The organism is Mucilaginibacter sp. (assembly GCF_025362475.1).
GTDB lineage: Bacteria > Bacteroidota > Bacteroidia > Sphingobacteriales > Sphingobacteriaceae > Mucilaginibacter.
The window spans coordinates 1-57,671 of record NZ_JANYGH010000001.1 but is presented as its reverse complement, the minus strand read 5'-3'; the positions used below and the strand labels follow the sequence as shown (position 1 = coordinate 57,671).

The 57,671-nt window shown below is 41.1% G+C and carries 56 protein-coding genes and 1 pseudogene; 23 read left to right on the top strand and 34 right to left on the bottom strand.

Translation table 11 applies throughout. The features are described from left to right. Positions 1 to 1,126: 1,126 nt before the first annotated feature. Positions 1,127 to 1,297: pseudogene (locus Q0R88_RS27125) on the top strand (DapH/DapD/GlmU-related protein); the annotation flags it as partial. Positions 1,298 to 1,386: 89 nt separating this feature from the next. On the opposite strand, the gene Q0R88_RS00280 reads toward Q0R88_RS27125, so the two are convergent. From Q0R88_RS00280 to Q0R88_RS00230, 11 genes are all read right to left on the bottom strand, one after another. Beyond that, complete coding sequence (locus Q0R88_RS00280; RefSeq protein WP_295711038.1) at positions 1,387 to 1,839, bottom strand: hypothetical protein; 453 nt, start codon at positions 1,837 to 1,839, stop codon at positions 1,387 to 1,389. A 323-nt stretch (positions 1,840 to 2,162) separates the two neighbouring features. Next, a complete protein-coding gene (locus Q0R88_RS00275) occupies positions 2,163 to 3,032 on the bottom strand; it encodes a GDSL-type esterase/lipase family protein (protein WP_295711036.1) in 870 nt (289 codons plus the stop codon). Continuing rightward, entirely contained in the window at positions 3,032 to 3,964 is a 933-nt protein-coding gene (locus Q0R88_RS00270) for a hypothetical protein (RefSeq protein ID WP_295711034.1), read from the bottom strand. Before Q0R88_RS00270 ends, Q0R88_RS00275 begins: the two co-directional genes overlap by 1 nt. After that, positions 3,964 to 4,578 (bottom strand): hypothetical protein, encoded by a 615-nt coding sequence (locus tag Q0R88_RS00265; protein WP_295711032.1) that lies wholly within the window; start codon positions 4,576 to 4,578, stop codon positions 3,964 to 3,966. Before Q0R88_RS00265 ends, Q0R88_RS00270 begins: the two co-directional genes overlap by 1 nt. A 116-nt stretch (positions 4,579 to 4,694) precedes the next feature. After that, positions 4,695 to 5,978: a hypothetical protein gene (locus Q0R88_RS00260; protein ID WP_295711029.1), complete on the bottom strand. Its 1,284-nt coding sequence runs from the start codon at positions 5,976 to 5,978 to the stop codon at positions 4,695 to 4,697. Between the two features lie 172 nt (positions 5,979 to 6,150). Then, a complete protein-coding gene (locus Q0R88_RS00255) occupies positions 6,151 to 6,738 on the bottom strand; it encodes a hypothetical protein (protein ID WP_295711026.1) in 588 nt (195 codons plus the stop codon). 164 nt (positions 6,739 to 6,902) lie between these two features. Further along, positions 6,903 to 8,111, bottom strand: a complete 1,209-nt coding sequence (locus tag Q0R88_RS00250) for a hypothetical protein (protein ID WP_295711024.1) — start codon at positions 8,109 to 8,111, stop codon at positions 6,903 to 6,905. A 126-nt stretch (positions 8,112 to 8,237) separates the two neighbouring features. Next, positions 8,238 to 9,434 carry a head maturation protease, ClpP-related gene (locus Q0R88_RS00245; protein WP_295711022.1) on the bottom strand — a complete coding sequence of 399 codons (1,197 nt, stop codon included), beginning with the start codon at positions 9,432 to 9,434 and terminating at the stop codon, positions 8,238 to 8,240. A gap of 535 nt (positions 9,435 to 9,969) precedes the next feature. Beyond that, positions 9,970 to 10,200 carry a hypothetical protein gene (locus Q0R88_RS00240; RefSeq protein ID WP_295711019.1) on the bottom strand — a complete coding sequence of 77 codons (231 nt, stop codon included), beginning with the start codon at positions 10,198 to 10,200 and terminating at the stop codon, positions 9,970 to 9,972. Positions 10,201 to 10,296: 96 nt separating this feature from the next. Beyond that, a complete protein-coding gene (locus Q0R88_RS00235; protein ID WP_295711017.1) occupies positions 10,297 to 12,663 on the bottom strand; it encodes a hypothetical protein in 2,367 nt (788 codons plus the stop codon). A 92-nt stretch (positions 12,664 to 12,755) separates the two neighbouring features. Continuing rightward, positions 12,756 to 13,346, bottom strand: a complete 591-nt coding sequence (locus Q0R88_RS00230) for a hypothetical protein (protein WP_295711015.1) — start codon at positions 13,344 to 13,346, stop codon at positions 12,756 to 12,758. Between the two features lie 66 nt (positions 13,347 to 13,412). Between Q0R88_RS00230 and Q0R88_RS00225 the strand changes: the two genes are divergently transcribed. Continuing rightward, positions 13,413 to 13,733, top strand: a complete 321-nt coding sequence (locus tag Q0R88_RS00225; protein ID WP_295711013.1) for a hypothetical protein — start codon at positions 13,413 to 13,415, stop codon at positions 13,731 to 13,733. Between the two features lie 11 nt (positions 13,734 to 13,744). Here Q0R88_RS00225 and Q0R88_RS00220 read toward each other — a convergent pair whose 3' ends face one another. The 6 genes from Q0R88_RS00220 to Q0R88_RS00195 all read right to left on the bottom strand — a co-directional run bounded on the left by Q0R88_RS00220 (position 13,745) and on the right by Q0R88_RS00195 (position 21,501). Beyond that, positions 13,745 to 15,820, bottom strand: a complete 2,076-nt coding sequence (locus Q0R88_RS00220; RefSeq protein WP_295711011.1) for a hypothetical protein — start codon at positions 15,818 to 15,820, stop codon at positions 13,745 to 13,747. A gap of 293 nt (positions 15,821 to 16,113) precedes the next feature. After that, positions 16,114 to 18,189, bottom strand: coding sequence for a hypothetical protein (locus tag Q0R88_RS00215; protein WP_295711009.1), 2,076 nt, complete (start codon positions 18,187 to 18,189; stop codon positions 16,114 to 16,116). Positions 18,190 to 18,233: 44 nt separating this feature from the next. Further along, positions 18,234 to 18,674: a hypothetical protein gene (locus Q0R88_RS00210; protein ID WP_295711007.1), complete on the bottom strand. Its 441-nt coding sequence runs from the start codon at positions 18,672 to 18,674 to the stop codon at positions 18,234 to 18,236. Between the two features lie 221 nt (positions 18,675 to 18,895). Then, positions 18,896 to 19,603 (bottom strand): hypothetical protein, encoded by a 708-nt coding sequence (locus Q0R88_RS00205; protein WP_295711004.1) that lies wholly within the window; start codon positions 19,601 to 19,603, stop codon positions 18,896 to 18,898. A 137-nt stretch (positions 19,604 to 19,740) separates the two neighbouring features. Then, a complete protein-coding gene (locus Q0R88_RS00200; RefSeq protein ID WP_295711001.1) occupies positions 19,741 to 20,994 on the bottom strand; it encodes a PBSX family phage terminase large subunit in 1,254 nt (417 codons plus the stop codon). Positions 20,995 to 21,039: 45 nt separating this feature from the next. Next, positions 21,040 to 21,501, bottom strand: a complete 462-nt coding sequence (locus tag Q0R88_RS00195) for a terminase small subunit (protein ID WP_295710999.1) — start codon at positions 21,499 to 21,501, stop codon at positions 21,040 to 21,042. A 353-nt stretch (positions 21,502 to 21,854) separates the two neighbouring features. Between Q0R88_RS00195 and Q0R88_RS00190 the strand changes: the two genes are divergently transcribed. From Q0R88_RS00190 to Q0R88_RS00165, 6 genes are all read left to right on the top strand, one after another. Next, a complete protein-coding gene (locus Q0R88_RS00190) occupies positions 21,855 to 22,739 on the top strand; it encodes a slipin family protein (RefSeq protein ID WP_295710997.1) in 885 nt (294 codons plus the stop codon). Between the two features lie 114 nt (positions 22,740 to 22,853). Next, positions 22,854 to 23,357 carry an antitoxin Xre/MbcA/ParS toxin-binding domain-containing protein gene (locus Q0R88_RS00185; RefSeq protein ID WP_295710995.1) on the top strand — a complete coding sequence of 168 codons (504 nt, stop codon included), beginning with the start codon at positions 22,854 to 22,856 and terminating at the stop codon, positions 23,355 to 23,357. A 139-nt stretch (positions 23,358 to 23,496) separates the two neighbouring features. After that, a complete protein-coding gene (locus tag Q0R88_RS00180) occupies positions 23,497 to 23,958 on the top strand; it encodes an RES family NAD+ phosphorylase (RefSeq protein ID WP_295710993.1) in 462 nt (153 codons plus the stop codon). A 79-nt stretch (positions 23,959 to 24,037) separates the two neighbouring features. Continuing rightward, positions 24,038 to 25,285 carry a hypothetical protein gene (locus tag Q0R88_RS00175; protein ID WP_295710991.1) on the top strand — a complete coding sequence of 416 codons (1,248 nt, stop codon included), beginning with the start codon at positions 24,038 to 24,040 and terminating at the stop codon, positions 25,283 to 25,285. A gap of 282 nt (positions 25,286 to 25,567) precedes the next feature. Continuing rightward, positions 25,568 to 26,161, top strand: a complete 594-nt coding sequence (locus Q0R88_RS00170; RefSeq protein ID WP_295710989.1) for a hypothetical protein — start codon at positions 25,568 to 25,570, stop codon at positions 26,159 to 26,161. A 155-nt stretch (positions 26,162 to 26,316) separates the two neighbouring features. Then, positions 26,317 to 26,619: an RNA-binding protein gene (locus Q0R88_RS00165; RefSeq protein WP_295710988.1), complete on the top strand. Its 303-nt coding sequence runs from the start codon at positions 26,317 to 26,319 to the stop codon at positions 26,617 to 26,619. A gap of 543 nt (positions 26,620 to 27,162) precedes the next feature. Here Q0R88_RS00165 and Q0R88_RS00160 read toward each other — a convergent pair. Together Q0R88_RS00160 and Q0R88_RS00155 are read right to left on the bottom strand one after the other, a co-directional pair. Further along, complete coding sequence (locus tag Q0R88_RS00160) at positions 27,163 to 27,474, bottom strand: hypothetical protein (protein WP_295710987.1); 312 nt, start codon at positions 27,472 to 27,474, stop codon at positions 27,163 to 27,165. A 239-nt stretch (positions 27,475 to 27,713) separates the two neighbouring features. Beyond that, the gene (locus Q0R88_RS00155) at positions 27,714 to 28,217 is read right to left on the bottom strand and encodes a GNAT family N-acetyltransferase (protein WP_295710986.1); all 504 of its coding nucleotides are present in this window, start codon (positions 28,215 to 28,217) and stop codon (positions 27,714 to 27,716) included. A gap of 486 nt (positions 28,218 to 28,703) precedes the next feature. Between Q0R88_RS00155 and Q0R88_RS00150 the strand changes: the two genes are divergently transcribed. After that, entirely contained in the window at positions 28,704 to 29,015 is a 312-nt protein-coding gene (locus Q0R88_RS00150; protein ID WP_295710984.1) for a hypothetical protein, read from the top strand. A 78-nt stretch (positions 29,016 to 29,093) separates the two neighbouring features. Here Q0R88_RS00150 and Q0R88_RS00145 read toward each other — a convergent pair whose 3' ends face one another. Beyond that, on the bottom strand, positions 29,094 to 29,795 hold the full coding sequence (locus Q0R88_RS00145) for a S24 family peptidase (protein ID WP_295710982.1): 702 nt from the start codon (positions 29,793 to 29,795) through the stop codon (positions 29,094 to 29,096). A gap of 188 nt (positions 29,796 to 29,983) precedes the next feature. Here Q0R88_RS00145 and Q0R88_RS00140 point away from each other — a divergent pair, with 188 nt between their 5' ends. Both Q0R88_RS00140 and Q0R88_RS00135 read left to right on the top strand, forming a co-directional pair. Next, positions 29,984 to 30,178 (top strand): hypothetical protein, encoded by a 195-nt coding sequence (locus tag Q0R88_RS00140; RefSeq protein ID WP_295710980.1) that lies wholly within the window; start codon positions 29,984 to 29,986, stop codon positions 30,176 to 30,178. Positions 30,179 to 30,369: 191 nt separating this feature from the next. Beyond that, a complete protein-coding gene (locus Q0R88_RS00135) occupies positions 30,370 to 30,780 on the top strand; it encodes a hypothetical protein (protein ID WP_295710978.1) in 411 nt (136 codons plus the stop codon). Between the two features lie 73 nt (positions 30,781 to 30,853). Here Q0R88_RS00135 and Q0R88_RS00130 read toward each other — a convergent pair whose 3' ends face one another. Continuing rightward, positions 30,854 to 31,726 (bottom strand): alpha/beta hydrolase, encoded by an 873-nt coding sequence (locus Q0R88_RS00130; RefSeq protein ID WP_295710976.1) that lies wholly within the window; start codon positions 31,724 to 31,726, stop codon positions 30,854 to 30,856. Between the two features lie 161 nt (positions 31,727 to 31,887). Further along, positions 31,888 to 32,226 carry a hypothetical protein gene (locus tag Q0R88_RS00125; protein ID WP_295710974.1) on the bottom strand — a complete coding sequence of 113 codons (339 nt, stop codon included), beginning with the start codon at positions 32,224 to 32,226 and terminating at the stop codon, positions 31,888 to 31,890. Positions 32,227 to 32,481: 255 nt separating this feature from the next. Here Q0R88_RS00125 and Q0R88_RS00120 point away from each other — a divergent pair, with 255 nt between their 5' ends. Together Q0R88_RS00120 and Q0R88_RS00115 are read left to right on the top strand one after the other, a co-directional pair. After that, on the top strand, positions 32,482 to 32,793 hold the full coding sequence (locus tag Q0R88_RS00120; RefSeq protein ID WP_295710972.1) for a hypothetical protein: 312 nt from the start codon (positions 32,482 to 32,484) through the stop codon (positions 32,791 to 32,793). Positions 32,794 to 32,939: 146 nt separating this feature from the next. Then, complete coding sequence (locus Q0R88_RS00115) at positions 32,940 to 33,302, top strand: hypothetical protein (protein ID WP_295710971.1); 363 nt, start codon at positions 32,940 to 32,942, stop codon at positions 33,300 to 33,302. A 209-nt stretch (positions 33,303 to 33,511) separates the two neighbouring features. Here Q0R88_RS00115 and Q0R88_RS00110 read toward each other — a convergent pair whose 3' ends face one another. The 3 genes from Q0R88_RS00110 to Q0R88_RS00100 form a co-directional block, all read right to left on the bottom strand. Continuing rightward, the gene (locus tag Q0R88_RS00110; RefSeq protein ID WP_295710969.1) at positions 33,512 to 35,746 is read right to left on the bottom strand and encodes a tetratricopeptide repeat protein; all 2,235 of its coding nucleotides are present in this window, start codon (positions 35,744 to 35,746) and stop codon (positions 33,512 to 33,514) included. A gap of 200 nt (positions 35,747 to 35,946) precedes the next feature. Then, positions 35,947 to 36,177, bottom strand: a complete 231-nt coding sequence (locus tag Q0R88_RS00105; protein WP_295710966.1) for a hypothetical protein — start codon at positions 36,175 to 36,177, stop codon at positions 35,947 to 35,949. 231 nt (positions 36,178 to 36,408) lie between these two features. Then, complete coding sequence (locus Q0R88_RS00100) at positions 36,409 to 36,741, bottom strand: YnfA family protein (RefSeq protein WP_366086492.1); 333 nt, start codon at positions 36,739 to 36,741, stop codon at positions 36,409 to 36,411. A gap of 194 nt (positions 36,742 to 36,935) precedes the next feature. On the opposite strand from Q0R88_RS00100, the gene Q0R88_RS00095 reads away from it, so the two are divergent. Continuing rightward, a complete protein-coding gene (locus tag Q0R88_RS00095) occupies positions 36,936 to 37,175 on the top strand; it encodes a hypothetical protein (protein WP_295710965.1) in 240 nt (79 codons plus the stop codon). 229 nt (positions 37,176 to 37,404) lie between these two features. Here Q0R88_RS00095 and Q0R88_RS00090 read toward each other — a convergent pair whose 3' ends face one another. Together Q0R88_RS00090 and Q0R88_RS00085 are read right to left on the bottom strand one after the other, a co-directional pair. Further along, positions 37,405 to 37,539: a hypothetical protein gene (locus Q0R88_RS00090; protein ID WP_295710962.1), complete on the bottom strand. Its 135-nt coding sequence runs from the start codon at positions 37,537 to 37,539 to the stop codon at positions 37,405 to 37,407. 158 nt (positions 37,540 to 37,697) lie between these two features. Continuing rightward, positions 37,698 to 37,901 carry a hypothetical protein gene (locus Q0R88_RS00085; protein WP_295710960.1) on the bottom strand — a complete coding sequence of 68 codons (204 nt, stop codon included), beginning with the start codon at positions 37,899 to 37,901 and terminating at the stop codon, positions 37,698 to 37,700. 51 nt (positions 37,902 to 37,952) lie between these two features. Between Q0R88_RS00085 and Q0R88_RS00080 the strand changes: the two genes are divergently transcribed. After that, positions 37,953 to 38,801, top strand: coding sequence for a ThuA domain-containing protein (locus Q0R88_RS00080; protein WP_295710958.1), 849 nt, complete (start codon positions 37,953 to 37,955; stop codon positions 38,799 to 38,801). Between the two features lie 274 nt (positions 38,802 to 39,075). After that, entirely contained in the window at positions 39,076 to 39,936 is an 861-nt protein-coding gene (locus Q0R88_RS00075; protein WP_295710956.1) for an alpha/beta hydrolase, read from the top strand. A gap of 213 nt (positions 39,937 to 40,149) precedes the next feature. Here Q0R88_RS00075 and Q0R88_RS00070 read toward each other — a convergent pair whose 3' ends face one another. From Q0R88_RS00070 to Q0R88_RS00050, 5 genes are all read right to left on the bottom strand, one after another. After that, a complete protein-coding gene (locus tag Q0R88_RS00070; RefSeq protein ID WP_295710953.1) occupies positions 40,150 to 41,538 on the bottom strand; it encodes an FGGY family carbohydrate kinase in 1,389 nt (462 codons plus the stop codon). 1 nt (position 41,539) lies between these two features. Further along, a complete protein-coding gene (locus Q0R88_RS00065; RefSeq protein ID WP_295710951.1) occupies positions 41,540 to 42,814 on the bottom strand; it encodes a TIM barrel protein in 1,275 nt (424 codons plus the stop codon). 283 nt (positions 42,815 to 43,097) lie between these two features. Next, positions 43,098 to 45,218 (bottom strand): bifunctional aldolase/short-chain dehydrogenase, encoded by a 2,121-nt coding sequence (locus Q0R88_RS00060; RefSeq protein ID WP_295710950.1) that lies wholly within the window; start codon positions 45,216 to 45,218, stop codon positions 43,098 to 43,100. Between the two features lie 50 nt (positions 45,219 to 45,268). Beyond that, positions 45,269 to 46,348, bottom strand: coding sequence for an L-rhamnose/proton symporter RhaT (gene rhaT, locus Q0R88_RS00055; protein ID WP_295710948.1), 1,080 nt, complete (start codon positions 46,346 to 46,348; stop codon positions 45,269 to 45,271). Positions 46,349 to 46,595: 247 nt separating this feature from the next. Then, positions 46,596 to 47,423 (bottom strand): alpha/beta hydrolase, encoded by an 828-nt coding sequence (locus Q0R88_RS00050; RefSeq protein ID WP_295710946.1) that lies wholly within the window; start codon positions 47,421 to 47,423, stop codon positions 46,596 to 46,598. 248 nt (positions 47,424 to 47,671) lie between these two features. Between Q0R88_RS00050 and Q0R88_RS00045 the strand changes: the two genes are divergently transcribed. From Q0R88_RS00045 to Q0R88_RS00030, 4 genes are all read left to right on the top strand, one after another. After that, entirely contained in the window at positions 47,672 to 48,499 is an 828-nt protein-coding gene (locus Q0R88_RS00045) for an N-acetylmuramoyl-L-alanine amidase (RefSeq protein ID WP_295710945.1), read from the top strand. 318 nt (positions 48,500 to 48,817) lie between these two features. Next, positions 48,818 to 49,483, top strand: coding sequence for a hypothetical protein (locus tag Q0R88_RS00040; RefSeq protein WP_295710944.1), 666 nt, complete (start codon positions 48,818 to 48,820; stop codon positions 49,481 to 49,483). Positions 49,484 to 49,645: 162 nt separating this feature from the next. Next, positions 49,646 to 50,749: a Gfo/Idh/MocA family oxidoreductase gene (locus Q0R88_RS00035; protein ID WP_295710943.1), complete on the top strand. Its 1,104-nt coding sequence runs from the start codon at positions 49,646 to 49,648 to the stop codon at positions 50,747 to 50,749. Between the two features lie 201 nt (positions 50,750 to 50,950). Continuing rightward, the gene (locus tag Q0R88_RS00030) at positions 50,951 to 51,526 is read left to right on the top strand and encodes a YceI family protein (RefSeq protein ID WP_295710942.1); all 576 of its coding nucleotides are present in this window, start codon (positions 50,951 to 50,953) and stop codon (positions 51,524 to 51,526) included. Between the two features lie 61 nt (positions 51,527 to 51,587). Here the strand turns inward: Q0R88_RS00030 and Q0R88_RS00025 are convergent, their stop codons facing one another. After that, on the bottom strand, positions 51,588 to 51,809 hold the full coding sequence (locus Q0R88_RS00025; protein ID WP_295710941.1) for a hypothetical protein: 222 nt from the start codon (positions 51,807 to 51,809) through the stop codon (positions 51,588 to 51,590). Positions 51,810 to 52,019: 210 nt separating this feature from the next. Further along, positions 52,020 to 52,412, bottom strand: a complete 393-nt coding sequence (locus Q0R88_RS00020; protein ID WP_295710940.1) for a hypothetical protein — start codon at positions 52,410 to 52,412, stop codon at positions 52,020 to 52,022. A gap of 115 nt (positions 52,413 to 52,527) precedes the next feature. Here Q0R88_RS00020 and Q0R88_RS00015 point away from each other — a divergent pair, with 115 nt between their 5' ends. The 3 genes from Q0R88_RS00015 (at position 52,528) to Q0R88_RS00005 (ending at position 57,562) form a co-directional block, all read left to right on the top strand. Then, a complete protein-coding gene (locus Q0R88_RS00015) occupies positions 52,528 to 53,778 on the top strand; it encodes a DUF2130 domain-containing protein (protein ID WP_295710938.1) in 1,251 nt (416 codons plus the stop codon). Between the two features lie 232 nt (positions 53,779 to 54,010). Then, on the top strand, positions 54,011 to 56,620 hold the full coding sequence (mutS, locus tag Q0R88_RS00010; protein WP_295710936.1) for a DNA mismatch repair protein MutS: 2,610 nt from the start codon (positions 54,011 to 54,013) through the stop codon (positions 56,618 to 56,620). 378 nt (positions 56,621 to 56,998) lie between these two features. Then, the gene (locus Q0R88_RS00005; protein WP_295710934.1) at positions 56,999 to 57,562 is read left to right on the top strand and encodes a C40 family peptidase; all 564 of its coding nucleotides are present in this window, start codon (positions 56,999 to 57,001) and stop codon (positions 57,560 to 57,562) included. Positions 57,563 to 57,671: the final 109 nt, after the last annotated feature.

The window sequence follows — 57,671 nt, the reverse complement described above, 5'->3', positions numbered from 1 at the left end:
GTTACATTTACGCAAGGCTATACGGTGGTTGTTCTCTTTGGCTGATAGCCAAAAAAAGTTATTGAAATGATTATAAGTAAGGAATATTAGTCCTATGTAGCCATAGAGATCAATTAGCGGTATATTATACGCTTTGTTTATATTTGGTCAGTTACAATAACAATTGATTTTTATGCTAAAAGAATTTTTGAAAAAAACTTTTTTTTACTACCTGTGGAATAAATACCGAATGAAAACCAGTAAAAATTCAAAAACACCTAGCACAGACTTTCTTATCGAAGAATGGGTCAAAAATGGTCGGCCAGTACCGCCACCACCACCCGTAAAACAGTCTACTATAAAAGACTACGCGAGGCTTCATGGAACGACCATTTTTGTGGAAACAGGTACATTTTTAGGCGACACGACTATCGCCTGCTTAGATAGTTTTGAACGCTTAATAACCATTGAACTTGACGAACAACTTTTTAACAATGCGGTAGCTAAATTTAGCCAGCACAAAAAGGTATCTGTCTATCGGGGAGATAGCGGAAATGTGTTAGCAGAGGTATTAACGGGTATTTCAAAGCCTACATTATTCTGGTTAGATGGGCATTATTCAGAGGGCTTCACCGCTAAAGGTAGTCTCAATAACCCCCTCTTAAACGAACTTAAACATATTTTTGCGCATCCAATAAAAAACCATACAATATTAATAGATGACGCAAGGTGCTTTACAGGTGAGGATGACTATCCTACTGTCGATTATCTTAGAAAATTCGTACACAAACATGATGAAAATTTGATATTTTCTGTTGACGATGATATAATACGCATTCATTCAAATATGTCGCCTGATTTACACCATATCGGTAACAGTATTTACTCATCAACTGTTCGACCGGAAAGTTTATTAGGTCATCATATAGAAGTACGAGAGGGTACTTCTATAGATCAATTTAGCAAAATAGGAAGCTACGTATACATTGGGAATCGGTGCGTTGTAACTAAGGCAAATATTGGCCGGTATTGTAGTATAGCTGATAATGTAACGATTGGGCCAGGTGAGCATAATTTAAACGCCTTTTCAACGAGCGCAATCTTCTACGAAAATATACTACATGAGTTAACAAAAGGGGCTTGTGAGATCGGAAATGATGTTTGGATAGGTGTTGATAGTATCATCAAAAGAGGTGTAAAAATTGGCAATGGTGCGATAATCGGAGCAAATTCCGTGGTTACAAAAGATGTCCCGCCCTTTGCGATAGTCGTTGGTAGTCCTGCTAGAATTTTAAGGTTTAGATTTGACCAAAGTCAAACAGATAAACTAACGACCTCAAATTGGTGGAATCTTGACGCGAATTTAGCCGGAAAGCTACTTAAAGACTTAGGAAGAGGTGTTTTTAATTAAACAGCCCTTCCTAATGCAGTTTGAAATGCTTGAACTATCGTATATTGTGCTGCCTCTTCATCTGCTGTTAACCCCAGCCCGATTGCCGCATAAGCACAATTACGACTTGATGGGTAGTTTGGCGATCCGGCATTATTAGCTGCACCTATGTATAGGTTGTTAGCTACTGGAAAACCAACCGCCGATAATGTATCTCGGACTAGAACACCGTTTTTGTAAAGGCTTCTTTGAGTAGGTGAATTTCTTGATACTGTAAACAACCCAGTTGCTGTATATGTTTCAGGCGTTCCTCCACCATCGGAATCACTCACACTACTGTAACTATTACTACCTAATTTTATACCTAACCAATTAGTGCGTAAAGCATATAAGCCAATATCAATACCTTCGCTTGCTGGTGTTGCTGTTTTTGAGTAATAATGTAGTGATGCATTTTCACCAATAAACAAAGCAATACTATGTTTGTAATTAGTATCTGCGTATGAGCCAGAAACCCAGGTGATCCCATTGGCGTCGTGTGTTGGTACACCATTAAATCACTGTCTGTAAGCTGCATCCGTATCAAGCGGATTTCTTAAGTTTAACTTATGGGCTACTGGTGTACCACCTACATAAGGATATATTACAGGGATTTTGTGCCATAATTTGGCAGCTACCATTGAACTTACAAAAGTGTTTATCGCTGAAATCTGTGTACTATCGGTAATTCCGGCTGCTGCAATAAAGTTGGCAGCGTAATCTACCGGGACAAACGGAATGGGGGCGGTTGCATTTAGTGTGGTAATTGTAGATGCAAAGCAATAGCCAGCATATCGGCACCCGCATCAGCAAGGTGAACTCCATACAAACCATCAGTATCCGGCCTCGCAAAATATGTACCGTTATCAGGTGCATCGTCAGCAAAAATTTCCGGTGAACCACTTAGGTCAACAACTGCATCGGCAAAGTTGCTATAATTAGCATTTAACCATGTATTAAAATTGTTCCGTCTGGTAATGTTGATATAGCTTACAGATGCTGCATAGCTATCTTTTCTACTCAAAACGGGGACAATAATAACCTTAACCCCTGCTGCTTTTATAGGTGTGCAATAATCTGCTAACGCTGTTCTGAAAGCAACATCAGTATCTAAAACAAGATCATTGGCACCCCAAAAAACAATACAATAAGTATCTGTATAATTTTCTCTGTCAACAATTGAAACAGTGGTTGCCTGATCGTGTGAGGCTCCGAAAATTGCAGTTTCACCAGGATATCCGCCATAAAATGGTGTTACGTCGATACCTGTTAATTTACTTATCGTTTTAACAGGATATGAATTAGGACCGAAATACACGCCGGTTGCAGATGTTCCCGTTCCTGTTGTACCTATACCGCAAGTAAGGCTATCACCCCTAAAAATAATTTGATAATTACGGATTGCTGGGGTACTAAATGCAACGGTATTTAATAGTGCAGAACTTTCCGGGTTAATTCCCAATGATTTTACGCGTACTTTTAAGCCGCCAATAGGGATAGCCACATTTAAACCGTCGTGGATAGTGTATGTACCATCGCCGTGGTTGGTGCTATTGGCTGTTGTACAGCCTATCCATGCGCCGCCGTTTATTTGGTATTCGTGATCTGTTAATGGTCGTTTCATTATGCTTCACCTCCTGTATAAGTAAATGTATTCGCAACATCATCCACTACGCCACTTGTAGGCGGTTCAGGAGTTACTGCGTTTGGTAATTTATATCTTAATTCCCCCTCCGCCGTTTTGTAAAGCGTATATGCAGCTATACCTCCTGCGAGGGCTGCCGCTTCATCGGCGTACGTGGGCGCGGCTTGGATGTAGGCTTTCATATTGAAGCTACTACCGGCCAGTTCATTTATCTGGGTTTGCAGATTATTGTCGGCCGAGGTTCTTAAACTGGCTTCGTTTGCAATGGCTTCTTCATCCGTGTTGTCCAGCGAGAATCCGACCGGCCATACGCCGACTGCTTTCGGCCCAAAAAAGTCATAGGTGGATGTATTGATGTAATAATCACCATCGGTACCTGTATATAAATTTGATGGGTTGCCTGCGCCGCTTAGGATGGTTTTTCCATTAATACCGGCCGGACCTGCCGCACCTGGCGGCCCTGTTGCTCCGGCCGGTCCTGTTTGCATCGAGAAGACCTGGCTCCATACACCTGCCGATTTTTTGTAGAAAATGCCACTTAATGTGTTGATGTAGGTATCATTGTTTTTTCCTGTAATCGAACCTGGATTGACGGTGCCATACAAAACTGTTCCGTCTGCGGCGGTTCCGGTGGGGAAAGTGTAAACTACTGTCCAAACGGCGGAGATTTTTTGTGCTATAGAACCGGCAGCTGTATTGATAAAAACATCGCCATTTTTACCCGATATGTTCTGGGGGAGGGTTGCTCCAAAGAAAATACTGGCGCCAACCGATAATTCCGACCCGATAAACTGCAGCAGTGTGCTAAAAGCAAACTGGTAATCGGTGCCACTTTTTACCAGGATGGAATTGTCGGTTGCGCTGATTACGGATGCTACAGGTAAATCGCTTATTTTTTTATCGGTCGCCATCAGTTTAAAAATTCGGTTATGGTTAAATTGTAATTATTGTAGCTGCCCGGATAATTGAAGTCTGTTTTATCAATTCCCCTGATGCGCGGACCTGCCTGCCTGCTGCTTTTGTTTTTGGCATTATATCGCCACAGCGGAAAATCATCTTTATTATCCCACAAAAACTTTTCAACGTCGTTTGCATAGGCGTTGGCTACGCTTCGTTGTTGTTGTACCAATTTTACAATTTCGGGAGATGAAAGCGGGTCGCCATTTTCATGGCGTTTAATCACCGGGCCGGTAGCCGTATAATGTACTGCGTCGTTTTCAATAAAGCGGGCAAAGGTGAAGTAAACCATGGTTGGCGCCAGGCCTTCGTACAGCACAATATGTCCGTATTGGTCCAGGTATTCGGTGCCGTTTATCAAATCTTTATAGGCTTGCGGTGCATCGTCTTTTAAGGTGCCATCATCATTAAAATGGGATAAAATATCGTAATACAACGAATGGCCTAAAAATGGTTTCAGATCAAGTTCCTGTACTTTTTTAATGAATATTTTCAGGCGTTCTGGTTTAATGTTTATAGCAATATCCTCAAATTGCTGAAATGTAGTTTGATTAATGAGATAGATCATAGCGTGATTTCTTAGCCCCCTCTAAATCTCCCCCAGTAGGGGAGACTTTTGGATGGCGGGTAATTGAAAAGTTTTTAAGCGTTCCCTTCCAGGTAGGGTTTGGGCGGGGCTGGTCTTTAGCTACACATTGCTTCTGCCTCTGCCTGTTTAAAGCCGTAAGCGTAAATCAGGGTAGCTATTTTGTTTTTCAACGGAATGGCCGAAGCAAGCAATTCGTTGATGCTTTTACCTGCTTTTATACCTGCATTATCGTCGGCAGCTATGGCTGGCACAGTTATAATATTCCAATTCGCAGAAGGGTTAACAGTTTTATAAAAGTGACTAAATATTTCGGACAGGGTTTCAGAAAGCTCCAGCCTGTCGGGGGCAGTATTGTCATTAAATTCGATGATTGCCTGTTTCTTTTCGCCGCCATTGCTTAAGCCAGATGATTTTTCGGCATTGATGAGTTCCTTTGGTACCGAAAACCCTTTGATGATGCGCGCCTCGACAGATCTTTCTGTTGTTTCAAATAATTTATCGTTGTTTTGAATAGGGTAAGCTTTAAATTCCGGTTTGGAGTTTTCGTCCTCGTACTCAATTACAATAATTTTTTGAGCGCTTTTAGCTCCCTGGAAAGCCCCAAGATCTTTCTCCAATTGCGATGGTGTATTTACGCCGGCAAATTCATCTGCTTCGGGCCTGCTATTGTCAGCTTCCTCGCGGCGGGCCTGCATAAACAACATGGTTGATGGTAAAAAGCCCGTGGTTACTTCCCGGTTATTAAATATTTTAATGCCCGCTTCTGTTTCAAAGTCTTCCCAAACAGAATCTGCTTCAATTAAGGGGTAGTCGTCAACTTCGGGATTAAAGTATAATAACTGGCCCTTATACTGATCCCATCCACCGGCGTCGGTAACCTGTTGCTGAATTACTGCAGGATCAGGGTTGTATTTATCCAGAAAAGTGATCTTGCTGCGCATAATATTCTTCCAGGTTTTGCGCCCCCAGTCGTTATAAACAGCAAATTTATCAGCTGTATCCGGGCAGTCGGTATCTCCCATCCGGATGTCTTCAAACTTTACATAGTTAACAGATGCTATTTTAAAATTGGCATTATAGTTTACGTGAATACCAAAGCCGGTGAACAGCGCCTTATCAGTAGCCAAGGCTTTTAATAGCCTTGCTAAGGTTAAGCCTTTGGTATTAATTACCTGCTTACCCAGGTCTTGTGCTTCAAAACCGTTACCGGCAATAAATTTTGCTCTTTTGTTCCAGCAATCTTTTGCGGTGGGCGAGCCGGCCACCAATTCCAGCATGCGTTGCGGGTAAGCGTTATCGAGGTCGTAGTTAAGGATGCCGTATGTTTGGTTGGGCCTTACCAATATTCTTCGCTCAATTTGGGGAAGGTAGGTTTTCATGTTAATTATTGAATTATTGAGTTATTGAATTATTGATTGATAAGACTTTTTAATTATTGAATTATTGAGTTAATGAATTATTGAGTTAGAAAGGTTAGGTTTTGAATTGAGTTATTGAATTAATAACAAGCGATTCAATAATTCAGTCAATCAATAATTCAATAATTATTCATTACGCTGCTACCAGTGCCTCAATAGCGGTAATGGTACTGGTATATGTTGCCGGGCCAGATTCGGCCGAAATAGAGATAGCACGTGGAGGGTAAGGCTCTTTCAGCTTATCGGGGTTGGTTAATTTTAGTTTGTAGCCACCATCTAATGTTTCATCAGCGGCATTTCGTTCTGCATCGGTAAGGATCAATCCGTTCACGGCACCAAATAGTTCAATTGCCGAGTCGCTTGATTTGTAGTTGTTAACCGCTATTGCACGTAACCTGCCATAGCCCATCGCCATTAGCTGCGCTTTAACATCAACAGATAAACCGGCTATATTGAAGTCGATCTCTTCGGTAAAGCGTGGTCCAACCTGCGTTTTAGCCAGTTTAGACATGGTATTGAAACTATTATTGGTGCCTTCAAATTTGTAGATCTTAGCACTGCCTACGGCTGTTAAACCGGTTATGATCAGCGGATTGGTAACATCATAGGTTAATGTGATATCATCCTGGTTAAAAATGTAGATCACATCTTCTATCCCCGATGTTACAGGCTCATCTGTACCCAGTTTAAAGCCCGCGTTTATTTTATTGTAAATTGACATGAATTAATTAGTGATTTAGTGAATTATTGAATGAGTGATTTTTTAGTATCAAGTAGTTAGTATCAAGTATCAAGATGGGTTGGTTTATTGGCAAGAGTTACTCATCAGATTACCAGTAATAAAATCTTGCTACTTGATACTAGCAATTTGATACTGCGAAGCGCTTAGGCGCTTAAGTAAAACAGTTCGTTGGCAAATTTGAAGTTCACGGCTGCTTTCATGCGGGCTTTCATACGTACTACGTTATCGTTAGTATATGGCTTCATGTAAACGGTGGATAGTTCAGAAGCATCACCTAATAAATCGACCCCTAAGAACAGGTTTGATGAGCGTGCACCAAGAATGGTGTTAGCCTGCCAGTGGTTCATGATTTGCAATGGGATACCCAGGTAATCCATCTTTTTCATGTCGGTAAAGGCGTTGATAACGTTCAGGGCTTTATTGGCCTGTGCCTGTGCATAAGCATAACCCACATGTAGCGGGATCTGCAGGTTAAAATCCTCCTGGATACGGTCGGCCGGATCAAGCTGGGCATAAACGCTGCCCAATACCTGTAACACATTACTTACGTTAATGTAGCTGATAGTTGCGGCTGTTGATGTACCTGTAAAAGTAGCAGGTTTACGGCTGTTAACTTCGTTATAATTACGCACCAGTTTAAACGACGTGGAGCTCAGCACCTGGATAAAGTATGATTGACCCTGTACATCAATGCCCGGCGTGCTATTGGTTGTATCTTTGCTTGTGCCGGTTACCGCGGTCACCGTTACCACATCGCCATCAGCTAAGGTAGAGGTGTCTGATACTGTTACCACACCCGAAGCATTAATAGCGGTAGCGCTCATTGATGTTGTTGGTTTGCCTAAACCTACCTTGTATACGCCCGATGCTGCGGCGATAGTTGGCAATAAACCAGGGAATGCGGCGCTGAACGTAGCTTCTTTGGTTGAGCCTTTACCCAACCAGTACAAACGCTCGTTGGCTACCTGTATCTTGGTTAAATAACGCTGAACCATAAAATCTGATAAGTCTACAATGCCTTCGTAATCCATAAACGCGCCTGGTTTAAGGGATTGTGCTTCCCAGCTTTGAGCCAGCTTATCCCATTGTTCCTGCTTCATAAATTCATATACTACGGGGTCAAGGTAGCTTTCGGTTTGCAGTGTTGTTGTTCCCTGGTCATGAAATATGCCTGAGGGATCTTGCAGTATCACGTCGTCGTCAACATCAAGTATTACTTTGCGTGCTTTAACGTCGTTAATAACTGTGAGCAGTCCACGCTTTACAGAGTCGGCTTCCAGTAGCGTGCTTGCCATGAATCCGGCCAGCGCTTCGCCGGCATAGGTGTTGTTGGTAAATGTAAATTGAGCCATTTTTTTGTTTTGGTGTTTTATTGTTGATTTGGGAATGGTATCAAGATTTTTGACTTTCGGACAAAAGACTTTCGGACTTAAAAATATCATGCAGCAGTCTTGATACTTGATACTTGTGACTTGATACTACTTTGCGATTGCTTTTTTAACAGCGTTTTTAGCTAACTCGCTTTGCGGGGCAAAAAAAGCTGTTGCTTCAGGTCTTGCTTTGTTGCTGCGTTTGGAACCTTCGGGGGTAAAGGTTGATTTGATCTCGTTTTTAACTTCTGCACGGGTTTTCTGCAGGCGATTGCTTGCTTCTTCCAGGGCGGTGCGGGCTTCGGTTAGCAGCGCGTTTTGAGCATGTAGCCGTGCCTTTAACTGTTGCAGCCTGTTTTGAATTTCGGTTGCCTTTTTAGCCGGATTCAACTTAGCAGTTGGTACATCATCGTCCTCATCTTCGGCTTCCGGATCAGTTTCCGGTGCGGGAGCCACCTTTTGCACCTGTCCTTCTTTTACGTCGATCTTTTTACCTTCGGCTGTAGTGTAAGTGTCGGTAGGCGCGGGGTTGCTCATGTCTTCGTCATTGTACACTTCGGTGCCTTCGCCCATTTCGCCGGTGTGATGCAGGGTTCCTTTGTCGGTAATGGTTTGCTTGTTAACCACTTTTTTGAAGAAGTTCATAATCTTATCCAAAACCGACGTGGTTTTCTCGATAAGTTCTTTGTTTTCGATGTTCATGTTGTTTTTATTGTTTAAGATTTTGTTAATGCATCGCTGGTAAACTGCGGGGGCAGTGGCGGTATATTTTTTGATGAGGGCACTGTTTGTAATGTCCAAACTGTAGTCTTCCACCTGGTCAATAAAACCCATGTCAAGGGCCTGGTCGGCAGTCATCCAGGTGACGGAGTTTATTAAACTGTTTACTGTTACTCCGTCCAACCCGGACTTGTCCATGTAGATCTGCGCCAGGCGCGATTGTACTACATTCAACATCTGCACGTCTTTTAAAAGCTCATCTGCATTGCCGCCACTGCCAACCATCGGTTTGTGGATCATCAGGAGGGCATATTTGCTCATGATGATGGTTTTGCCACCCATGGCCACAATTGAAGCAGCGGAAGCGGCCAGGGCATCAATATAAGTGGTTACGTTGCCGGGGTATTTTTTAAGCAGATCATAAATGGCGATGGCATCAAACGCGCTGCCGCCTACCGAGCTGATGTGCACTTCCAGGTCCTGCCCGGCGGCTTCCTGCAGCTGCGTTTGTATGTATGCCGATGATAAACTGCCCGAACCTATGCAATCGGTTTCGGTATCGTATAAGTAAATTTTGTAGCTCATTGGGTTTAGATATGAGATGTTAGGTTTGAGGTTTTTGTCTGAATCAGAATTTTCAGAATTATTGAATTTTCTGAATGAATATAGAATTGGTGAACGAAAGGTTCTCTAATTTCGATAATGCTTTTAATGCCGATTGGCATAATTCAAAGGTCGCAATTAGTTTTTGTTTTGGTGGTGACAGTGTTTTGTCAGTAGTTGATTTTTTTGTCTGAACCGGGATTAAGCAGATTATTCAGATTGGTGGATTTGATATGCAAGTGAAAATCCTGAAATCCCTTAATCCGGTGAATCGCGGTTCAGAAAGATTAACATTACAAATATCGGTACAATAGATCGGGTTGATGGTGACAGTAGTTTGTCAGTAGTTCATTTTTTGTCTGAACCGGGATTAAACAGATTCTTTAGATTTCCTTGATTCTTTATTGTAATAATCCTTAAATCCATTAATCCAATGAATCGCGGTTCAGTAGTGTTGCGTGCTGGCAGTGTTGAATAATTGTGACCCCGCCCCGGGCAACCCGTATCCCGCAACTGATTATTCTGTAAAACAATTCAAGGCCCGCCAAATAGTGCGTTCATCCTTGCGGAACTTTACTTCGGCTTCCATTACTGCCTGATTTTTGCTGATGCCGCGATTCTGCATCTGAACATGGATCCAAAGGTAAATTTCCCGATAAGTGAAAATTTTAGTGGTGATAAACCCCGCTTTGTACATGGCCGAAAATACGCCTTCGTCAAATAATGTGTTTGCTGTTTTAATATTCATTGGGCCCCTCCCGTCCCCTAAAGGGGATGCTTTTGTTTGTGTTTTTTTAATTAATTGATTTTATAGTTCCCCCTTTAGGGGGTTAGGGGGCCTGGCCTATAAGTTTACCCTATCCACCGTTTGTGCCAATATGTTTTGTTGGTTGTTAACGTCTTTCACGTCCACATAAATAGGGGGGAAGTTGTTGATCATTTGGTAAGCTACAGTGTTGGCCATTTCTTTGATGTCATTAACCGGTTGGTTGTAATACCGGTTTGCATTGCCGCCATCCGTAAATATGCCGCCTATAGCATAACCATTGCCGGTTACAGGTGCCGAAAAATCCCTGCCGCCGTGGGCCACATTAATGGCGCTCACCAGGTTGCGTGCCCATGGGTTGCGCATAGCTTCTGATACCACAACAGCCTCGCCCGAACGCAGATAGGCATTGGTATTATCCGCACGGCTATAACCCGGCAATAAAGCTCCACGACCATCGGACACAAACCGACCGCCTTTAGCAAAAGCAGGTGGCTTTTGAGAAGCTATTTTGGCTATTTGAACAGCCGTCATCGCGACATCGGCGGCTATAAATGGTATAGCGGCAGGCAATGCCATTGTTGCCAGCGTTTTTGTAACGGCAATAGCACCGTTAATTACCGCCTGGGCAATTTGCATTTTTTGTTCTGCCTTAAATGCTTTTACCTTTTCATCGTTTTCTCTCTTTTTGTATTTAGCTTCGATAGCAGCCCGCTGGGTTTTGGTAAGGTTGGTATTGCTTAACTCTTTTGCCTTATCGCTCTCCATGCCTTTTATTTTGGCGTCGCTTGATGATTTGATGCTGTTACTGATCAGGGAAAAGGCGGCGCTGGATATTTGCTGGGCAGCTTGTATAGCAAGAGCCTTACGCTGCTCTTCTGATTTTTTGGTAGCCTCTGTAATTTTTTCCTGGTATTGAAGCCTTAACGCGGTTGTATCCTTGCCTGCTTCCGCTGCTTTCTTAATCTCGAAGTTATATTTGTCCGTTATTAGCTTCTTTTCGGCTTCCAGTTTGTTCCAGGGGAGGATGGATTTGTCAACATCGTGCTGATCTTTGGTTAAAAGCTCTTTTTGCTGCTGGGCTTCAACGAGTTCTTTTTGCTGCTTTTCTACTTTTTCCAGGTCTTCGGCGCTCGTCCGTTTGATGATCTCGCCAATGCCGACGTGGTATTTTTCTTCCAGTTGTGTGCTTTCCTGCTGGTATTGCTCCTGGCTGATGAGCTTATTGTCGTACAATCGTTTTAAAGCGACCTGTTCTTCGGCATAGCTATTATGCTGAAGCTCTATTTTTTTTGCAAGGCCGTTGGCAGTGGCTTGCATTTGTTTGATGAGGGAATCCTTGTAGGCTTTTTCATTGGCTGCAGAGTCGTCCTTTGGTGGCTTATCAGGTTTAGGTTGGCTTTTTATATGTTTTTTAACTTCGTCAGCAGCTTTTTGTCCCACAAGCACACCAGCCCCATATTTTTTAAATAAATTCTCTACAGAATCGGCCATTTTGTTGTTTTGATCGGTGAGTAATTTTCCATCGGAGTATAGATCATAAATGACCTTGTCACTGGCATTTCTTGCATCCTCAATATCATTAAGTTTTTCGATGTAAAATAATTCCCCTGATCCATATTCATCAAGTGTTTCAGAATTTTTTTCTGCATCCTTCTTTATTTGTTTTTGCTCGGCCACTATCTTAAGGTTCTTCTCTCGTTCTTTGGCTACTTTTAATTCGTTTTCTAAAATTCTGCTTGCATTTGAGGCTATTTTGTTTTTATAAGCTTCGGCATAAGCAGTGGCCAAAATTTGATCCTTTAGATTTTTATATGCACCTGCTGCTTTTCCGGCCAAAATAGTCTCGTCGCTAACATTTTTAAACGTGGCGGGCCATTGGTCTCTCAGCTGATCGATAATTTTTTTCTTTTCGGAAAGTGTAACATTCTGATCCTGCGTTGCGCTGTACAAACTGTTTAGCGCGGTAAGCTCTCCCTGGGCAGACTGTGCACCTTTTAACCTGGTCTGAATCAACGCATCAGCGATAATTGCGCTGTCTTTCATGGCCTTTCCAAGTGCCGATAATCGTGTTTCTCCTTTTATCAAATCACTTACCCAATTGATAATAGCACCACTATAAGTAGTTAATAATGTAATACCTACCGAAATTAAGGAGTTCCATGAAAACATGGATGAAGCCAGTTGAGACAATACACTCACCGGCTTTTGCCCCGATGCCGCTAACTCCTTATTTTGAGCATTTAATTTTGTGATGGCATCAATCACATCTGGTAATTTTTCGCCGAGTGCTTTCAGGCCTGCTTGCAAACCATCGGAAAACTCTGGCAGTTTACTGTTTACTCCACTTAGTGAAGCTTTAAGCTTATCTAAGGCGTCGGCATAATCCTTCGCTTTTTTAATTTCATCATCGGTCACGCCGTTTGTGTTGTTTTGATTTGACATAAAATTTAAATTATGAATTTAATGCCAATTGGCATTTTTAAATAAAAGAAACATTTAAAACTTGAGAGCTTTAAACGTAAATTAAGATTGATTTATTTAGATAATTTTCTGAATTGAACCAGTTCGTGAGGGGTAACATCCAACATGAGTACGTAAAATGGGCCTTCATCATAAACATATCCGGATGGTAATTGAGTGAGGCTGCTTTCTTCTTCTTTTATCAAGGCCTTTCTATTGGTAATTATCGAAAAACAGATCATTGGATGATAGCCATGACTAAGTTTGACGTCTAAAATTTCTGACCCGGCATAATTGCCTATACACGCAGTTTTATATTTGCATAAACTATCGCTACTGATGCTAAAGGGGCATTCAATGATAGCCGGTTTATTAGATGAGTTTACGTTATTCAACGGGCGGATTTTTCTATATAAATGTAAGTTGTATGAGCCGTATTCGGACTTTTCATTTATAAGCCAGTTTTTTGCATAAAGCTTATCATTTACACGAAATTTATTGTATCTTATATTAATATAAGATAAAGTTAAGTATGTTTTATTATAGAACAATAGCCCAATAACAAGGGCCAAACAGACCCCCAAAATCATTAGTGTTCTGTACTTTCGAGATTTACTTTTTGTGCTTGGGGCGGTGGACGTACTTTGATTTTTGTCAAGTGTCATGATAAAGGTTTGCTAATTTTATTGGCAATAATAATAAACAGAACTGTCAATAGCAAATTAAATTTATTGACTAAAAAAAGCAGCACTGGTGTGATTAAAACACCAACCAGTGGCATAATGCAAAACGACATACCGATACACTCAATTATAAAAAAAACTATTTTAGCATTTTCACTAAAACTTACCCTAATTATCATGATAATATTAAAGTCATCGGTATTTTCCAGCCCCGATAAACTCACTCAATTTGTAAATGAGAATAATATCAAAAAAGAAGATATTTTATCTATTACCAATACGTTTGCAGACGTTGCCAGGGATCAATATACCCTTTTTTTCTATTCAGATTCAGCTACTGAAATGATAACTCATGGTTGGTTCTCTTAAACGTAAGGCAACTATCCCAACTTCACCAACTCCACCTTGGTGGGTTGCCCCTGACGCCAGCTATCAATTTTGTTGATATAATAATAGCAGCTATCCTGTTCCAGGTAGATGGGTATCAGCAGATCAAGTTTCAGGATATCGAGCGGTGTCAATAAAAAGTAGCGTACTACCTTTTTTGTTTGCTGTAATATTTTTTCCAGTTCGGGATAATACAGGGTCTTTAAGCCCGGGAGTGTTTTGCCATTGCCAACGCCCGGCATATCAGCGAAGCTAAGGTTATACGCTCCGTCGGGTTTGTAAAAATAGGGTACAGATATATATTCGTTAACAAATTTATCGTTGGCTGCATCGCCATCTGTAAATTTGATAGTTCTGCCGCCTAAGGGGAGTTTATAATCTATCAATATTCGTGGCGTAACGCCGATGCTGAAATCATTACTATCGGAGGTATCGTCAATCATTTTTATCTGCGCAATAGTGCCTCCAATATATGGGCGGTTAAGCGTGGGTGCAAACTGGCTTTCAAACAAATCGGCGGTGGCAGGAAGTGTTTTATCAGCTACTTTTATCTGCGAATCGGCAAAACCTTTAGGTAATACATTGTCATCGGTTTTGTATTTCATATTGTTTACCTGGGCATAGCCGCCAAGTTGAAAGCTAACGGTTTTACCCTGGTCGAGGCATTTAGACGTCCAGTTTTTGGCAACAGGCATATTGCCTACAATATCTTTAAACGATGCAAAGTTGATAGTTCGGGTAGTGTTGTCGGTTTGGCAAATGATGCCGAAACGTTGCAGCACATCTTTTAAGAGGTCTTTTTGGCTAATGTCCGGGAAAATGCGTTCGCATTGTATATCCTGCCCGTAAAGTACTTTCTGGTTTTGAGTTGTTACCGCAAATGTGGCCCCGGCGTAAATAATAAAATCATAGGGAGCGGCTCCGTGAAAATCATATTCTATTGACAGTTGTTGCCCATCGGCCAGTTCAATATCTGGTGCAGTGATAACTGTACCCGTGTATGTTTTGCTGGCTTTTAACCCTCTTCCTTTTGTGCCATCATCGCGCTGATCATACCCGTCATTAAAATCAAATTTCTTTATTGCCATCGTGAGCCTGGCCTGCCCCGGCGTATCTAAAATAATGCTGATTTCAACGTCGCTTTTATTATCGCCGGCACTGCCGTGAAAGTGAAATGTGGGGATGGTGAGTGTAGCATCAACCGTAATGGTTTCCCGTGCAGTATATTTTCCGTCGATATAATGATTATTCGGGTCTGATTGACGGTTGGGAAATATAATGGGCCCACCGGGTTCCAAGTGTGAATCCTTTATTCTTGATACGGAAATGTCCATTCCGTTGTAATAAATAATTCCATTGGTGGCCGGCTGGTTCTGATAATCGCTTCCATGATCAAAGTTATCATTGCTGAACTGCGCTATTAAAAGCGGGTATATCGGGTTTTTTAGTAATGACCCCGTTGCCTTATACCCGTTACTCTCCAGCATGATATCAATGGCCGTTTTTATAAAAAAGCCCGGCCTTAACTGCCGCACATTAATTTCATTATCGCCAGTAATTTTATAAACCAGGCTGCCATAATCAACAACGGGCCAAATCCAGCCATCATTCTTAATCTGTGATTTTGCAACACTCTCTACATTCCATTTATGCTGGTATTTTTTAAATGGTTTATTAGCGCCATACGGCGTGGTGCTATCACCCATATCGTATAGCTTACCATCAATAGCATCAAAAAAATCAACATTACCGCTCAGTACAGTAATACTTGCCGAGTTTTGTTCAATGGTATTTAACTGGGCAATGCCGTAGGGTACAATCTCCAGGCCATCCTGAATAATGCGGGCCTGGTAATAATCATAGGGCAGGTTGGTGGTAAAGGCCACATCATCCGGGAAGCCCAATATTTGCCGGTTGCGTTGTGTGAACGGCAGTTTAAACTGATTGCTGGTATTGCCCTGCTGGTTTTTTACCTCGGCCAGGTTATTAATCTGGAAGGTGAGGGCAATGGGGCTATCGTCTGATAGGTCTGCCAGTTGATCGTTAATATATAGTTGTAGTTGTTCCATGTGGTTTGTGGTTCGGGTTGCGTGGTTCGCGGTTATGGGTTCGGGTTTCGGAAGATTTTTTAATTCCCTCCCTCGGGAGGGGCGCGGTTGAAATGCGCGTAATGGCAGGGAGGGGTTTCACCGACCTACCATCTACAACAATACTTGAACGCCTGATTTAACCCCTACCTTCCCTTCCCCGAGGAAGGAATCGCACATCCCCAAGCTATAGGGTGTTGGGTGGTTCGGGTTTCGTGGTTGGGGGGGTAGGTCGTTTAATGTGAACCTAATAACTACTCACAATTCACCAACACTTATTGCGTTTGAATGTTAATAGATGGCATATTGAATGTGATACTGAATGGCGCCTGCCTGTTCCGGGTTTCGTACTCGCTAAAGGTAGCCGAGTTTATTACTATGGTTTGCCATTTAACCGGGTTGTTATTGACAAGCATTTGTACCTTGGGTGAGTATTTGATGGATTGCAGTCCTTTAATATCTGCAATAGATAAATCCTCGGCCAGGAGTTTCATTTTTTGCCCCGCGGTTTTGCTAATCACTTCTTCAATTCCCTGCTGGTTTTCCCAATCGTGTACATAGTTTTTGATGATGGTTGCGTTTTGTACGTCAAGGCTTAGTTCCTGGTTAAAAACAAAACGGTAATAGTTCCAGGATCCGCTAAGTCCAATCCAGCGCAGGTAAACCGATTGATCGTCAACCGCGTCATCTATCCGTACAATCTGCGTTTGTGTTATGGTATGGGTGGTATGCTCATCGTCATACTTCAGCGTTAAATTGAAGTAAAAAGCCTCGCGCGGGAAGCTGCTATTAATAAGCAACCTGTTTAGCCCAAGCTGGCCGGGTACCGGTATGTTTAACAGAGATTGACCGGCAATAACATATTTACCGCCATCCTGATTTAACAGCCAGGAGCCATCATCATTAACCAGGTGGGGAGCTTGCGGTTCGCCTGCCAGAGGGTTGCGGTTAATATCCAGTAAATTAAGCTCGCAGTATAAGGGTAAGCCTATCAGCTCTTCGCTGTAGATAAAGCCGATATCAAAGGGATAACCTATAGAATAGGCGGGTTCGGCAAAGTCGGTAATCCAGCGGGCACGTTGGGTTGGGTCGCTAATGCTGGCAAAAGGTACAAATTCGGCCAGGTTGCCGCCATAACGATCGCCTAATTGTTTTGCCGCGTAAACTACATAGTATGGATGGCTGATACTTACAAAATCAGACGTATGGCCATCCGGTGTACCATCATCCCAATGCTCGGCATACTTTATTTGGTAGCTGGCGCTCAGGTTATCATCCCTGAAATTGGTTTGGGTGTAATCGCTGGTATCGGCGGGACGTAAAAGACTTTGCAAAAAGTTTGACAAATCGGCTTTGATTAGTCCGGTACCATCGGGCCGGTTGTTTGATGTGATGGTTTCCTGCCTGTCTGTAAGTTTATCCATATAGGTAATTTGGGTAATTACCTTATAGTACGGCCGTAAATTGTTGATGTTAATAAAGCCATTGCCATTGCCAGTAAAGGGAGTTTTAATGATGAGTTGATTGTAGGTATATGGTTTTACTATTTCATAAACGCCTTGATATAACCCTGCATTAAGGTAAATCTTGTCGCCGGCTTTTACCAGGTAATCGCCTGCAAGGTTAGTTAGCGTGGTATTTACGGCGATGTTTGCATAGCCTGTTTCATTATCGGCCGTAATGCCAGAAACGCTGAAATCTTTACGCTGATAAGTGAACACCACCGGGTTAAAAGCCGCGTTCCAGCGGGAAACATTTCCACCGCTGAGGGTTACGGAAGGGTCGCTCGTTAACAGATCCGATAGGGTAGGGATGCTTATGGAGCCATAGGCGGTGCAGCCCAGGCTATTGGTGTCTTTAACTTCAACCGAAACTATACCGCCGCTTAGGTTTGAAAATATCGGCGAAACTTGCCAGGTGGTACCAATATCCGTACTATAGATAACCGGGCCGTAGCTTGATGAAGCGTTGATAGTGATCTGTGCATCGGCAGCCCCTGGTGCGGATTCGGGCTTATCTACATGGATAAAATTTATCTTCAGATCGCATACGTTTACCGGTGGCTGCGGATCCGGCACTGTACCAATCTGCGGCGTGCTGAATGATACAAAATATCCGGTCATGCTATCGGCAATAAGGCCCGCAAATATTTTAATGCTTTGCCCCGGCATGGTAACTTTGCGTTCTGAAATATTGCCGTTTACATTTTGGGTAAAAGTTACAACAACGTTGTTGCCATTTGTGGGTTGGCCGGTTTCTGAATCGGTTAAAAAAATGTGCGCATCGCCGTATACCTGGTCGTTGCTGGGGCTTGTGGTATTGGTGATAATGATATTTGCTACTATAGCCATATTTTTAGGTTTTTTTGTTTTGATGTATCATGGTAAGGGGCCGGTTAAAACGTATCGTAATACATGGTTGGCAGTGTAATAGTTAGGCTGATGCCGGTTGTATTAACATCAAACTTGTTGTAAACGGGCAGGCATTTGGCCTTGATGCCGGCTTTGATACGGAAGTAGCGGCCATCGCCTTCCCTATACCCGGATGCTTTTACCATGAACTGATTGGCCATTTGTAAAGCTTGTTGCACGTATGTTTCGTTATCCGCCGTGTATTGGCCAAAATCGGTTTTATAAAGAAACTCCAGGTACACAGTAAATGTATTATCAACAGAGCCGTTTACCTGGGGCGATACCTCGATGGTTTGCAATGGATACATAAACACACAGGGGAAAGCCTTATCATCGGCCAGTGTGTTTAATTCGATTTGGGTACCATAGGCAAATGCCGGGCTACCCGTAAGCGTTTGTACTATGGCTTCTATTTGGTTACGCATGTTTTAATTAATTATTAATTTAGTGAATTATTGATTGCAGCATGATGGCTGGCTTAAAGTTTATATTTTAGGATTTATCGTTTAACACTCCCTACCTATTTCCATGTATTTCTTCTGATATTCTGCCTCTGTTTTGTTAAGCAACAGCTTGGTAAGTATGCGCTCATAAGGCATATTTAAAATGGTGTCCCATTTGGTAACGTCGCCGCTGGCGAGGGAATTTATGGTGTTGATATACTTAAACTTTTCGAACGATTGGATGCCAGCGCGTTTCTCCAAAATTGTTGGAGGCGATGCCAGAAGCTTATTTTCGGTTTCGATAAGTTGGGATAGCAGATAAAAAAATGTTTGGCGATGGGCAGTGCCTCCGTTACCCGCATTTTTTTTATTTCGTTGGTAAATTCCTCAGCCTCATATTCGTTATATTTTTTACCTGTTGCCCTGCAAAAAAAATAATGTGCCAATACCTGGCAGCAGGCAGTTAAGGATGGATTAAAGTTTTCTTTCCAATCATCTTCTCCAAATTGTTTAATGTGGGTATTTACTTCGTCGGCAATAATATCCCGTGCTGCCATAAATGCACCTGCCGGTTCAACCGATAGGTTTTTCATCACCTTTATTATTTTGGGCTGATGGGTGTGTGCCAACAGGAAGCTTACCTGCCTGGGTATAGCATCGCTGTTATATAAATATTTAATTTGGTAGGATAAGGAAAGCACTGCATCGCCAAAGGCATGAAAATCGTTGATATCTTTTACCGCATTCAGTTCATCTATAGAAATCGAAGAAAGGATGCTGATGGCTTCGATATCGTTCAGATTTGGTTTGGCCTGCATAGCCATCATTTGCCCCAGGGTTACATCGCTTAATTGCGTGGGGATTTTGACCCGTAGCTTTCCATGGGTTGTTGTGAGTGTTTTTTCGATCATGATATTGGTTTGAAGTATTATACCTTAAAGGGCAGGTACTATTGGTTAAAAAGATTTTCGGCAAAAATGCAAAGACACAATTGGTCTGCCTGGTTAAATTGTAACGGCATTGAGTAAAACCAACGGGAAAAGTTGGGCTAACCTATAGGGCCAATTAACTCATTTAAGGTTGACCGGTTGGCAGATTGTGGATTGTATGGCATTCTTGATTTTATTTTTCGTTCGGTGTTTACCTTTAGTTTATTTAAAGCTACATAGCGCAGGGCATCAATGAGGTGGTTATAGGAGTCGACTGCTTCATTGATGGTTTTGCCCGATTTGTCGACCCGCCATTTATAGCGGTCCAATTCCTTACGGAGATTAACGCTGGCACGGGTTACATTTATTTTGTAGCGTTTAAGTATATCTATAGAATTATTAATACTATCGGGGCCTTTTTTTGCGCCTGTAATATACCAGCCCATACGCTTAAATTCTTCTATTGATTTTGGCTCGGCGCTATCGGCAATAATCTCGGTTTTGCGGCTTACTCCTGTGCCTTTTAGTTTTGCAGCTATATCAATATTGGTTAAACCGGTTTGATAAAACAGCTCATTTACCCACAGTTCGCCGTTTTGCAGGTACACTTCAAGGCAGGCGGTTTCGTCATTGGTAAAGCCAAAATCTAACCCTATACCTATCAGTTTGGCATCGGCTGATATTTGATCACAAACATACCAATTGCTGAAAATAAGGCCTGTGATTTTACCGGTGAGGCCACGGGCATAAACCTTCCAAAGTTCAATATCTATTTTTTTTAAGCCTTCTATTTTTTCTCTTATGCTTTTATCCAAAAATGGATTGTGCCGGTGATCAGAGATGATTAGTTGCACATCGGGCCTGCCAATCAAGTGCTCATGCACCCAGAAACCGGTATTGGGGTTGTAGTCAATATAAATACGTTTCCGGGTACGCAATGCCAGCTCCTGGTAAACGGCATAGGTTATTCCGTTGGCTTCGTTAATAAACAGGTAATCGCGCTTGCCCGATTTTGCATCCTGTGCATCTGAGTAGCTTTTAAACTCCATAATTGTACCATTATGAAACTCAAAAATGCGATCGGTTTTGTTATAATTTTTTACGGCAGATTTTAATGCGGTAGAATTATTGTAAATGCTGAGTGCATCGCGCAGGGCACCGGCTTTTAGGTTTGGAATATCCTGGCCTACTATGGTAATTACAAGTTTGGCGGTTTGGCAAGCCAGGCAAAGTAGCACCTGGGTAATGGCGTAGGTTTTGCCAGAACTTGTGCCGCCCTGGTTTACCGTTATATGTGTTTCTGTGTGGTAGTTTTGCCCAAAGAGTATCGAAACTTCAAATTTTGGGGCATCAGGTATCAGGTCATTAGTCATCCTTTTGGTAATTAGGCATTAATAGAGGAGATAGGGGAGAGGTTGTTAAATTTTCACCTCTTTTTCGTTGCGGGCGGTATCAGGGCCGGTATTGGTTATTTCAACTTTAAGGGTGTTATTACTTTTATCGGGTGGTGAGTTTGGTTCTGATTTATCATTCCAACCCATGCTTTTCAAAGCAAATATGGCCCCGGTAGGTTTTTCAAAAAGTTTAGCTTCATAGGAGGCTTCAATGCGCAGCCTGCCACGTTTAAGTAATTTTTGGTGTTTGCCGTTCTGTTCATAATCTTCAAATTCCTGCATACTATTGAATCCCAGAAATAGGGCCAGTCCGCAAAAAGTTGGTGGCGCAGGTTCCCGGTCCCAAACTTTGTTTTCGGTTTGTTCTTTTTTATCAGTTGCAGGTTTTTGTTCAAGATGATATTCACCCTCGATGTATAAAAAATATTCGTCGATGAGTCTCGCCAGCTCGTTGGCTGTTTTAAAGGTGTAGGAATAGGTTTTCATTATGTTTAAAATGCCGATTGGCATAAAGTAGAATCAAATGTAGGGAATATATTTGAGATATGCTAATTTTTTTGGTAAAACATACACGCTAATTGTTAATGGTCAGCATCGGACTACCCAGTAAAACAGTTAGCTGGTTTAAACCATTGCAGATTAAAGAATTTAGAGTGCATCAAAACAAGCTGATGCTTTCAGTATGAATTTCATCCTGAAAGGTACAAAGATCCTTCGATTGCAAAATGTGTGAATACCATTACTAATCAGTTACATAATTTGATTATCTTTAATATACAATATATTAACCAATTAGGAGGTGGTTTGATATGAGAAATCAAAATTCGTTTCCTGTAATCATGTTTTTTCTAATTTTGGGTCTTGGTATTGTATGGGCAAGGATGGCATATGATGCTTCGAGTGCCGCAACAAGCACCATCATTATGGTAAGCGCCTTTGTGGTTGCTTTGCTAATTTCTCTTGCTATCAAGATTGCTAATCCCTGGGAAAGGGGCGTGGTATTACGCCTGGGGCGTTTTCAATCGCTCAGGGGGCCAGGGCTGTTTTTCATTATCCCCATTCTGGATACCATACCATACTGGATTGATACCCGGGTAATCACGACATCGTTTAAGGCTGAAAAAACACTTACCAAAGACACGGTACCGGTTGATGTGGTTGCCGTATTATTTTGGAAGGTGCTTGACCCGAAAAAAGCAGCCCTCGAAGTCGCGGACTATATGGGGGCAATTAGTTGGGCCTCGCAAACCGCATTGCGGGATGTTATCGGAAAGACCATGTTATCGGACATGCTTGAAGGACGGGAGAAAATTAGTGGCATACTGCAAAAGATTATTGATGAACGTACAGAGCCATGGGGTATCAATGTCAACTCTGTGGAGATCAAAGACGTTTTGATCCCCGGCGCACTGGAGAACGCCATGTCTATGCAGGCACAGGCAGAAAGAGAACGGCAGGCCAGGGTAATTTTGGGAGACTCTGAGAAACAGGTGGCCGAAAAGTTTGGAGAAGCAGCCCTAACGTACGCAGACAACCCGGTGGCATTACATTTAAGGGCAATGAACATGCTTTACGAAGGTTTGAAACAAAACTCCACTATTGTAATTGTACCCAGTTCGGCAATTGATACCATGCAACTTGGCAGTATGGCAGGATTAACTGCACTGACTATGGGGATTGGCCAGGAAAAAGCAAACAAAGATAAGACTGCCGGTAAAAAATAAAAGGCAGCTGGCTCACAACGATTTAATATTCGGTATGATTAGCTATGTGGGCGAAGATGTATGATGGATTTAGTAATTATTTTCTTTTTAAAAAGAAAATAATTACATTTGTGTATGAGCAAATCAATTAAAAGGCAGGCAGTAGCAACCGTGGCAGGGCAAACTGCTTCAAGGGCGTATGTGGTTCATGAAAATGCATCAACATTTATTGTGAATGATCTTTTGGTACCTTATGAAACTTATTTTAAATCGCCGCTGGCTAAGTTGGGGGCTATAAAGCAGGGACTGCGTTCTGCCGCTATTACCGATTTAATACAAGTTACCGGAGCTACCCAAATTGATATTGCCAAATGGCTTGATATTACCGAACCAACACTACGTAAGCATATCCAAAGTTCGCGGGAGTTAAACCAGGGGCTTAGTGAGCACATTATTCAACTTTTTGAACTTTTTGATAAAGGGTTGGATACCTTTGGCTCGCTGGATGAGTTTAAAAGCTGGCTTAAGCACTATAATCCCGGCATTGATGCCATCCCCTTTGATTTGCTTGATACCCTTACCGGCATCAGTATTGTATTAACTCAGCTTATTCGTATTGATTACGGAGTTTTGGCTTAATATTGGAGAGTGGTTGATTGTGTGAGTGGAGAGTGGTTTAATTGCTCACCCATTTTTAGCACTATCATAACTTGCAAACCAACTAAAGCGAAAATTAATAAAATCACAAATTCAACCAATCACTAAATCACTAATTAATTTGCGCGTTTACCGTATCAGTCAAACCAAATATAGTCATGACCGTAAGGGATCCGGAATAGATGGCCGATGGAATTCGCTTGGGCAATATGTAATTTATACGGGCGGATCCCTGGCGCTTTCCTGTCTCGAAAAACTGGTACATTCAGTGGGAACATCTTTATATAGCGGTAATTTTTCGGTTGTAATTATCGAAATTCCAGGTAATCTGCCAATTACCGAAATTACTACGAAGCAACTTATAAAACTTGACGCAAACTGGCATAAGGTAATCAATTACCCCATTACCCAGCAGCTGGGTGATAATTGGCTTGCCAAAATGGAAACCGCGGTTTTAAAAGTGCCATCGGCCATTATCGACCTGGAATATAATTACCTGCTTAACCCGGCACATCCTGATTTTGATAAGATAAAATTTATCGATGTGAATGTTTTCTCTTTCGATCCACGACTAAAAGCTTAATATGATTGTGGAAGAATTTAATGGAATAATTATTTATAATTGCAATTTTAAACCAATCCTTCGCAAATTGCTCATTATAATGCCCGGCAAAAAAGTACTTCTTTTATGTTTTGTTTTTTCATTGTTCTGCTACACAAAGCTATCCGCGCAAGAAAAAAAATATATTCCTATTGGTCGTTCAAAACTGAAGGATACTGTTATTGCCGCCCCTGCCGATACTGCTTATGAAAAAGATATATTTGATGTTATAAAGGCCGCCTTTGTTAAAGCAGATAAACCGGCAAAGGTTGACTCAATAAGCACAAAGCCGGTATTGTCGATTTTGCCGGCTGTTGGTTATACCTTGCAAACATCATTGGCCGCAACTATTTCGGGTAATATTGCTTTCCGTACCGGCCCTAAAGCGCGGATATCTACTATTACCATAAATCCTGCTTATACTCAAAAAAAACAGGTAATCGTTCCCCTGCAATCCAATATTTATACAAAGGATAATCAATACACTTTTATAGGCGATTTTAGATTTTACAAATACCCTCAAAGTACCTTTGGCCTGGGCTCCAATTCAAATATAGCTAATGAAAACCCGTTGGATTACTCCTTTTTTAGGTTTAATGAAACCGTATTGAAACATGTAGGAGGAGATTTTTTTGCTGGCCTGGGATATATTTTTGATGATCGCTGGAACATGGGCGAGAAAGGACAGTTAAATGGCGGCGTATCTGATTATGAAAGATATGGGCCTGTATCACGCGCCATATCGACAGGGGTAACCTTTAACACCTTGTTTGATAGTCGTGATAATTCTATCAATCCTTCGCGCGGGTTTTATGCATCGGCACAGTACCGGGATAACTTTACCTTTTTAGGCAGCACCGCACCATGGCGATCATTAATTATTGATGTGCGTAAGTATTACCGGTTGCCCGGAAACTCTGATAATATAATTGCCTTTTGGTCATACAATTGGCTGGTACTAAACGGCAGGCCTGCCTATCTTGATTTGCCCGCGACGGGGCATGACCCAAGTTTTACCACCGGCAGGGGGTATATACAGGGAAGGTTTAGAGGGGCGCAAATGGTATACCTTGAAAGCGAGTACCGGTTTAAAATAACAAGGAATGGATTATTGGGCGGTGTGTTGTTTGTGAACGGACAGTCGTTTTCGGCTGCGCCGGGTACACGTTTAGAAGCCATACAGCCGGCCTTTGGCCCGGGCTTGCGCATTAAACTTAATAAAGTATCAAAAACCAATATAGCCATAGATTATGGTTTTGGCAGGGAGGGCTCGAGAGGGTTGTTTATTAATGTGGGTGAGGTGTTTTAATCCCTTTTTGCCTGCTTTTATCAAAAAACCACAATTTTTTAATAATGCCTTCCTGGTTACCTGTTAGCTTCGCAATAACATGGGTTTTTAACCAATCACTAAATAAGCTTTCTTAACTTTTGTATATCGATTGATTGCGTTTGTTTTTTGAAAATATACTGCGCAATAATCTTTTTGCAGAATTTGTCGCCAAGGGGTTAAAAAGTGTTAAATATTTATTAAATTTATTGCATAGATAAACTTTCAGGGTTTTTATTATTAGCTTTAACCATCAATTTACCTATGGGCAATAAAAGGTTTACTAATTGGTTCATTTTATGTGTTTTACTCATTTCGGTGATGGCTTCGTCATGCCAGAAAGATGAGGGAGTGAAAGACATGGGAACCATTAAGCCTGTTGCAGCTATTGATAGTGCATCATTAGGTATTATCAATACTCCAGGTAATTTTTTGGCAGGGAAAGGTATACTAAAAATAACCATTGAAGACTCAACCTATACCTTTGATGCTTCAACAGATTCTATAGCGTTTATTAACGTGCATAATGGTGATAACAAGTACTTTGGCATTACTGCCATTAACAAGGCACACACCATGAGTTTTGGAATAAGCTCCGAGGGTTTTGCATCGGCAAATGTTAACAGTAAAGTAGCCGGAAGCCAATTTCTTTTTACGGTTGATGAGAAAAAACCTTTGTTACAATATACGTTAACCCAATTTGTTGGGAAAGACGATTCCGGGAAAATTACTTTGGATAAATACAACAAAGATAATATGATAGCCAAAGGCACTTTCTTTACTTTTTTGGCTAAAGACGATAAAGAAAATTCTCCTTTTTATAGGGTTGAAGGTAGTTTTGAACTACAGCTTAAATAAAAAAACGTTTTTAAATCAATAGGACAGCTATTTTATAAGCTAAAAGTGATTGGGTAATTTCAAGGTAAAAAAGCCGTTGCAACCAGCCTATTTACTTCAATAACTACTAAATACCCTCAATTTTTTGTACCTTTATACAAATTTTAAAGACATTGATGAAAGTATTTATTGCAGGGCTTCCTTTAGAAGTAGATGAGGCCGAATTAACAGCTGTTTTTGGTGACTTTGGGCCGGTTAAATCGCTCAGAATCATTAAAGATCGCGAAACAAAAGAGAGTAAGGGTTTTGGGTTTGTGGAAATGGTGAACGATAACGAAGCGAAGGAAGCGATCAGGTGTATGAACGGTGCAAGTTATTACGGACGCAGGATAACGGTTAATGTAGCCGAAGATAAAGGTCCTGGATTTAACGGCGGTGGCAACAGCGGCGGTGGTAAAGGTGGTTTCAGACGTAACTAACAACATAAAAAAATTATTCTTTTAAGTATAAGCCGGCACTGCCCGGCTTTTTTTATGCTTAAAAATGGGGTTGAGTAGGTCTAGGTTGAGGTATTGGAGGATAGGTTTCTAAGCATAGATTTTAGCTAACCGGGAAAGAAAGAAAGTAGTATCTCTAATGCGTTTGCCAATGGTTCTCAAATGTATTGTCTTAGGAACACTTACGTCAAATGGGGGGGTATAAGGATACCCGGAACATTCCGTCACTGGTAAATTATCCCGACTGTTGTAGTAAGTATAATTAATCGGTGCGGAGCAATTGTATTTATCTGTAGATTACACAAAGCCATGGAATGGTACATATAATACTAACCTGATACCTTCGGGCGCGTATTATTATGAATGGATCTTAAAAAAGGAAGGCCCAAATTATTGGGATACGTGGTTGTTTTAAAATAGCTTTAATTTTAGTAATAGCACAAGCTGGGTAGGATTCTGTCCATTACAAAAGAGGCCATTATATTTAATATAAAATGGCATTATTGGTGATTTGGCAGCTTAATTTTAACAAACCTGGGCAAGGTCTGATGCATTAAATTTACTTAGTAAACAGTCAAGTTCCTCATTGAGTTTATTTAACTGGATTTCGCCGCTTTTAAATGCAGTGATTAGCCCGGCCAGTTCATGGTCAACGTTTAAGCGTTGCAGTCTTTCTAAAGTATTAATTTTATACTCGGCTGCGGTGAGCAGGTATAGTTGACGTACGTCAACGGTATACATCTTATTGCTTACCTTGTTCTCTTGTTGTTTGTTAAACAAAACCAAAATAATAGCGGCAATAATTGCGGCTATTACAAGCGTCATTGCAGGATCCATGTTAGTTATCTCTCAGGGTTTATAATTCAGTTCGGCTCAAAACTTGAAGTATCGGCTGGGGAAATTGGTTTACATAATAAATATAAGCTTTTTTTGATTTAGCGCTTTGGATATTGTGGATAAAATGACACAATGTTAATAATTAATAGATGAAAAAGGGGGAGTAGGCTGTTTGTAGGAACTATTAATAACCAAAACAATGGTTTTTAATAGCAAATTTAACCTGTGGTTAATGAAGGTTAATCAAGCCGTTTTTCATAACAGTAAAATCTTAATCCCGCCCTGAAACCCAGCCCTATTTCGCCGGCGAAAACATAACCTAATTTGGGAAATAGATTTTGAGTAGCCTGGTTACCTGTGTTGGTATCAATACGCAGGGTTTTTATCCCCCGGCGTATGGCTTCAGATTCGGCCTGTTGCAGCAATGAAGCCGCAATTCCCATTCCCCTGTATTGTGGATCTACAGCAAGCCGGTGAGTAACAATGGCCACTTCGGTAATGTCCCAGCCTACCTGGGCATATTCAGCTTCCTGATCGGTTGTAATGGCTGTAATGCCTGCAATTTGCCCCTCAACATCTGCCACCCAAAGCTTCCCAATGGTAATATCATCTATAAAAACTTCGGCGTTGGGGTAAGTATTATCCCACTGGTAATTACCTGAAGTAATCATTATTGGCACCACGCGGGAAATTAGCTGCATGATTTGTGGGATATCATTTATTGTAGCAAGTCTGATCAGCATATTAAAAAAGAAAAATAAATCCTGAATTGATAAAAGCAAATTTAAGCTAATTGAGCTTTAGCAGGAATTTAATTTGAGGTAATTAAAAGAAGAGGGAAGAATGCAAATAGCAGGAAGATAAAGTTTATTTATTTAACTACTGAACGCTGTTTTGATGATATGCGTTTTGTTTGGAGCTGTGCTATTATTAGGCAGAACAAAAAAAGCAACATCGCATAAAAAAGAATATTCTGCAATGCATTGCCAACACTAAGCCGCTGAGTAACGAAATTTATAACGTTGAGTGCCATAGGTTATAGGTTGAGAGTATTTACTGATAAACAACAATATTTACCAAACTGTTTTAAAAGCTTTTAGAAATTAGCAATATTATTTTTTAACAAAAAGAACGTATGTTCATGATCTATAAATAGTGGGTGTTTTCCCCTTTGTTTATATATTTACTTTGATTTATAAGTAGTGTGAAATAAATATAAATAATAGATTATGATTCTCGAAGAATTTTTGAAGGAAATTAAGAAAGAATCTGTTGATATTGAGACTTTAACTAAACGTAATTACTACATTCACCTTGATCGTTTGTTTAAAATGATAGCTTATGATGGCGATAGGCTTGATAAAAAACATAGCCTGATGATTGGTACTTATCTACAGTATATCAATAACACCAAACGGAACGACTTTAGGGATGATTTATCCAAAGCCGAGTTGGAGGAGATCATCGAGAGCTTAAAAACAGATATTGATTGTATGATATTTAGAATGGAAAATCCTCCCGGACCCTTAAAGGAAGAGTAATCCGGGCTGATAAGTTATCCTATGCTAATTAATGTGTGTTTGTATAAAAGCTTTCCTTTATTGACCAGGCAGAGGGTACTAATGATTGTGTTTTTTATGGATATCCTTAACCAGGCAAAGTTTCTTTATATCGGCTACATTAATAGTAAAGGGGGCATATTTAAGGCGGTTTCCAACCATTTCGGTAGTATTGTCTGAGTGTGCTATTACTTCATCAGTTTTATCGCCGGCAAGCAAACGTTTGTACATGCGGTAATCGCCCCACTCAATATAGTAAACCTCGCCGGGTAATATCTTTTTATCATGAATGATCTTTAGCGCTACCCAGCAACCGTTCTCCAGGTAGGGGTACATGGAGTGCCCCCAAACAGGCAGGGCAAAGTCGCAATCTTCAATGCCTGGAAAGTTCATCCGCCCAACCGGGTGCGAATCATTTATATCATTGTATACTTCTACACCCGATGCGGTGGCTATAATTTCATACATCGGAATCCCCTCCTCTGCTTTATTTATTGTAATATTTTCTTGATTACGTACAGATTTATTTGTATTGATGAACTCTTTGTATTTTTCTTTAAAAATTCTCAATTTTTCTGGATCGATATTTTGCCGGCTCTTTACAATTTCGGTGATGGAACTGGGCGAATTAAAGCCCAAAGCTTCGGCCAGTTGCGCATTGCCTGTAAATGCTTTGCCCTTAAGTTGGCTATAAAGGATAATAAACTCCAGGGTTTCCGGGCGAATGGTTTTTATTTTACCGGGTTTTGATATATCATCCATGATAATAAATATTAAAGATTTTTCTTGAATAATATAAAGATTATTCTTTATATTTGTCCTGTTGATTTTTACTAATGTAATACAAATTTAAGTAAAAACAAATTTATTACATCTAATTTAAAGAAAATAAATACAGAAATACTGTATTGGAATAAATAAAGCCAGGCTTAGCCAATTAAACTCAAAAGATGCATATAGCTTATTCAGCCATTCAGCACGAAGAACATCATACGGCTCAACATTCACTTATAACCGGTGATGATACTTGCCAGCATGAACCACTGTTACGCTACCTGGGTTACCAGGCCGCCTGTCAAAAACTTGACAATGAAATTGTTGCCATACAAAAATATATTCCGGGCTGGATGCCTGCTTTCAGGTAGATGTTTATCAGTGGGCAGTAGGCAGTTATCAGTGGGCAGTTAGCAGTTATCAGTGGGCAGTGGGCAGTTGCCAGTTTACAGTAGGCAGTTGCCAGTTTACAGTAGGCAGTTATCAGTTTGCAGTTGCCGGTTTACTGAAAGCGGTCATTCCATGCTAAGATCAATAACCAATAAACTAACGAATAAATAATATGAAGATTACTCAAAAATTAAAAGACCAGCTTTGGTGGATGATCATTTCGGTTGACTATGATTACAGTCGTATTTCTATCGCCGACCACGACATCAACGACGAAACCTTAACCCTTTGGCTGGAAGATAAACAGGATTTCAAAAATTCGCTTGATGAGTGCCTGCAGCTGGATGTTAAAGCCCGCGACTTTGCCAAAATAATTAAAAGTGAAAATCTTAACAGCTATGAGGGGAGTAAGATGCACCCAACCAAAAATTTTGTTTACAAAGCACGCATCGAAATAAATACACCTCTCAAATGGTACCAGGACGATGCTTCAATCATGGAACAGCAATGGGCCCGCGAAGCTACTTTAAAAGCTATACTTACTCAGCTTGTAGAAACAGAAGCAGCAGGAAGTTATGATTAATATATGCCAAATGGCATTTTAAACATAGTCATAGATGCTATTCTATTTGGTTATGAGCTATAGATGATAGTTGTTATTTGATATCGTTAATGGCTTTTTGCAAGAGTATATTAAACTCATTTGGTTTTTCGGACATAGGGAAATGACCTGTAGTATGGACGATCAGCAGTTGGTAGGGGATATTGTTCTTAACAAAGCCCGTAGCGTCATTAGGCGTATTATCGCTATTGATTAGGTGGATTTTCATTTTTGCCTCTTTTAGCCTGGCCGCGGTATTAAAGCTGTTGTCTTCCATGCAGGCGATGGCAATAGTGCTATCCGTGTGGGTAACATCATTTAGTATACGTTTGCGCAAAGCAGCGTCGGTGGTTTTGTAAAATAGATATTTATTAAAATAATCGGTGGCTACTTTTTTGAAATCCTTTTTTAGTGCATCTATAACCGCATCAAATTCTGCTTTATATTCCGGGGTTTCTGGTCCTGTGCTATATTCTTTAAAATTGTCAATACCTATCAACCCAATAACTTGACCAGGTGCATCTATTTTAGCCTGTACTACAATAGCGCCAGACATGGAATGACCGATAAGAATTACGTGTTTTAAATTTAACTGAGTAATTACCGAGGCAACATCTTTCCCGAAGTTGTCAACCGTCCACGAGGTTCTGTTTTTGCCCGATTGGCCAAAGCCGGGCAGGTCTATAGTAACCACCCTGTACCTTTTACTGAAAGCATCAACCTGATTGGTAAAGTAGGTTTTATTGATACACCATCCATGCACAAATAGTAGGGTAGTATCGCCAGTACCGCTATCAGTGTAAGCAATATTAACACCATTGTTTTGTACTTTTAAAGCATCCGGCGACGGTTTTTTGGACGGACTATTACAAGCCGATATTGCAGCTACAGAAATTAAAAACAGAATTAAGGCAGGTATTTTTTTCATTTCAGGATCAGATTATTTATAAATATCTGATCCTGAAATTGTTTTTGCAAATGTTTAACAAAGTAAATATTGCGGCTTAAAGTGCTTCGCGCGAAAGCGTAATTTGCTGAGGAAATGAACGATAGTTACGCTTAACTTTTTTGTGCGAAAATAGTATTGGCCTATTTTACCTTCACGTGCTGTTTTTCCTGCTCCAATTGCTCCACCAGCTCTTCTACCTCGCTTATGGCTTCTGCAGGTTGACTGGCATAGTTAAGCTTGCGGAAACGCCATTGAGCAAATGCAGGCTCCTGGAAACGGTTGATCAGTTTAAAAAATTTGGGAAAGTTGTGCACTTCATCCAATAGCACCCCGGTAACAATTCCGTTGTTATCCAATATCTCGCGGATGGTGTATTCTTTATCCCTGGTAATCCAAATTTCAAAGTCACGTCTTATCTCTTCGCTTTTTTCGGGATCTATTTTGTCGTTAATGCAAATTACCTTATCTCCTGGTTTCATAATATTATAAGCGTTTTAAAGAGGCGTTTTATTTTGCATGCCAATTAATTTACTGTAAAGTTCCGCTTTTTTACCCGGAAATTAAAAGTGCAAGTTATAAATTACAATGTTTGATAGGGGGGGATCGGTTTTAACTTTAGGAGTATAGTATTAAATGTGTGTTAACCTGCTGATAGAATTGTTTAAAACTTATTGTAACCTATCAATAACAGGAGTCGTAATAACTTATACTATAAACAACCCTAAGTTAATTTTATGGATTCTTTTTATTTTTTTGTAATCATTGGATCGGTTGTGGTGTTTTTGATATTACAATTTGATAAGCAGCAACGCACTAAAGTAAGGAAAACGTTACGGCAAACCAATGATGTGGAACCATTACTGATGATGCAAAGCCTGGGGCAAAAACTGGATAGATTGAATAAAGCACTTAGTAATGCTGATGCCAATATAGAGCAGCAATTTCATAAATCAACTGCCGATTACAAAGCTGGCCGGATCAGCATAGATATTTTCAATAAACATCTTAATGAATTACTGTATAGAGTCGAAGAGCGGCAAAAGTAATTTACATTTTTGAGTATACAAATATGCAAAACGGTTTCCTGTTGATAGGTGCGCTTTATATGATATATCTCAAAAAAACACTAATGAATGAATGCACGACTGCAATAATAAACAATTGAACAAATTGTTTATTATTGCAGTCGTATATGTCGGATGAAGCAATAATAAAACGGTTAAAAGTAATTGTGCAGGAACACGGCGGGCAGCTGGGTTTGGCTGGTGCTATCGGTGTTGATCAGGGCTTTATCAGTAAAGTGATCAATAAAAAGCAGGATATTAGTTATTACCTTATTCGTAAACTGTGCTTTCAGCTTAAATATTCGCCAGAGTGGCTTATTCTTGGCAGCGGCGAAAAAAAAATCAACAAGCCCGAATCAGCCAAGCTAATCACCGAAATACAAATGATGCGTACCGAGGTAGATATTTTGCAAGCCCGTATGCGCGCTTATGAAATTGAGCTGAAAGAATTACGCGCACAACTACAAAGCGGAGATAGGAAAGCAGTTTGATTTTCAGACTTTCAGACAAAGGATTTTCAGACTTTCAGACCAAGGATTTTCGGACAAAGGGGCATAGAAAAGAATATTATTAAAAAAGGTCTGGCTTGTTACTAGCCAGACCTTTTTTAGTAATAATTAGGGTCTTAGTCTGAATGTCCGAAAGTCTGAAAATCCTTTGTCTGAATGTCCTTGATCCAAAAATCCTTTGTCCAAAAAAACTACTTGCAATATTTTGCAATAGATGCGGGGGCTTCTTTTGAGCCCAGTTCAAGTGCTTTGTTCATATCTGCACAGGCACCCGTTTTATCGTTAAGCGCTATTTTAGCCAAACCACGTTGTAAATAGGCTCTTGAGTTTTTTGAATTAAGCTGTATTGCCAGGCTGCAATCGGCAACGGCACCGGCGGCATCTTTCATGTTCACTTTGGCGGCGCCACGGTCAATATAGGTATCGGCATTGTTTGGTTCGGCTTTTAGGGCAGCCGCAAAATCCTCATTAACGCCCTGTATATCTCCCAAATAGCTTTTGGCAATACCACTGTGTGCCAATGCCCTGGCATAAGCAGGGTTAAGGTAAACGGCATTGTGATAATCATCGGCTGCGCCTGCGTAATCTTTTAAAGCCAGTTTAACATCGCCCCTGAATAAAAAAGTTTCATCGTTTGAGAAGATGGAGACGGCTTTATCCAAATCTTTCATCGCTGCTTTATAATTCCCCTGTTTTGATGATAAAAAGCCCCTGTTTTGGTAAGCTAAAGCCGAAGCATCAGAAACAGAATCAATTTTAAAGTATGCGTTATAATCAGTCAATGCGCCTGCAAAATCATCGCCAGCGGTTTTAAGTATGCCTCGTTTTAATAAAATACCAGTGTTTTTAGGGTCTTTAATTAAGCCTGCATTATAATCGGCCATAGCACCTTTGATATCGCCTGCATAGGCTTTTGCCTCGCCGCGGTAAAGGTAAAAATTTGAGTTCGCCGGATTTATTCCGATAGCAGCTGTAAATAACTGTATACCGTTTGAAGTATATTTATAAAAGTTGTTTACTTTACCTAAACGGGCGTAGCCATCTTCTTTTTTAGGTGCAATGGATAATAGTTTTTCAAAATCCTTCACCGCGCCCACTTTATCATTCATTTTATCTTTTTCTATAGCGCGGTTTAGGTATGCGTAGGTATAATTAGGGTTTATCTGTATGGCTTTGGTGTAATCATTTATAGCGGCAGTCATATCGCCAAGGTCGCGATGGGTATCACCGCGTACCAGGTAGGCTTCATCACTTTTGCTGTTGATAGCTATAGCCAAAGCCAGATCGGCCATAACACCGGTAGTATCCTTCATGGCCAGTTTTGCCTTGCTGCGACTTATATATGCATTTAAACTTTTAGGATCCAATGATATAGCTGTATCAGCATCAAGTTTAGCACCATGGGCATCCTTCATTGAAAGTTTTACATATGAGCGGCTTTGGTAAGCCTCAGACGTTCGGTTGCCAAGTGATATCGACTTGTTGAAATCGGCTATTGCTTTATCATACTCCTTTATATTGCTTTCAACCAGGCCACGATAAAGGTAAGGCTCGCTAAGCTGCGGATGCTGATTAATTGATTTATTAAAGTAATCAAGCGCACCCAGGCTATCGCCCATATTGTTTTCGGCATTTGCCAGGTATAAGAATACATTTTTAAGTTGGGGATTTAGGGATGCAGCTTTTTTATAATCTTCAACAGCTCCTTTGAAATCCTGGATATTGCCTTTTGAATTTCCGCGATAAAGATAGGCTTCGGCATTTTGTGGATTCATTGTAATAGCCAAAGTGTAATCAACAATAGCCCCTTCGTTATCACCCATGCTTGCTTTTGATCCGGCGCGATACTGGTAAACAGCCGATTTTTGTGGATTTAGTTTGATGGCAATATTATAGTCATCCACAGCGGCGGCATAATTACCTTTATTGTTTTTTGCAAGTCCGCGGTACTCATATATTTCGGCGTTGTTGGGTGCATACTGCAAGGCAATGGTGAAATCGGCAATGGCACCTGCATTATCATTTAAGTTTGATTTTGCGTTACCGCGATAGAGGTACATCTCGCCGGTTTTTGGGCCCAGCGCAATGGCGCGGTTAAAATCTGCAATTGCAGCCTGGTAATCCTGTACGCTGCTTTCGGCGTTTGCTTTGTAATAATAGGCCGTTGTAAAGTCGGATTTAATTGATAACGCTTTGGCATAGTCGGCAATTGCCGCTTTGTAATCCTTCAGGTTTCCGTTGGCATTGGCACGATAAAAATAAGCATCGCTATTTTTATCATTTAACTGAATGGCCCGGGTAAAATTATCGATAGCACTTTTATAATCTTTTGCATTAGCACTCGCGTTTCCGTTTTGGATGTAGGTAAATGCTGTTTGTGCAAATGAAGATAACGGAAAGAGAATAAGGAATAAGACTTTTTTCATTTACGGAGTAGCGGTTGATCAAATATCAATAAAAAAAACAATATTGATATAGCAAAGCACATACCGAAAGTTAACGCGCCGGAATTGGGATTAAAACGCCAAACACAAAAAGCTGTAGTAGAAATTTGGGGCACAAGAACCCCAATTGAGTCAATACTTTGGTCCGGATTGAAGGTTAAGTAATGTTTCTGTTATAGGCTTTAATAATATGATGCCTCGTTTTTTTTATCAGATATATTTTGATTGCGTCTTTTACCATACGTAATAGCAACTGTGCAAATCAAAATGCAAATGATCAATCCAATTTCGATGCCAAGACGAATTAATGGTATATGGCCCGGGTTACCTGCCAGTAAGATTCCGGCATCCGGAAGCAATAGTCCGGCTAAGGGGAAACAGAAAAACATTCTTAATATTATTAATTTTTCCATAATTATTAACATTTAGTATGATAATGCAAATATAGTGATTGTTTTGTTATTATTTAAATAAATAATAAAATCAGCTATAGTACAAACCACGTAGCATCTTTGTTTGCCCTTTGACTGCTTTTTTTTAATTTAATTTTTAAGGGAAGGATAAATCCCCCTGGCAAATGAGGCTATCATTTAGCCAAATCTATATTACAATTCATTTAAGTAAGTTTTATGAAGTAAGAGAGGTTACTTTCCCCTTGGCATAAAAATGATAATACAGGCACCAGCTACAGCTATTACCGCGCCTATGATATCATATTTATCGGGTTTAAAATCATCTACCCGCCAGGCCCATATTAGTGCCATTAATATAAAAATACCACCATATGCTGCATAAACACGCCCGAAACCCGCCGATTGCCAGGTAGCTATTACACCATAAAGCGCCAGTATAATACCCCCGATAATACCATACCACCAGGGTTTATCCTCCTTGAGCCACAGCCAAACAAGGTAACCTCCGCCAATTTCGGAGAGGCCGGCAAGAACAAAAATTGCTATCGATTTGAAGATATTCATATTTATGATGGCTGATTTTTATAACAGTAACGGTTTAAAAATCAGCAAATGTAATGTATGCTTATATATTTAAAATGTTTCCTGTCTAAATGTTTTCTCTCCGTTAAAACACTGAATTTTCAATGGGTTAAAATACGGGTGTTATTGGGCTTGCAGGTAAGTGGGTTACCCTATAAGTTTGTATAAACATTATTATGGAAGCTTTTGAATTATTAATAGGTGAAAAAACATATAAGATAATCAGAGTAGATACTGGTAAAACTACCTTTAGTGTTTTTAGCCATTCCTCGTTTCATACCATCACCAAAACAAATTTTTACGGTTGGGTAGTTATTGAGCACCGTTTCGGTGATCATCAAATACCATTGCAGCAAATAGGAAAAGGTATAGATGAATACTTAGCTAAGGGTATTGAAGCGCACTTTAATCTATAATTTATTTATAATAATCAGTAAACTTAACTGAGATTTTTTATGATTTAATCAATTTGAAAATATTATTTTCTTTTTGAGTATATTATTTGCTTTTTACTTTCTAAAGTTGTAAATTGTACTTATCAAATGGTTAAATATGGAAGAATTGGAAATTTTCAGAATCTCCGCGGTACATATCCGCTGGGCGTTTCGTCCCTTTTAGCCACGTTTACATTGAGTTTTTTTGTTGTTAAGCATGTTTATTTGTACTGCTGGTATTGGTATGGCCAAAAGCAGCAAAAGGCAATAGTATAACAGTAGCCTGATGGTATTGATCATAAGGCAGCTGAAATGCCTGTAATATACTTACCTGTTTAGCACCCATTTATAAACTTATATTTAATACCCCATGCCTGGTTATATCTTAACCGGGCATTCTTATTTGAATAAATGAGCAATTTTGAGCGTAAAATCCACCAGATAAAAAGGGTAAATTCCGAATGGTGATTGAGTAATACTGCTTGCATTTTTGCAAATCTCCTGTTATACTTTTGAGTAATAAGTTATGTATAGGGGCAATAACTTAGGAGCAGCCGTTTGTAGTAATACAACGGCTGTTTTTTTATTAATAGTGTAACCAATTAAATAAGAAGCTACTGATTGGTAGTGATTTTCACTATTTCTGGCTTTGGTTTCCTGCTGTTGTTGCCCTACATTACCTCTCAACCCATATTCTGCCACTTTCATTAAAGTAAAAAGATTTAGTTTTATACAACAATTAGCAAATCAACAAAAATTATGACCACACGTTTCTCAAAATTTGCAGCCCAGGCAATTGTGCTTTGTATAATTTGTTTAACCTTTTATACTGCCGGTGCACAAAACACCAGGCCCTTTAAGGTGATTGCCTTTTACACCGGCCGTAACGATAAAGCGCATATCAGTTTTATGCATGAAGCCAATAAACGCTTCCCTGAGATGGGAAAGAAATACAATTTTACCTACGACTCTACGAAAAACTGGAGCAATATGAACCCGGAGTTTTTGGCTAAATACCAGGTGGTGCTGTTTTTAGATACCCGGCCAGATGATGCCGATCAACGGGCCGCATTTGAACAGTACATGAAAAAAGGTGGTGCCTGGATGGGATTTCATTTTTCGGCATTCGCGCTTACGCCGTCGGATTATCCGCAAAATTGGGATTGGTACCATAACGAATTCCTGGGTGCTGGTCAGTATGTAAGTAATACCTGGCACCCCACATCGGCTATTTTGCGGGTAGAGGATACTAAGCACCCGGTAACCAAAGGCTTGCCGGCAACATTTAAAACACAACCAAACGAATGGTACCGCTGGGAACATGACCTGCGTAAAAATCCGGATATTGATATATTACTATCTATTGATTCCACCAGTTTTCCACTTGGTAACGGGCCAAAGCCACACGAGATATGGCACAGCGGTTACTACCCGGTAGTGTGGACCAATAAGAAATACCGCATGGTTTATTTTAATATGGGGCACAATGATATGGATTATGATGGTGGCACCAACAGGTCGCTTTCCCAAACATTTGATAGCGATACGCAGAATCAGTTGTTGATAAATGCTCTACTGTGGCTGGGTAGGGGACAGGAGGTGAAATGACGTTTTAAAAAGTTTTGTCATCCTGAACGCAGTGAAGGATCTATTTGCAAACTGTACAGGGCGAAAAAGCATGGCGAACAACAGATCCTTCACTGCGTTCAGGATGACAAAAAGTTTTTTTGCAAAACTCGCCGTGGGTAACGGAAATGAAGCATCTATTGCGCGCCATACAAATCTGAGTTGAATAGTTCGTAAATAGCTGCTCCGCGATACTCGGATTGACATTTTTTTAATCTAACTATACTTACCTACCTTAGCTTCCTGAACATGCTTCATGAAGAAACTAAAACTGCTATACAGGCATATCCTGGCTTTAGAGAATAAAGAAAATCAACACCTTACCGACATGCTTTGGGAGTTGATCTGCTACTCGCCAAAAATGTTGCCAAGACTACAGCAACAAGTTTTGTTGGATGAAGCAACGCGGTTTAGCCTGGAAGTTGATGATCTACATTTTAGCAGATCGATATTAAAGTTTAACGGTTTTATTTGGGGTAACGGCAGCCGAAAGGTATTAATTACTCATGGCTGGGGCTCAAAAGCAATCGACTTTGATGAGGTGATAACGGGTTTGAAAACCGTTGAAGATTTACAGGTCATAGCTTTTGATGCACCGGGTAATGCCAGTTCAGAAGGGGAACTATCTAACCTAATCCTTTTTGTAAAGGCAGCAAAAGCTGTGATCGAAACTTACGGTACTCCGGATGTGCTGATTGGGCACTCGCTTGGTGCCATGGCTAACATAATTGCCATGAACGAATCCGGCGCTAAACCGGCATTGCAGATTAGTATTGCGCCACTCATCAAACTCAAAGAAAACTTTATCGCCACGATGGACTCGGTAGAAACACCCGCTTCGGCAAAGGAAAAGTTTTTTGAAGCTTTTGAAACACTGTTTGAGTTAAAAGCATCTGATTTTAACCTTAATGATCTTTATAAAGATAGCCCAGCTATTAAACACTGGTTGGCATTTGACAAGGACGATAAAATTTCGCCATACAATTATCTGCACGAGTTTTTAAGCGCTCATCCTGGTATTTTAACAAAGGAGTACGTTGGTCTTGGGCATGAGCGGATCATTAAAGACGCTGCGGTTGTTGGGGATATTGTGGATTTGGTAAAGGAGCTACGGTAATAAATTATGTGATTGCGAGGTATAAAATCCGGTGAACTCTGAAGGAGAAATGGCGTTTTAAAAAGTTTGTCATCCTGAACGATTTGAAGGATCTGTTATTCGCTATGCTTCTTCGCCCTGTAAAGTCTGCGATTAGATCCTTCACTATCGTTCAGGATGACAAAAAGTTTTTTTTGCAAAAAAACGTCATGGGCAACTGGAACAATCGTTACGTCATACCACCTCATCATGCACTCCAGAATAATACTTCAGCTCAATTAAATCATGCGGCAACGGTTTGGTATTCCAGCATTGATGAACTGCCAGGGCCGTACCCACAGCTGTAGCCTGCGCCATTGAAGCAGCGTAAACCTCCAATTGTGGAAACGCGAGCGCCAGCAGGTGCATAAATACACTGTTTTTGCTAAATCCGCCATCAACAAATATCCTTTGTACTTTGCATCCTTGCAGTATGTAGTTGGTTGATATGGTTTGCTGGCTAACTATATCTACCATCAATTGATGGTAAGCTTCTATATCAGTACTAAAGTCATTTAAGTTGCGCTGTTCAAAAACGGATTTTTGTAATTCGCCTTCCTGTTTTTGGCTTTGCAGTGTAATTTGTTTATTAAGTTTTGCTATTACAGCAGGATCATAGTTGATGGTGCGGTAAGCTATCTGGTCCTGGTTAAAATGGGCGGCAATGCGTTTTACCTGTTGTTCGTATTCGTAACCGGTGAAAAGACGGGATGCTTTAACGGGGCCGCCTTTATATTGCAGGTAGTTAAGGCAATCGTTTTTTAACTCATCGGCTGTAAGCGGTGTTTGGTTAAATGGGTTTAAGCTGATAGACCAGGTGCCGGTTGATATAAGCACAAAGGGCATATTAAAACTCACCAAATAGGGGATAAGCGCCGCAGAACTGTCATGCAAGCCTATGCCCACACAAAAGGTACTTCCGGGGAATACAGAAGGCAATACACTATCGGCGGGTTTTAAGGGCGCCATTTTAGGGAGTATGCCCTCATCACTAACCCAACGGTGGTAATTGTTGCTGCCAAAATCCCAAAGGGCGGTATGGCAGCCGATGCTGGTAAGATCGGTAACCATTTGACCGCTGAGCAGGTAACTCATGTATTGCGGCAAGTGCAGGGCGTATTTGAGCTTTTTAAAAATCTCGGGTTGCTGGTATTTAAGCCGGTAAAGCTGCAAGCCCGAGTTGAGGTTACCCAAAACGGGCGAGGCAGTTTCACGTGCAAACCGGGCTTCATCACCATAGGTTTCATAAAACTGCCTGCCTAATTCTGGTGGATATGGTTTAAGGTAATTATATAATGGGGTTAGTGGCGTTCCATCTTCATCTACGTAAACAAAACTTGCCCCGTAGGTAGAGAAGTTAACCGCTTTTAAATCAAACTCTTTGTGCTTAAAAATTTCGCGCAGCGAATCAAATACCGATAAGCGCAGGCTATCGAGATTTTCACACGGGGCGCCGTCTTCGTCGTGGGTTTCCAGGAAGCGGGCCGTCCGTTCAAAAACTATCTTGTAGTTCTCGTCAAACAGGAACAGCTTCTTGTTGGTTTTGCCAACATCAAAAACAGCTATTACGGGTATTTGCGCCATATTATAATCCGGTTGATACTGCCTTTGCTCCCCGTTCTTTAATCAGTTGGTTACGGACCGCCTGTTGCCTGTATAAAGCCAAGGGATCTAATACGCCGCCTGCACGTAAACGTGCCTCAGCCAGTAACGAACGAACATCTGTACGGTAGGCATGCTGTAATATCTCCTGGGCTTTTACTACGTCATTGTATTGCTGCGCCTGTTTTAAAGCGGTTACATCAACCAATAAGGCTTGTGCATAAGCTATTTTGATAGCCTCAACAGATTGGATCAAATCCTCAATTGGGTCTTTCACATTGTGCGATGCATCTATCATCCAGCCTATGGCAGTAGCATGGTTCATTCCGCGTGCATCCATACCTTCTACCAGTTCGTTAAATATCAGGAACAACTGGTATGGGTTGATACTGCCAACGGTAAGGTCATCATCGCCGTATTTAGAATCGTTAAAGTGGAAACCGGCCAGCTTGCCTTCCATCAGCAATAAAGAAACTATTTGCTCAATATTGGTACTACCCAAATGGTGACCTAAATCCACCAAAGTTTGTGCTTTGCTGCCTAATTTGGATGACAATAAGTATGATTGCCCCCAATCGCCAATAGTGGTAGAGTAGAAGTTTGGTTCGTAAGGTTTGTATTCTACCCAAACTTTCCAATCTGCAGGTAAGGCTTCGTAAATTTCCTGCAGGCTTTCCAGTGTGCGTTCAAAAGCCCCGCGCATGTTTAACTGACCGGGAAAATTTGATCCATCAGATAACCAAACAGACAAAGCTTTTGAATCCAGCTCAACGCCGTATTTGATCACCTCGATGTTGTGGGCGATAGCTTGCTTGCGTACAGCTTTATCTACATGGTGTAATGAGCCATATTTGTAACTCAGCTCCTGCGATGCCTGGTCCTGGAAGGTGTTGGAGTTAACGGCATCAAAGTGTAAACCTAATTGGGCAGCATGCTCCTTAATATCAGCAGCATTTTTGGGGATATCCCATGGAATATGCAGCGATATGGAGTTACTGCTCCTATTTAAGGCGTGGATCAAACCCACATCCTCTATTTTTTCTTCCAGACTGCGCGGCTCGCCACCACCGGAAAAACGACCAAAACGGGTGCCGCCGGTGCCCAAAGCCCAGCTTGGTATAGCTATATTAAAATCAATTAACTTTTTTAGAATGGTATCCAGTCCGTTTACATCAGCAGCAATAAAATCAAACTTGCGTTGGTGCGCTGTTTGGTGCTGGTGGTTATATTCTTCGATTATGCTCTTCTCTAATTGCATCGTTATCGGTTTATAATTTTTCAAGAATGATGTCATTGCAAGAGTAGTGATCGAGAACTGCGCAAAGTCTGCCCTGTATAGTTCGCGATTGCTTCGTACCTCGCAATGACATATTTGTAGATCCTAAATATTTCTAAGTCATCCCGAATTTATTTCGGGATCCCACATGCTAAGTTTTCAGCATGCTGTAGGCCTGTCCTGTGGGATGCCGAAACAAGTTCGGCATGACATTTTGTTATTTAAAGTCCTTTGTCCTTCGTCCGAAAATCCTTCGTCCAAAAATCTATCTCACAAACGCCATCGCTACACCGCCGTCAACATTCAACACGTTGCCGGTTGATTTGTTGAGCAGGCCGCCGGTAAAGGCGAAACAGGCATCCGCAATATCGGCAGGTAAAATGATCTCGTTCAGTAAGGTACGCTTTGCATAGTAAGCAGGCAATTCGGCTACGGTAATACCATAAGCTTTTGCACGACCTTCGGCCCAGCCGCCAGCCCATATATTGCTGTCGCTAATAACAGCATCAGGATTTACCACGTTCACGCGGATACTGTCGGCACCTAACTCAGCAGCATTTAAGCGGCTCAGGTGCAGCTGCGCGGCTTTAGCCGATCCGTAACCGGCATTGTTTGGTCCGCTAACCAGGGCGTTTTTGCTTACTATATTGATAATGTCGCCACCGATAGCTTGTTTTTTCATTACAGCCACGGCTGCCTGTGTAACAAAGAACTGGCCCTTTACCAATACATCATAAAGCAGATCCCAATCTTTATCGGTATGATCGGCAATTGATTTGGAGATGGATAGGCCGGCGTTATTGATCACAATATCAACCCCACCAAAAGCCAGGGCCGCAGTTTCTAAGGCAGCGTTGATCTGTTCGCTGTTGGTAACATCAAGCACCGCGGTGGTGTATGAATCTTTACCGTATTGTTTTTTAAATTCTTCACCGGCGCTGTCTAAGCGTTCGGTATTCATGTCATTTAATATCACTACGGCACCTTCGTCAACAAATTTTTTGGCGATGGCTTTACCTATGCCACCTGCACTGCCTGTTATAAGGGCAATTTTACCGGATAAGGCTTTAGGTTTTGGCATGCGCTGTAATTTGGCTTCTTCCAATAGCCAGTATTCTATATCAAAAGCCTCCTGGCGCGGTAATGAGGTGTACTCTGATATGGCTTCGGCACCCTTCATTACGTTGATAGCATTAGTATAAAACTCGGCAGCAACACGGGCTGTTTGCTTGTCTTTGGAAAAGGAGAACAAGCCAACCCCCGGATACAGGATGATCACCGGGTTGGTATCCCTTATAGCCGGGCTGTTATCATGCTTACAGGTGTTGTAATAATCGGTATACATTTGGCGGTAGGCTTCAAATGCAGGGGCAAGGCGTTCCTGTAATGCTTTCACATCGCTCAGGTCCTCGCCCGGTTCAAGCTCCAATACCAGCGGACTGATCTTGGTGCGCAAAAAGTGATCGGGGCAGCTGGTACCCAATGGTGCCAAACGGCCAAGATCATTGGAGTTAATAAACTCCAGTACCCGCGCATCATCTGTAAAATGACCAATCATATGCTTTTGACTTGAGCAAAAACCACGCAGAATAGGAGCAATGGCTGCAGCTTGCTTTTTACGGCCGGCCTCATCAAGGCTATCAATTTTTTGCCCGCCAAAAACAGGGGCCTTTTTGCCATAGTTTTCTTCCAGGTATTCGGCACAGCGCTCAATTACTTCAAGCGTGTTGATGTAGCTTTCGTAAGCGGTATCGCCCCAGGTAAATAACCCATGCGAACCCAACATAATACCACGGATGCCCGGGTTTTCGTCAAGGCATTGCTTTAATTGCAGGCCCAGCTCGAAACCTGGTTTTTTCCATTCTACCCAGCCAATGGTACCGTTAAAAAGTTCCTGGGTTATCTTTTTACCATCTTTAGCTGCCGCGATAGCTATGGCTGCATCAGGATGCAGGTGATCTATATGTTTAAAAGGTAAGAATCCATGTAGCGGGGTATCGATTGACGGCGCTTTGGAGGCCAGGTCATAAATGCAATGGTTAAATAGCTCCACCATTTCGTCTTCATACGCCACGCCGCGATAAACGTTTTTGAGGCTACGCAGTCGATCTACATAAAGGGCTGCTAAACCGCTTTTTTTAAGGGTGCCTATATCACCGCCCGATCCTTTGATCCACATTACTTCAACATCGCTGCCGGTTAGTGGATCTTTGGACGTTACTTTACAAGAGGTATTGCCTCCACCGTAGTTGGTTAACCTAAGATCGGCACCCAATAAGTTTGATCGGTATATTAATAATGCTACTTCATCACCGGCAAGCTCGGCTGCTTTTGCATCATCCCACAGGTAGCTTACGTGCTTAAATTGTGTTGTTTTAACAGACATATGTTTAATTACTGAATTATTGAGTTAACGATTTATTTTAATATTGATTTTTACTTTAATGAATTGCCATAGCCTACCACAAGTACTGATAATGTAATTACTAAAATGCCGGCTATTACTGTTGCAAAGGCTTTTTTGCTTACGCCCTTCCATTCTTTAAGTACCAGGCCCCACATGTTGGCCACTAAAATAATGAAGGCCATGTGCAATATCCATGAACTGGCGCCATTGCCCATTTTGCTTTCGCCCATGCCGTAAAAAAAGAACTGCAAAAACCAGGTGGTACCCGCCAGTGCCGCAAACAGGTAGTTTTTAAGCAGCGGCGTTTTTTTATCGGTATAATTATCAAACGTTTTATTACGGATGTTTAGCACCATACACCATATAAAATTGGTGGTTAGCCCGCCCCACAGTATAATAATATAGGTAACATTGTTTTGATACAAAAAGTTACCCTGGTTTGGATGCGCGGCCTGCCAAAGGTGGTTAGCGGTATCGGCCATGGTTTTACCGGCCTCAATCCCAAAGTTGAAACAGGCGCTCAGTATGCCCGATACTATGGCAACCAAAATACCCAGCCCAAAGCGGTAATCCTTATTTTCCTGGGCTATAGTTTTATCGGCAGAGAGTTCTTTTTCTTTCATCATACCGGCCTTGCCGCATATAACAATGCCCACTACGCAAAGCAAAATACCTAATAATACCATTTGGCCCCATTGGTTATGCACCATCATGCTAAAGGTATCTTTACCCGCTTTTGGAAAAAAATCATAGTATACTGATGGTATGAGCGCCCCAAATACCGAGCAAAGCCCAAGTATTATGGTACTACCTAATGAAACCCCCAGGTAGCGTACTCCCAAACCATAGGTGAGCCCCCCAATGCCCCAGAGCAAACCCATTAAATAAGTCCACCCGATAACGGATGTGGTGGTATGGGTTAGTATATCTGTAAATCCCGGAATTGTTAACCATGCTGCCAGCGGAGGTACAATAAACCAGGAAAAAATGCCGCCTACTATCCAGTAGCTTTCCCAGGCCCATCCTTTAATTTTTTTGTAGGGGATGTAAAAGCTCCCCGAGGCAAAACCGCCGATAAAATGGAAAATAACTCCAAAAATAATTTGCATACAATAGTTGGTTTTAATTGGTAATGCTAATCTATGGATTATATGATTTGGAACTGTCCTTGTCTGTCATGGATTAGGAAGGTTTGGAGCGTGTGTTGCCGGAGATGAAGCTGCAAAATTCGATAACTTAGTTTTGGGGAAGAAGTTAGGTCGCTTGTTATTTTGCCTTAAAACAAAATAAGGCTATACCCTTAAATGAATAGATTTATTTAAGGGTATAGCCTTAGCCGCTTTTTAATTTCAGTATCTACCTTTTATTAAAAGGCTGTTCAAAAAAATCATCAACCAGCTTATTAAACTCATCCTTATGTTCAACAAGTGTTGGATGCCCAGAGTTGGGTACTATCCACAGGTATGCTTTAGGTATGTTTTGTGATATAATTACGGTGTGCTCGGTTGGGATCACATCATGGTCGCCACCAATAATAAGGGAGGGGCATTGTATTTTCTTTAGCTCCGAAAGTTTGATGTTGGGCTGAAACCAATCGAGCAGGAAAATCTTCCAGTCGTTTTTTTCTTTGGCGGTTTTCCAAGCGGTGTTTTTGTTTTTATTGTACTGTATTTGTTCTTCTTTCCAATATTTGGGCACTATCCCGGTTGAATCGGGCCAGAGATTTGCGCCTGTTGAGGCCAGTTTTATTACCTTTTTAGGATAACGCATGGCCAGTTCAAGCGCATTGATGCCGCCATCGCTCCAACCTATCACATATGCCGAGTCGATGTGCATTACATCAAGTAAACCTGCAAAATCATCAGCCATCATCTCAAAACTCAGGGAATCGCGCGGGTCAACAGATTTTCCGTGCGCGCGGCTGTCAACAGCTATTACTTTATATTTTTTGGAAAAATAGGGAATGTTGTTTTTAAACGCGCTCATCTTATCGCCGTTTCCGTGAATTAGCAGCAGCGGTTTACCGCTGCCATAAGTTTCAGTATATAGTTTTACACCACGTACGTTATAATATTTACCTGCGGCAGCATTATCGCCATAAGGTATTTGCTTTTCCTGGCTACAGCCAATTTGTGCAAATACAATGGATATCAGCAGGGTAAAAAGCAGTTTCTTTAATTGCATAATAACTTATAGTTTGCGGGTTACGTTTAAACAATAAATATAAAATTAAAGGTTCGTAAAAATAGCGTCGCTTTTAGGATTTGCTATTGTTTTTAAAATTTGTAAAACAATGCACACCTAACTTGCTAACTAATACTACCTTTGCGAAATTTAATTAATCATATATTTAAACCTTGTGCGCCAAACAATATCTTAGTTGTACCATTTATAGATAAAATGTTTACAGTACTTATCCTTATATATTATTCATGCCTGCCACTTGCATAAAAAGTACCAATATCCCTGCATTTTTTTGTTTTATACTCTGCTTCTTAGTCGCAAATAGTTCATTTGCGCAGCAGACGGATAATAGCAAACCGCTTGCTGGTCACTTTAAATTCAAAACGTTAATTATTGATGCCGGGCATGGCGGTAAAGATCCTGGCGCTCATGGCGCTTATTCAAAAGAGAAGAATGTGGCGTTAAGCATCGCAAAAAAACTGCGCGACCTGGTGAATGATGAAATGGCTGGTATTAAAATAGTTATGACCCGCAGTACCGACGTTTTTATTGAACTGCATAAACGTACAGATATAGCCAACAGCAATAACGGGAACTTATTTATATCTATCCATTGCAATTCATCCCCGCAAAAAAGAGCTACAGAGCATGGTACTTTATTGTTGGTTTATGGTTTTCACCGCAGCCAGGAACAACGCGAGGCCCTGCGCGAGAACGCGGCCATCTACATAGAAAAGGATTATAAAAATAAGTATAATGGTTATGGCGAAGATAATGTGGTTAACACCATTGTATTGAACGCTTTTCAGCAAAAATACCGCAAGCAGAGTATCCAGTTTGGCGATTTGATAAACCGCGAATTTAAAAAGACCGATGGCCGCCACAGTTATGGTGTAAAAGAGCAGGGTGTGCTGGTGTTGGCACAAAGCGGGATGCCGGCCGTATTGGTAGAGACGGGTTTTATTAATAACCCGGCCGACGAAGATTATCTTAACTCCAACGACGGGCAAAATGCAATTGCGAGGTCTATATTGCGCTCATTGAAGGAGTATCGGGATAACCTGGAGGGGAGATAGGATTGATTAAAGCCTCGTCAATCATTCATATTAACTTCACGTGCCATAATCAAATTATAAGCAGATTATACTTCTCCCGGTATTGACATTTACTTTCAATTATTTTATGAGGTTAATGCCACTTGCGCCCGCTGGCATTAAGCGTATGAAAGCTACCCGGAAATTTAATTTATTGGCTTAAGAAAATCTGATTTAACGCCACTTACCGCCTTATATTATTCCAATTTATCCAAAAAAATATTTATTTAATAATAGTCATTTTGATAAAATATTGAATATTAAAAGCCGTTCCTACTGCTCAACAAACTTACAATCACAATGAAAAAAATCCTGCTTTTAATTCCTGCATTTTTATTGGCTTTTCAAATTTCAAAAGCCCAAACAGAAAAAGGTTCACAAACACTCGGACTCGATTTGGGGTTCAGTCATGCAAGTTCAAATAACTCCTTTATCACCCCCGGAAGTACTGCAGTTTCAAACCTGAACGGCAAACGTACAAGTTTTCTTATTGGTCCTAATTACAGTTATTTTATAGCCGATAAACTGGATATTGGCACAAATTTGTATTATGCTACAGGTAATCAAACCAATGGTAGTAATTTGGTCACAAGACAACATACAACAGAATATAGTGCTAAGGTGTTTTTAAGAAAGTATTTTATGTATAACGATAAAATAGGGATACGTACCGGCCCTTATATTGGTTATGGCAGGAGTAACTATAAGTTTACATATGATGATCCTAACTATGCCGGCAGTAATACTAACAGTAAAACAGATGGTTATATGGCTGGTGTAAACCTTGGTTTGGTATACTACCCATCAAAAAAATTTGGGGTTGCTGCTACATTGGCTAACCTTAACTACAACCATTATAAATCTAAAGATCCAAATGGCCAGCAAAGCGGAAGTGGCGACAGCGTAGATTTTAGGTTAATTTCAAACGACATCGCAATTTCAGTTTTCTACACGTTTGGTAAATAAGCTAATGATAATTTAATAATGAATGGGCAAGATGTTTACTCATTCATTATTAAATATTAAGCTTTTTAAATTCATCAAACAAAATTCCCGATTAACTTGTATTTTTATTGAGTAATAATAACCTATTAAGCTCGCTAACCTAATTCAACTTAATCAATTAAAATGGCTTCAATAAATACATCACGCAGAAATTTTATCCGTAATGCTTCTGTAGGTTTTGGCGCGTTGGCGTTGGGGCCTGCATTGTCACAGTTTGCTATGGCTAAACCCGGCAAAAAACTGGGTATTGCTTTGGTTGGTTTAGGGAGTTACAGCGGTGGGCAACTGGCACCGGCCCTCCAAAAAACAAAGAACTGCTACCTGGCAGGTATTGTTACGGGTACGCCATCAAAGGCAGTGGATTGGGCCAAAAAATATAATATCCCCGAGAAGAACATCTATAACTATCAAAATTTTGATACTATTGCCCAAAATCCGGATATAGATATAGTATATGTAGTGCTGCCGGTATCTATGCATAAAGAATATACCATCAGGGCGGCACAGGCAGGTAAGCATGTTATCTGCGAAAAGCCCATGGCTCTTAATGCAAAAGATTGTGAAGAAATGATAGCCGCCTGTAAAAAGGCTAACCGTTTATTATCTATTGGTTATCGCTTACACTTTGAACCTCATACTATTGAGTTGATGCGGTTGGGCCAAAAGCAAATTTTTGGAAAAGTTACCAGTATTGAAACAGGTAATGGCTTTACCTACAATGGCGACCCTAACGCCTGGCGCTTAAAAAAAGCCCTGGCCGGTGGGGGAGGTTTAATGGATATGGGAATATATTCCATCCAGGGTTCTCGTTATAGCCTGGGGCAGGAACCTTTGGCTGTAAAAGCAACCCAGGAGAAAACCAGGCCCGATTTTTTTAAAGAGGTTGATGAAACCGTTTTTTGGGAACTGAAATTCCCGGGCGGGCAAAAAGTTACCGGGAAATCCAGCTATAACCATGATTGGGGCTACCTGAAGGTACAGGCCGAGCGTGGTAAGTTTCAGCTTGAACCGGCCTACGGGTATGGCGGTATTGACGGCTTTACCAGTAATGGTCCAATGAACTTTCCGCAGATAGTGCAACAAGCGGCCCAAATGGATGATTTCGCCAGCTGTGTAACCCGCAATATACAAAGCCGTGTACCGGGCGAAGAAGGCTTAAAAGATATGAGGGTGGTTGATGCAATTTACCGCAGCCTTGACTCCGGGAAGTGGGAAAATATAGGGTAGGTGTATTGCCGCAATTGAATATTTTGGTTAGCTAACAACCTTAATACTATGAGTTTACTCTATAAATACCCACTAAATTAGTAGTGTTTTGTCATACTATTCTAAAAAAAAGATGTTTAAACATTTATTTATAAATAATTCAAATTCTTTACCTACTTTTGAGCCATAGAAAATAAACAAAGCTTAAAAAAATTTAGAACAATGAAAAAAATCTTCATCCTGTTAGCATCAGCATTTTTGTACACTGCTGCATCGGCACAAACAACCTGGACGGTTGACAAAGCACACTCAAACGTTAAATTTACTGTTACACACTTATTGGTAAATGACGTTGACGGTACTTTTAAAACTTATGATGCTACTATAACTTCAACAAAACCAGATTTTAGCGATGCTAAAGTTTCATTTACTGTACAAACAGCTTCTGTAAGTACTGATAACGATCAACGCGATGGTCACTTGAAATCTGCTGATTTCTTTGACGCAGCAAACAAACCAACGCTTACTTTCACAAGCACAGGTATCTCAAAAACATCTGATAAACATTACAAAGTTACCGGTAACCTTACATTAGCAGGTGTTACCAAACCAGCTGTATTTGATTTATGGTACCGCGGTACAATTCAAAACCCAATGAGCAAAGCAGATGATGCAGGTTTCCAGTTAACTGGTACTATCAAACGTGCTGACTTTAATTTCGGTAGCAAATTTGGTTCAGCTATGTTAAGCGACGAAGTAACTATTAAAGCTAATGGCGAATTTGCTAAAGCTAAATAATTATAACACACATTAACACTGCGGCGCGCTCATGCAAATGGGGGCGCCGTTTGTTTTTAGTTTAATTTTTATTGCGTTGATACTGCACCTTCAATTCCTGTTTTTGTAAATAGTAAATAATTACACTACAAATACCAATTACCGCTACCAGTGCAGCTGCTATAATAACATGTAAAAGCGGTACTTTGTAATTGGGGTTCATTAATGATTCGGTAACGTTGGGAAGGATGAGTGCAATGAGCGGTAAACAGGTAAATAGCCTTAAAAATCCGAGCTTTTTCATAAACATATTAATATTTAGATTTAGGGAAGCCCCACTGCAGATTATTGATCAATAGTATTGATCGTTAGGTTAAATTGGTTTAGTGACGGCTTACGTTTTCAAATATAGCAGATTAAACACAATAAAAAAACAGCCCTGGTTGGGGCTTACTAAGCTTGTATTTTAGCACAAAAATTTTGCTGTTTTGAAGGGAGCAGAAAAAGGTAACCCTTAGTCGGATAGTAATTGCTTTAAAGTATCAAACCAAAGCTGGTTTTTGGTACCAAAAAAACGATGGTCTACAATGAGGTATATAACGTTGATGTTGTCACCTTCTCTGTAGCGTAATCTTAAAGGCTGGCAAAATATTCCATTGTTTTTAACCAATGATCGTTTATATACGTCATCAAACCCCAGGTATATTTGCTCCAGTTTATTAAGTGGAATATTTAAGTAATTATAGCCATCAATAACCAGGCTATTATTGGTCAGTATAATTTCACCCTCACGATGGTGAGGCGGAGGTGTTAAGGAAAAAAGAGATCCGGCCTCGTCAATTAAAGTAAGCGATGAAATTTCATAATCATAGCTCCACATGGCCTTGCCAATTTGTAAAATTTGCATTGATGTAATGTAGAATTAATAATCGACAACTGCAATAGCTGCCGGTGTATTAACGTAAGCATAGTATAAATCCATATATTTGATGTGCGAAAATGTTTTTCGTATTATAATTAGTATGGCTACAGAAGTTAAATGCCCCAGTTGTGGTTTTGGTTTTCCGATAGAGGAGGTGATGGCCGAGGAGTATAAAAAGGAGCTCAGGCTTAAAATGCAGGATTATACCCGCCAAAAGGAGGAAGAGTACCGCAAAAAAGATGAGGAATTTTTAAGTAAGGAACGGCAGCAAAAAGCGGAGTTTGAACAACGCCTTAATACCGAAAAAAAACAATTGGAACTTTCGCTTGAGGAAAATCTGCGCAGATCTATCAGCCAGGATTTCGAAAACCAGCTGCTGATGCTGAAGAACTCGGCACTGGAGAGCGAGGAGAAACTTAAATTATCCCGCCAAAAAGAGCTGGAGTTTTTGCAGCGTGAAAAGCAACTTCAATTAAAGGAAGAAGAGTTGGAGCTATCTGTGCAGCGCCGGTTACAGGAGCAGCGTAACGAACTGAGCGAACAAATACGTAAGCAGGAAGCCGAACGGCACAGTATAAAAGATACCGAATACCAGCTAAAAGTAAAGGAGCTTGAAAAGCAATTAGACGACCAGAAGAAACTGGCCGAGGAAATGAAGCGAAAAGCCGAGCAAGGCTCCATGCAATTGCAGGGTGAGGTACAAGAGTTGATATTAGAGGAGTTGCTGCGCAACTATTTTCCGTTTGATTTGATTAGTGAGGTGGGTAAAGGGGTACGTGGTGCCGATTGTGTACAAACGGTACGTAACCAATTTGGGCAGGAGTGCGGCCGCATTATTTACGAAAGTAAACGCACCGCTACATTTGGCGCCGATTGGATAGATAAGCTTAAAAAGGATATGCGCGGCATTGGGGTTGATGTGGCGGTAATAGTTACTCAATGCTATCCAAAAGGTATGGATTGTTTTGGCGAGAAGGATGGTGTTTGGATATGTAGTTTTGATGAGGTAAAAGCAGTATCCTACATCCTGCGCGATGGGATAATTAAGCTATCAAACCTGGTAAAATCGCAGGATAACAAGGGCGATAAAATGCACCTGCTATATGATTACTTAACCAGTAGTGAGTTTTCTGAACAGTGGAAAGCTATCCGCGAAGGGTACATGAGTATGCGCCTTTCTATCCAGAAGGAACGTGATGCTATGGAAAAAATGTGGAAATCGCGGGAGAAACAACTGGATAAGGTTTTACTGAACGCGGCCCATATTAAAGGGAGCATTGAAGGCATTGCCGGCAGCGATACCATACAGCTTAATTTAACCGATGATGAAGATGCCCTGTTGCTTGAATAAGTGTTAGATTTTCTTTATCTGTGGGCCAGGCGAGGGTAATAAGCTGTATTTTAAGAACTATATTCACAATCTATAAAGTATCATGCTGCAGTTTTTAAAGGAAATCCTTACACCATAACCTGTGCAGGGGATGCCAGCTGCCTGATATCCACAAGAAACCAACTTTTCCACAATGCCCTAAAACCGCAGGCAATGCATTAACTTTACCCGATTAACAAAAGGAGTAAACCGCTTGGCTAAAGATACTACCAAAGAAACCCCCTTAATGCAGCAATATAACGCCATAAAGGTGAAGTACCCCGGTGCTTTGCTGCTGTTTCGCGTGGGTGATTTTTACGAAACATTTGGCGAAGATGCCATTAAGGCTGCCGGCATACTGGGCATTGTACTTACCCGCCGCGGCAATGGTGTGGGCACTCATATTGAGCTGGCAGGTTTTCCGCATCATTCGCTTGATACCTATTTACCCAAGCTGGTACGTGCAGGGCAACGTGTGGCTATCTGTGATCAGCTGGAAGATCCCAAGACTACCAAAACCATTGTTAAACGTGGCGTTACCGAACTGGTGACACCCGGCGTGGCCACCAATGATAATATACTTAACCAAAAGAGTAATAATTACCTGGCATCGCTGCACTTTGAAAAAAATACAATCGGCATTGCCCTTATAGATATTTCAACCGGCGAGTTTCATACGGCACAGGGTAACAGCGATTATATTGATAAGCTGTTGCAAAGTTTTTCGCCCTCAGAAGTGATCTACCCTAAAAGCCGTACCGGTGATTTTAAGGAGAGCTACGGCGATAGATTTTACACCTACGCCCTTGATGAATGGCCTTACAGCGGCGATTACGCTACCGAAACGCTGTTAAAGCACTTCGGCGTAAAATCGCTCAAAGGGTTTGGCATCGATAAGCTTAACCTTGGTATAATAGCGGCAGGGGTGGCCATCCATTACCTCAATGAAACCGAGCACCGTAACCTGCAACATATCTCTGCCATAGGCAGGATTGAAGAAGACAGGTATTTATGGTTGGATAGGTTCAGCGTACGCAACCTGGAGCTGGTAGGCTCTACCAATGATAATGCCCTTACCCTGGTTGATGTACTTGATCATACCTGCTCGCCCATGGGCGCCCGTTTACTGCGCCGCTGGATTGTAATGCCACTTAAGGAGATAAAACCTATCAACGATCGACTTGGTGTGGTGGAGTACATGATTGAACATGAAGAGCTGCGCGAAAATCTGCAAAACAACATTCGCCAGATTGGTGACCTGGAAAGGCTGATCTCCAAGATCGGTCTGCAAAAGGCCAACCCACGTGAGGTTTGTCAGCTTAAAAAAGCGTTGATGGCTATTGGTGTTATCAAGAAGATTGCCGAAACTTCAAAAAGCCAGCCATTACGCGCAATAGGCGAGCAGCTTAATCCCTGCGTGCTCATCTGCGAAAAAATAGAACGCGAACTGCATCCTGAGCCTCCGGTAATGATCGTGAAAGGTTCTGTGATGAACGAGGGTATTAATGAGGAGCTAGACAGGCTGCGAAAGATAGCTTTTGGAGGTAAGGGTTATCTGCTCGAAATTCAGAAACGTGAAGCCGAAGCTACAGGTATCCCCTCGTTAAAAGTATCGTTCAATAACGTATTTGGCTACTATCTGGAGGTTACGCATAGTCATCGTGATAAAGTGCCTGCCGAGTGGATTCGTAAACAAACACTGGTAAATGCCGAGCGTTATATTACACCCGAGCTAAAAGAATACGAAGAACAAATTTTAGGCGCCGAAGAAAAGATCCTGGTGCTGGAAACACGTTTGTATAATGATCTGCTTTATTCACTTGCAGAGTATATTAAACCGATACAACTAAATGCCCAGCTAATAGCCCGCTTGGATGTGCTGCTTAACTTTGCCACCATAGCCATCAAAAACTACTATGTAAAGCCGGAGATGAATGAAAGCCGTGTGCTGGATATCAAAGGCGGACGTCACCCGGTAATAGAAAAAAACCTGCCGCTGGGTGAAAGTTACATTACTAATGATGTATTCCTCGATTCGGAAACACAGCAGATCATCATTATTACAGGCCCCAATATGGCGGGTAAATCGGCCTTGTTAAGGCAAACCGGCTTAATTGTTTTGATGGCTCAGATGGGATGTTTTGTACCCGCTAAATCGGCTTCGATTGGGTTGGTAGATAAGATATTTACAAGGGTAGGAGCATCAGATAACCTTTCATCGGGCGAATCAACCTTTATGGTGGAGATGAACGAAACAGCCAGTATCCTGAATAATATATCAGACCGGAGTTTGATTTTGTTAGATGAGATCGGTCGTGGTACATCTACTTATGATGGTATTTCTATTGCCTGGTCCATTGCCGAATATTTGCATAATCACCCTGCTGCCAAGGCTAAAACATTATTTGCTACCCACTATCATGAATTGAATGAGCTAAGCAATACTTTTCATCGTATCAAGAATTTTAACGTATCGGTAAAAGAGGTTGGGCATCAGATCATATTCCTGCGTAAGCTGGTACCGGGCGGAAGTGAGCACAGCTTCGGAATACACGTAGCTAAATTAGCGGGGATGCCTCAAAAGGTATTGACCCGCGCCAACGAAATATTAAAGAAGCTGGAAAACGAACGCACAGGCGGCGAACATATTAAAGAAAGCATCCGCAAGGTGCAAAAACAAGCCGTACAGATGCAGATGTTCTCTATAGATGACCCGGTACTTGTAAAGATTCGTGATACGCTGAATAATCTTGACGTAAATACGCTTACACCTGTAGAAGCTTTAATGAAGCTGGATGAGATACAAAGGGTGATAAAAAGTTAGAAGTGCTGATAAAAAAGCTTTGTCATCCTGAACGATTTGAAGGATCTATTCTCCACTATGCTTCTTCGCCCTGTGTAGTCTGCGAATAGATCCTTCGTACCTCCCCATGACGTATTGGATTTTGAGGCGTGTGGACCTGTCAGTCTGAGCCTGTCGAAGACTCGCGCGGAGAGGCCTTTGCCCGCTATCCTTCGACAGGCTCAGGATGACAGCCTTTTTTGTTACGTCATTTTCTCCTTCAGAGGCCACCGGATTTTACAATTCAAGATGACAAAAGAGTGGAATTTCATCTGCACATCTGCAAACCTGCACATCCCCATGTGGATATGTTAAAAACATCCTCCTTATTCACTCGGGCTTAAATTCTATTTTTACTGCATGACCAAACATCGCCTCTTTTTATACTGCATCGTTTTGTTTTTTGTACCGGTAATTTTAACTTCCTGTCATTCGAGAAAAGCCGCTATGCGGGGGCAACCGGGCGAAGTTGTTCAGCCTAATGCCGATATCGCATCCAAATACGCTGAGATCATGGGCGTAAGCAAAAGCAATATAGAAAACGGCAGATTATATGCTTTTATTGAGGAGTGGATGGGCACTCCCTATAAATTTGGTGGCCTGGATAAGGATGGAGTAGATTGCTCCGGACTTGCTTTTTTGTTAGAGCAACAGGTGTACGGTATCACTATCCCACGCATGACCAGTAAGCAAATTAATGTTATTAAGCGCAAATATGAAGAAGAATTGAAAGAGGGCGACCTTGTTTTCTTTGATTTTGATGGCAAGCAATTTAGCCATGTAGGTGTTTATCTTCAAAACGGATATGTAGTTCATGCAAGCTCAAGGCGTGGGGTTATTATTGTAAAACTCAGGGATCCTTCTCTATACAAATATTTTTCCAGGGCGGGCTCTATTGATGAAGTGAGCGTGTCGACAAATTAGTGAAAGGTGAAAGGTGAAAGGTGAAAGGTGAAAGGTGAAAGGTGAAAGGTGAAAGGTGAAAGGTGAAAGGTGAAAGGTGAAAGGTGAAAGGTGAAAGGTGAAAGGTGAA

Coding starts and splice junctions, on each gene's coding strand:
- Q0R88_RS00275 (WP_295711036.1), bottom strand. CDS start 3,032: ATGAAACGACCATTAACAGATCACGAATACCAAATAAACGGCGGCGCA.
- Q0R88_RS00270 (WP_295711034.1), bottom strand. CDS start 3,964: ATGGCGACCGATAAAAAAATAAGCGATTTACCTGTAGCATCCGTAATC.
- Q0R88_RS00265 (WP_295711032.1), bottom strand. CDS start 4,578: ATGATCTATCTCATTAATCAAACTACATTTCAGCAATTTGAGGATATT.
- Q0R88_RS00260 (WP_295711029.1), bottom strand. CDS start 5,978: ATGAAAACCTACCTTCCCCAAATTGAGCGAAGAATATTGGTAAGGCCC.
- Q0R88_RS00255 (WP_295711026.1), bottom strand. CDS start 6,738: ATGTCAATTTACAATAAAATAAACGCGGGCTTTAAACTGGGTACAGAT.
- Q0R88_RS00250 (WP_295711024.1), bottom strand. CDS start 8,111: ATGGCTCAATTTACATTTACCAACAACACCTATGCCGGCGAAGCGCTG.
- Q0R88_RS00245 (WP_295711022.1), bottom strand. CDS start 9,434: ATGAGCTACAAAATTTACTTATACGATACCGAAACCGATTGCATAGGT.
- Q0R88_RS00240 (WP_295711019.1), bottom strand. CDS start 10,200: ATGAATATTAAAACAGCAAACACATTATTTGACGAAGGCGTATTTTCG.
- Q0R88_RS00235 (WP_295711017.1), bottom strand. CDS start 12,663: ATGTCAAATCAAAACAACACAAACGGCGTGACCGATGATGAAATTAAA.
- Q0R88_RS00230 (WP_295711015.1), bottom strand. CDS start 13,346: ATGACACTTGACAAAAATCAAAGTACGTCCACCGCCCCAAGCACAAAA.
- Q0R88_RS00220 (WP_295711011.1), bottom strand. CDS start 15,820: ATGGAACAACTACAACTATATATTAACGATCAACTGGCAGACCTATCA.
- Q0R88_RS00215 (WP_295711009.1), bottom strand. CDS start 18,189: ATGGCTATAGTAGCAAATATCATTATCACCAATACCACAAGCCCCAGC.
- Q0R88_RS00210 (WP_295711007.1), bottom strand. CDS start 18,674: ATGCGTAACCAAATAGAAGCCATAGTACAAACGCTTACGGGTAGCCCG.
- Q0R88_RS00205 (WP_295711004.1), bottom strand. CDS start 19,603: ATGATCGAAAAAACACTCACAACAACCCATGGAAAGCTACGGGTCAAA.
- Q0R88_RS00200 (WP_295711001.1), bottom strand. CDS start 20,994: ATGACTAATGACCTGATACCTGATGCCCCAAAATTTGAAGTTTCGATA.
- Q0R88_RS00195 (WP_295710999.1), bottom strand. CDS start 21,501: ATGAAAACCTATTCCTACACCTTTAAAACAGCCAACGAGCTGGCGAGA.
- Q0R88_RS00190 (WP_295710997.1), top strand. CDS start 21,855: ATGTTTTTTCTAATTTTGGGTCTTGGTATTGTATGGGCAAGGATGGCA.
- Q0R88_RS00185 (WP_295710995.1), top strand. CDS start 22,854: ATGAGCAAATCAATTAAAAGGCAGGCAGTAGCAACCGTGGCAGGGCAA.
- Q0R88_RS00175 (WP_295710991.1), top strand. CDS start 24,038: ATGCCCGGCAAAAAAGTACTTCTTTTATGTTTTGTTTTTTCATTGTTC.
- Q0R88_RS00170 (WP_295710989.1), top strand. CDS start 25,568: ATGGGCAATAAAAGGTTTACTAATTGGTTCATTTTATGTGTTTTACTC.
- Q0R88_RS00165 (WP_295710988.1), top strand. CDS start 26,317: ATGAAAGTATTTATTGCAGGGCTTCCTTTAGAAGTAGATGAGGCCGAA.
- Q0R88_RS00160 (WP_295710987.1), bottom strand. CDS start 27,474: ATGGATCCTGCAATGACGCTTGTAATAGCCGCAATTATTGCCGCTATT.
- Q0R88_RS00155 (WP_295710986.1), bottom strand. CDS start 28,217: ATGCTGATCAGACTTGCTACAATAAATGATATCCCACAAATCATGCAG.
- Q0R88_RS00150 (WP_295710984.1), top strand. CDS start 28,704: ATGATTCTCGAAGAATTTTTGAAGGAAATTAAGAAAGAATCTGTTGAT.
- Q0R88_RS00145 (WP_295710982.1), bottom strand. CDS start 29,795: ATGGATGATATATCAAAACCCGGTAAAATAAAAACCATTCGCCCGGAA.
- Q0R88_RS00140 (WP_295710980.1), top strand. CDS start 29,984: ATGCATATAGCTTATTCAGCCATTCAGCACGAAGAACATCATACGGCT.
- Q0R88_RS00135 (WP_295710978.1), top strand. CDS start 30,370: ATGAAGATTACTCAAAAATTAAAAGACCAGCTTTGGTGGATGATCATT.
- Q0R88_RS00130 (WP_295710976.1), bottom strand. CDS start 31,726: ATGAAAAAAATACCTGCCTTAATTCTGTTTTTAATTTCTGTAGCTGCA.
- Q0R88_RS00125 (WP_295710974.1), bottom strand. CDS start 32,226: ATGAAACCAGGAGATAAGGTAATTTGCATTAACGACAAAATAGATCCC.
- Q0R88_RS00120 (WP_295710972.1), top strand. CDS start 32,482: ATGGATTCTTTTTATTTTTTTGTAATCATTGGATCGGTTGTGGTGTTT.
- Q0R88_RS00115 (WP_295710971.1), top strand. CDS start 32,940: ATGTCGGATGAAGCAATAATAAAACGGTTAAAAGTAATTGTGCAGGAA.
- Q0R88_RS00110 (WP_295710969.1), bottom strand. CDS start 35,746: ATGAAAAAAGTCTTATTCCTTATTCTCTTTCCGTTATCTTCATTTGCA.
- Q0R88_RS00105 (WP_295710966.1), bottom strand. CDS start 36,177: ATGGAAAAATTAATAATATTAAGAATGTTTTTCTGTTTCCCCTTAGCC.
- Q0R88_RS00100 (WP_366086492.1), bottom strand. CDS start 36,741: ATGAATATCTTCAAATCGATAGCAATTTTTGTTCTTGCCGGCCTCTCC.
- Q0R88_RS00095 (WP_295710965.1), top strand. CDS start 36,936: ATGGAAGCTTTTGAATTATTAATAGGTGAAAAAACATATAAGATAATC.
- Q0R88_RS00090 (WP_295710962.1), bottom strand. CDS start 37,539: ATGGGTGCTAAACAGGTAAGTATATTACAGGCATTTCAGCTGCCTTAT.
- Q0R88_RS00085 (WP_295710960.1), bottom strand. CDS start 37,901: ATGAAAGTGGCAGAATATGGGTTGAGAGGTAATGTAGGGCAACAACAG.
- Q0R88_RS00080 (WP_295710958.1), top strand. CDS start 37,953: ATGACCACACGTTTCTCAAAATTTGCAGCCCAGGCAATTGTGCTTTGT.
- Q0R88_RS00075 (WP_295710956.1), top strand. CDS start 39,076: ATGAAGAAACTAAAACTGCTATACAGGCATATCCTGGCTTTAGAGAAT.
- Q0R88_RS00070 (WP_295710953.1), bottom strand. CDS start 41,538: ATGGCGCAAATACCCGTAATAGCTGTTTTTGATGTTGGCAAAACCAAC.
- Q0R88_RS00065 (WP_295710951.1), bottom strand. CDS start 42,814: ATGCAATTAGAGAAGAGCATAATCGAAGAATATAACCACCAGCACCAA.
- Q0R88_RS00060 (WP_295710950.1), bottom strand. CDS start 45,218: ATGTCTGTTAAAACAACACAATTTAAGCACGTAAGCTACCTGTGGGAT.
- rhaT (WP_295710948.1), bottom strand. CDS start 46,348: ATGCAAATTATTTTTGGAGTTATTTTCCATTTTATCGGCGGTTTTGCC.
- Q0R88_RS00050 (WP_295710946.1), bottom strand. CDS start 47,423: ATGCAATTAAAGAAACTGCTTTTTACCCTGCTGATATCCATTGTATTT.
- Q0R88_RS00045 (WP_295710945.1), top strand. CDS start 47,672: ATGCCTGCCACTTGCATAAAAAGTACCAATATCCCTGCATTTTTTTGT.
- Q0R88_RS00040 (WP_295710944.1), top strand. CDS start 48,818: ATGAAAAAAATCCTGCTTTTAATTCCTGCATTTTTATTGGCTTTTCAA.
- Q0R88_RS00035 (WP_295710943.1), top strand. CDS start 49,646: ATGGCTTCAATAAATACATCACGCAGAAATTTTATCCGTAATGCTTCT.
- Q0R88_RS00030 (WP_295710942.1), top strand. CDS start 50,951: ATGAAAAAAATCTTCATCCTGTTAGCATCAGCATTTTTGTACACTGCT.
- Q0R88_RS00025 (WP_295710941.1), bottom strand. CDS start 51,809: ATGAAAAAGCTCGGATTTTTAAGGCTATTTACCTGTTTACCGCTCATT.
- Q0R88_RS00020 (WP_295710940.1), bottom strand. CDS start 52,412: ATGCAAATTTTACAAATTGGCAAGGCCATGTGGAGCTATGATTATGAA.
- Q0R88_RS00015 (WP_295710938.1), top strand. CDS start 52,528: ATGGCTACAGAAGTTAAATGCCCCAGTTGTGGTTTTGGTTTTCCGATA.
- Q0R88_RS00005 (WP_295710934.1), top strand. CDS start 56,999: ATGACCAAACATCGCCTCTTTTTATACTGCATCGTTTTGTTTTTTGTA.